Source organism: Paraburkholderia domus (genome assembly GCF_905220705.1).
In the GTDB taxonomy this organism is placed as follows: domain Bacteria; phylum Pseudomonadota; class Gammaproteobacteria; order Burkholderiales; family Burkholderiaceae; genus Paraburkholderia; species Paraburkholderia domus.
Window position 1 is genome coordinate 227963 of the sequence record NZ_CAJNAT010000004.1, and the last position, 57386, is coordinate 285348.

51 protein-coding genes and 1 riboswitch (2 of these 52 running past the window's edge) are annotated in these 57386 nt (G+C 61.9%); of the genes, 21 read left to right on the plus strand and 30 right to left on the minus strand.

Translation table 11 applies throughout. From position 1 onward, the window contains the following. From KHO31_RS11265 to KHO31_RS11300, 8 genes are all read left to right on the plus strand, one after another. On the plus strand, window positions 1–464 hold the 3' end of the coding sequence (locus KHO31_RS11265; RefSeq protein WP_201074611.1) for a transketolase family protein. It extends 535 nt beyond the left edge of the window; 464 of the gene's 999 nt are visible here — the last part of the coding sequence; its start codon lies beyond the left edge, outside the window; the stop codon is at window positions 462–464. Between the two features lie 76 nt (window positions 465–540). Then, a complete protein-coding gene (locus KHO31_RS11270) occupies window positions 541–1305 on the plus strand; it encodes an SDR family NAD(P)-dependent oxidoreductase (protein ID WP_201074612.1) in 765 nt (254 codons plus the stop codon). A gap of 157 nt (window positions 1306–1462) precedes the next feature. Beyond that, the gene (locus KHO31_RS11275) at window positions 1463–2506 is read left to right on the plus strand and encodes a TRAP transporter substrate-binding protein (protein WP_201074613.1); all 1044 of its coding nucleotides are present in this window, start codon (window positions 1463–1465) and stop codon (window positions 2504–2506) included. Window positions 2507–2510: 4 nt separating this feature from the next. Then, the gene (locus KHO31_RS11280) at window positions 2511–4370 is read left to right on the plus strand and encodes a TRAP transporter large permease (RefSeq protein WP_211623333.1); all 1860 of its coding nucleotides are present in this window, start codon (window positions 2511–2513) and stop codon (window positions 4368–4370) included. A 120-nt stretch (window positions 4371–4490) separates the two neighbouring features. Further along, complete coding sequence (tkt, locus tag KHO31_RS11285; RefSeq protein WP_211623334.1) at window positions 4491–6560, plus strand: transketolase; 2070 nt, start codon at window positions 4491–4493, stop codon at window positions 6558–6560. An 18-nt stretch (window positions 6561–6578) separates the two neighbouring features. Further along, window positions 6579–7544 carry a D-2-hydroxyacid dehydrogenase gene (locus tag KHO31_RS11290; protein ID WP_201140736.1) on the plus strand — a complete coding sequence of 322 codons (966 nt, stop codon included), beginning with the start codon at window positions 6579–6581 and terminating at the stop codon, window positions 7542–7544. 263 nt (window positions 7545–7807) lie between these two features. Then, a complete protein-coding gene (locus KHO31_RS11295; protein ID WP_201140734.1) occupies window positions 7808–8005 on the plus strand; it encodes a hypothetical protein in 198 nt (65 codons plus the stop codon). Between the two features lie 364 nt (window positions 8006–8369). Further along, window positions 8370–8651, plus strand: a complete 282-nt coding sequence (locus tag KHO31_RS11300; RefSeq protein ID WP_211623336.1) for a hypothetical protein — start codon at window positions 8370–8372, stop codon at window positions 8649–8651. Window positions 8652–8675: 24 nt separating this feature from the next. Here KHO31_RS11300 and KHO31_RS11305 read toward each other — a convergent pair whose 3' ends face one another. From KHO31_RS11305 to KHO31_RS11320, 4 genes are all read right to left on the minus strand, one after another. Next, window positions 8676–9188 carry a DUF3455 domain-containing protein gene (locus tag KHO31_RS11305; RefSeq protein WP_201074620.1) on the minus strand — a complete coding sequence of 171 codons (513 nt, stop codon included), beginning with the start codon at window positions 9186–9188 and terminating at the stop codon, window positions 8676–8678. 53 nt (window positions 9189–9241) lie between these two features. Then, complete coding sequence (locus KHO31_RS11310) at window positions 9242–10534, minus strand: TAXI family TRAP transporter solute-binding subunit (protein WP_201140728.1); 1293 nt, start codon at window positions 10532–10534, stop codon at window positions 9242–9244. A gap of 283 nt (window positions 10535–10817) precedes the next feature. Further along, on the minus strand, window positions 10818–11540 hold the full coding sequence (locus tag KHO31_RS11315; protein WP_211623389.1) for a response regulator: 723 nt from the start codon (window positions 11538–11540) through the stop codon (window positions 10818–10820). 386 nt (window positions 11541–11926) lie between these two features. Next, window positions 11927–13288 carry a DUF1254 domain-containing protein gene (locus KHO31_RS11320; RefSeq protein ID WP_201123106.1) on the minus strand — a complete coding sequence of 454 codons (1362 nt, stop codon included), beginning with the start codon at window positions 13286–13288 and terminating at the stop codon, window positions 11927–11929. Window positions 13289–13493: 205 nt separating this feature from the next. Between KHO31_RS11320 and KHO31_RS11325 the strand changes: the two genes are divergently transcribed. Next, window positions 13494–14795, plus strand: a complete 1302-nt coding sequence (locus tag KHO31_RS11325; RefSeq protein ID WP_211623338.1) for a DUF1254 domain-containing protein — start codon at window positions 13494–13496, stop codon at window positions 14793–14795. A 59-nt stretch (window positions 14796–14854) separates the two neighbouring features. On the opposite strand, the gene KHO31_RS11330 is transcribed toward KHO31_RS11325, so the two are convergent. From KHO31_RS11330 to KHO31_RS11340, 3 genes are all read right to left on the minus strand, one after another. Then, window positions 14855–16189, minus strand: coding sequence for an MFS transporter (locus KHO31_RS11330; protein WP_211623339.1), 1335 nt, complete (start codon window positions 16187–16189; stop codon window positions 14855–14857). A gap of 103 nt (window positions 16190–16292) precedes the next feature. Beyond that, a complete protein-coding gene (locus tag KHO31_RS11335) occupies window positions 16293–17516 on the minus strand; it encodes a porin (RefSeq protein ID WP_201074631.1) in 1224 nt (407 codons plus the stop codon). 116 nt (window positions 17517–17632) lie between these two features. Further along, on the minus strand, window positions 17633–19762 hold the full coding sequence (locus KHO31_RS11340; RefSeq protein WP_201085600.1) for an acetate--CoA ligase family protein: 2130 nt from the start codon (window positions 19760–19762) through the stop codon (window positions 17633–17635). Window positions 19763–19922: 160 nt separating this feature from the next. Here KHO31_RS11340 and KHO31_RS39830 point away from each other — a divergent pair, with 160 nt between their 5' ends. Beyond that, a complete protein-coding gene (locus KHO31_RS39830; protein ID WP_211623340.1) occupies window positions 19923–21554 on the plus strand; it encodes an IclR family transcriptional regulator in 1632 nt (543 codons plus the stop codon). 88 nt (window positions 21555–21642) lie between these two features. Here KHO31_RS39830 and KHO31_RS11350 read toward each other — a convergent pair whose 3' ends face one another. From KHO31_RS11350 to metE (KHO31_RS11370), 5 genes are all read right to left on the minus strand, one after another. Further along, window positions 21643–23115 carry a trypsin-like peptidase domain-containing protein gene (locus KHO31_RS11350; RefSeq protein WP_211623341.1) on the minus strand — a complete coding sequence of 491 codons (1473 nt, stop codon included), beginning with the start codon at window positions 23113–23115 and terminating at the stop codon, window positions 21643–21645. Between the two features lie 221 nt (window positions 23116–23336). Next, window positions 23337–24017 carry a PH domain-containing protein gene (locus KHO31_RS11355; protein WP_236071187.1) on the minus strand — a complete coding sequence of 227 codons (681 nt, stop codon included), beginning with the start codon at window positions 24015–24017 and terminating at the stop codon, window positions 23337–23339. Window positions 24018–24104: 87 nt separating this feature from the next. Then, window positions 24105–26036: a TonB-dependent receptor domain-containing protein gene (locus KHO31_RS11360; protein ID WP_211623343.1), complete on the minus strand. Its 1932-nt coding sequence runs from the start codon at window positions 26034–26036 to the stop codon at window positions 24105–24107. A gap of 97 nt (window positions 26037–26133) precedes the next feature. Beyond that, window positions 26134–26330: riboswitch (cobalamin riboswitch) on the minus strand. 102 nt (window positions 26331–26432) lie between these two features. Then, complete coding sequence (gene metE, locus KHO31_RS11365; protein WP_201108046.1) at window positions 26433–28712, minus strand: 5-methyltetrahydropteroyltriglutamate--homocysteine S-methyltransferase; 2280 nt, start codon at window positions 28710–28712, stop codon at window positions 26433–26435. Between the two features lie 5 nt (window positions 28713–28717). Beyond that, window positions 28718–31009 (minus strand): 5-methyltetrahydropteroyltriglutamate--homocysteine S-methyltransferase, encoded by a 2292-nt coding sequence (gene metE / locus KHO31_RS11370; protein WP_211623344.1) that lies wholly within the window; start codon window positions 31007–31009, stop codon window positions 28718–28720. A 115-nt stretch (window positions 31010–31124) separates the two neighbouring features. Between metE (KHO31_RS11370) and KHO31_RS11375 the strand changes: the two genes are divergently transcribed. Continuing rightward, a complete protein-coding gene (locus KHO31_RS11375; RefSeq protein ID WP_201108048.1) occupies window positions 31125–32033 on the plus strand; it encodes a LysR family transcriptional regulator in 909 nt (302 codons plus the stop codon). Between the two features lie 70 nt (window positions 32034–32103). Here KHO31_RS11375 and KHO31_RS11380 read toward each other — a convergent pair whose 3' ends face one another. The 4 genes from KHO31_RS11380 to oxlT all read right to left on the minus strand — a co-directional run bounded on the left by KHO31_RS11380 (window position 32104) and on the right by oxlT (window position 37059). Continuing rightward, the gene (locus KHO31_RS11380) at window positions 32104–32535 is read right to left on the minus strand and encodes a PAS domain-containing protein (protein WP_201074656.1); all 432 of its coding nucleotides are present in this window, start codon (window positions 32533–32535) and stop codon (window positions 32104–32106) included. A 109-nt stretch (window positions 32536–32644) separates the two neighbouring features. Then, complete coding sequence (gene frc / locus KHO31_RS11385; protein WP_201074657.1) at window positions 32645–33895, minus strand: formyl-CoA transferase; 1251 nt, start codon at window positions 33893–33895, stop codon at window positions 32645–32647. A gap of 26 nt (window positions 33896–33921) precedes the next feature. After that, the gene (oxc, locus tag KHO31_RS11390) at window positions 33922–35664 is read right to left on the minus strand and encodes an oxalyl-CoA decarboxylase (protein WP_201074658.1); all 1743 of its coding nucleotides are present in this window, start codon (window positions 35662–35664) and stop codon (window positions 33922–33924) included. A 63-nt stretch (window positions 35665–35727) separates the two neighbouring features. Then, window positions 35728–37059, minus strand: a complete 1332-nt coding sequence (gene oxlT, locus KHO31_RS11395) for an oxalate/formate MFS antiporter (protein WP_201085595.1) — start codon at window positions 37057–37059, stop codon at window positions 35728–35730. Window positions 37060–37353: 294 nt separating this feature from the next. Between oxlT and KHO31_RS11400 the strand changes: the two genes are divergently transcribed. Together KHO31_RS11400 and KHO31_RS11405 are read left to right on the plus strand one after the other, a co-directional pair. Continuing rightward, on the plus strand, window positions 37354–37554 hold the full coding sequence (locus KHO31_RS11400) for a hypothetical protein (RefSeq protein WP_201074660.1): 201 nt from the start codon (window positions 37354–37356) through the stop codon (window positions 37552–37554). Between the two features lie 132 nt (window positions 37555–37686). Then, entirely contained in the window at window positions 37687–38076 is a 390-nt protein-coding gene (locus tag KHO31_RS11405) for a hypothetical protein (protein WP_201074661.1), read from the plus strand. A gap of 45 nt (window positions 38077–38121) precedes the next feature. Here the strand turns inward: KHO31_RS11405 and KHO31_RS11410 are convergent, their stop codons facing one another. From KHO31_RS11410 to KHO31_RS11420, 3 genes are read right to left on the minus strand one after another with little or no spacing between them, the layout of a single operon-like run. Further along, the gene (locus KHO31_RS11410; RefSeq protein ID WP_201085594.1) at window positions 38122–39105 is read right to left on the minus strand and encodes an aldo/keto reductase; all 984 of its coding nucleotides are present in this window, start codon (window positions 39103–39105) and stop codon (window positions 38122–38124) included. Between the two features lie 37 nt (window positions 39106–39142). After that, entirely contained in the window at window positions 39143–39811 is a 669-nt protein-coding gene (locus KHO31_RS11415) for a Vgb family protein (RefSeq protein ID WP_201139153.1), read from the minus strand. Between the two features lie 9 nt (window positions 39812–39820). Continuing rightward, window positions 39821–41041: a helix-turn-helix domain-containing protein gene (locus KHO31_RS11420; protein ID WP_201074665.1), complete on the minus strand. Its 1221-nt coding sequence runs from the start codon at window positions 41039–41041 to the stop codon at window positions 39821–39823. Window positions 41042–41171: 130 nt separating this feature from the next. On the opposite strand from KHO31_RS11420, the gene KHO31_RS11425 reads away from it, so the two are divergent. Both KHO31_RS11425 and KHO31_RS11430 read left to right on the plus strand, forming a co-directional pair. Further along, window positions 41172–41942, plus strand: coding sequence for a DUF899 domain-containing protein (locus KHO31_RS11425; protein WP_211623346.1), 771 nt, complete (start codon window positions 41172–41174; stop codon window positions 41940–41942). Window positions 41943–41983: 41 nt separating this feature from the next. Further along, the gene (locus tag KHO31_RS11430; RefSeq protein WP_236071190.1) at window positions 41984–42787 is read left to right on the plus strand and encodes a DUF2182 domain-containing protein; all 804 of its coding nucleotides are present in this window, start codon (window positions 41984–41986) and stop codon (window positions 42785–42787) included. 133 nt (window positions 42788–42920) lie between these two features. Here KHO31_RS11430 and KHO31_RS11435 read toward each other — a convergent pair whose 3' ends face one another. The 4 genes from KHO31_RS11435 to KHO31_RS11450 form a co-directional block, all read right to left on the minus strand. Continuing rightward, window positions 42921–43925 (minus strand): sterol desaturase family protein, encoded by a 1005-nt coding sequence (locus KHO31_RS11435; protein ID WP_211623349.1) that lies wholly within the window; start codon window positions 43923–43925, stop codon window positions 42921–42923. Window positions 43926–43973: 48 nt separating this feature from the next. Continuing rightward, window positions 43974–44984, minus strand: coding sequence for a YVTN family beta-propeller repeat protein (locus tag KHO31_RS11440; protein ID WP_201074672.1), 1011 nt, complete (start codon window positions 44982–44984; stop codon window positions 43974–43976). Between the two features lie 256 nt (window positions 44985–45240). After that, window positions 45241–45552, minus strand: a complete 312-nt coding sequence (locus KHO31_RS11445) for a TFIIB-type zinc ribbon-containing protein (RefSeq protein ID WP_201074674.1) — start codon at window positions 45550–45552, stop codon at window positions 45241–45243. 42 nt (window positions 45553–45594) lie between these two features. Further along, window positions 45595–46347, minus strand: a complete 753-nt coding sequence (locus KHO31_RS11450; RefSeq protein WP_201074676.1) for a TerC family protein — start codon at window positions 46345–46347, stop codon at window positions 45595–45597. A gap of 120 nt (window positions 46348–46467) precedes the next feature. Between KHO31_RS11450 and KHO31_RS11455 the strand changes: the two genes are divergently transcribed. Beyond that, complete coding sequence (locus KHO31_RS11455; RefSeq protein WP_201074678.1) at window positions 46468–47349, plus strand: LysR family transcriptional regulator; 882 nt, start codon at window positions 46468–46470, stop codon at window positions 47347–47349. Here KHO31_RS11455 and KHO31_RS11460 read toward each other — a convergent pair. Then, window positions 47322–47783: a TerB family tellurite resistance protein gene (locus KHO31_RS11460; RefSeq protein WP_201074680.1), complete on the minus strand. Its 462-nt coding sequence runs from the start codon at window positions 47781–47783 to the stop codon at window positions 47322–47324. The genes KHO31_RS11455 and KHO31_RS11460 overlap by 28 nt on opposite strands. Before the next feature lie 219 nt (window positions 47784–48002). Between KHO31_RS11460 and KHO31_RS11465 the strand changes: the two genes are divergently transcribed. Continuing rightward, complete coding sequence (locus tag KHO31_RS11465) at window positions 48003–48335, plus strand: DUF2322 family protein (RefSeq protein WP_201074682.1); 333 nt, start codon at window positions 48003–48005, stop codon at window positions 48333–48335. A 303-nt stretch (window positions 48336–48638) separates the two neighbouring features. Beyond that, window positions 48639–49661, plus strand: a complete 1023-nt coding sequence (locus tag KHO31_RS11470) for an aldo/keto reductase (RefSeq protein WP_211623351.1) — start codon at window positions 48639–48641, stop codon at window positions 49659–49661. A gap of 81 nt (window positions 49662–49742) precedes the next feature. Here the strand turns inward: KHO31_RS11470 and KHO31_RS11475 are convergent, their stop codons facing one another. Then, entirely contained in the window at window positions 49743–51431 is a 1689-nt protein-coding gene (locus tag KHO31_RS11475) for a hypothetical protein (protein WP_201074686.1), read from the minus strand. Between the two features lie 445 nt (window positions 51432–51876). On the opposite strand from KHO31_RS11475, the gene bfr reads away from it, so the two are divergent. Then, window positions 51877–52353: a bacterioferritin gene (gene bfr / locus KHO31_RS11480; protein ID WP_201074688.1), complete on the plus strand. Its 477-nt coding sequence runs from the start codon at window positions 51877–51879 to the stop codon at window positions 52351–52353. 62 nt (window positions 52354–52415) lie between these two features. Here the strand turns inward: bfr and KHO31_RS11485 are convergent, their stop codons facing one another. The 3 genes from KHO31_RS11485 to KHO31_RS11495 are packed head-to-tail and all read right to left on the minus strand — an operon-like array spanning window position 52416 to window position 53617. After that, window positions 52416–52718 carry a 4Fe-4S binding protein gene (locus KHO31_RS11485; protein ID WP_201074690.1) on the minus strand — a complete coding sequence of 101 codons (303 nt, stop codon included), beginning with the start codon at window positions 52716–52718 and terminating at the stop codon, window positions 52416–52418. Beyond that, window positions 52715–53029, minus strand: coding sequence for a hypothetical protein (locus KHO31_RS11490; protein ID WP_201074691.1), 315 nt, complete (start codon window positions 53027–53029; stop codon window positions 52715–52717). The genes KHO31_RS11485 and KHO31_RS11490 overlap by 4 nt, the downstream gene beginning before the upstream one ends. Before the next feature lie 12 nt (window positions 53030–53041). Beyond that, window positions 53042–53617 carry an RNA polymerase sigma factor gene (locus tag KHO31_RS11495; protein ID WP_201074693.1) on the minus strand — a complete coding sequence of 192 codons (576 nt, stop codon included), beginning with the start codon at window positions 53615–53617 and terminating at the stop codon, window positions 53042–53044. A gap of 349 nt (window positions 53618–53966) precedes the next feature. Here KHO31_RS11495 and speB point away from each other — a divergent pair, with 349 nt between their 5' ends. Beyond that, a complete protein-coding gene (speB, locus tag KHO31_RS11500; RefSeq protein ID WP_201074695.1) occupies window positions 53967–54944 on the plus strand; it encodes an agmatinase in 978 nt (325 codons plus the stop codon). Between the two features lie 78 nt (window positions 54945–55022). Here speB and KHO31_RS11505 read toward each other — a convergent pair whose 3' ends face one another. Next, the gene (locus KHO31_RS11505) at window positions 55023–55946 is read right to left on the minus strand and encodes a LysR family transcriptional regulator (protein ID WP_201108055.1); all 924 of its coding nucleotides are present in this window, start codon (window positions 55944–55946) and stop codon (window positions 55023–55025) included. 228 nt (window positions 55947–56174) lie between these two features. On the opposite strand from KHO31_RS11505, the gene KHO31_RS11510 reads away from it, so the two are divergent. Next, complete coding sequence (locus KHO31_RS11510) at window positions 56175–57317, plus strand: branched-chain amino acid ABC transporter substrate-binding protein (protein ID WP_201074699.1); 1143 nt, start codon at window positions 56175–56177, stop codon at window positions 57315–57317. A 54-nt stretch (window positions 57318–57371) separates the two neighbouring features. Here the strand turns inward: KHO31_RS11510 and KHO31_RS11515 are convergent, their stop codons facing one another. Next, a protein-coding gene (locus KHO31_RS11515) for a LysR family transcriptional regulator (protein ID WP_201085590.1) crosses the window boundary here: on the minus strand, window positions 57372–57386 show its end. Its footprint extends 912 nt past the window's final position; the window shows 15 of its 927 coding nt (coding positions 913–927); the start codon falls outside the window, past its right edge — the gene reads right to left on this strand; it ends in the stop codon at window positions 57372–57374.

Genomic DNA, 57386 nt, shown 5'->3' on the forward strand with positions numbered 1-57386 from the left:
ATGCGCGGCTGTTGCGCGGCAACGTGCCGGTCGTGCTCGACGAATACGACTATCAGTTCGAACTCGGCAAAGCCAAGCTGCTGCGCGACGGCGCCGAGGTGCTGATCATCTCGTCCGGGATCATGACGATGCGCGCGCTGGAAACAGCCAAGGCGCTGGCCGCCGATCGCGTCGACGTGGGCGTGCTGCACGTGCCGACCATCAAGCCGCTCGACACCGTCACGCTATTGCGCGAAGCGCGCCGTTCCGGCCGCCTCGTGGTGGTGGCGGAGAACCATACGGTGATCGGCGGGCTAGGCGAAGCGGTGGCCGCCGTGCTGTTGACCCATGGCGTCACGCCGCCGTTCCGTCAGATTGGCCTGCCCGATGCGTTTCTCGACGCCGGCGCGCTGCCGACCTTGCACGACCGCTACGGCATTTCCACCGAGGCGATGTGCGACACGATCAAAGGCTGGCTGCGATAAGCGATGCACGCAGGCGTAGTTACCGATAGCCAACAACGTAGCAATCCATAAGCTTCACATTCAGGAGATCCGCATCATGTCAGAGTCACGTCTACTCGACGGCAAGGTCGCCGTCATTTCCGGCGGCGCGTCGCCACGCGGCATCGGCATGGCGACCGCCCGCATGTTCGCCGCGCACGGCGCGCGCATCGCTATCTTCGATCTGGACGAAGCCGCCGCGGTCGAAGCCGCGGCGTCGATCGGGCCCGAGCATCGTGGCTACGCGTGCAATGTGACTGACCGTGGCGCCTGCCAGGCGGCTGTCGAACGCACGGTCGCCGATTTCGGATCGGTCGACATCCTGATCAACAACGCCGGCATTACTCAAGCTGCCAAACTACTCGAGATCGATCCGGAAGGCTGGGACCGTATCCTCGATGTCAACCTGCGCGGCGTGTTGTACCTGTCGCAAGCGGTCGTCCCGCAGATGAAGAAACAGAAGAGCGGCTCGATCGGCTGCATGTCGTCGGTGTCCGCGCAGCGCGGCGGCGGCATTCTCGGCGGCCCGCATTACTCGGCGGCAAAGGCCGGCGTGCTCGGTCTTGCGAAGGCGATGGCACGCGAGCTCGGCAACGACGGCATCCGCGTGAACTGCGTGACGCCGGGCCTGATCCAGACCGACATCAACGCGGGCAAGATCAGCGACGACAAGCGCGGCGAAATTCTTGCTGGCATTCCGCTCAACCGCCTGGGCGTACCCGACGATGTAGCCGGCGCGTTCCTGTTCCTTGCGTCGAACCTGTCGTCGTATATCACCGGTGCGGTGATCGATGTGAACGGTGGCATGCTGATTCACGGCTAACGCCGGTCTGACAGGACGGGCCGTCTGGCGGGAGGCCGGCGGCGATAGAGACGCTGTAGTAGAGAACAGACGACCGCGGCGAGTGACACGTGCAGCCGCCGCGGAACAGATTCGAAAAACCATAACGACGCGCGATCCAGGATTGGAGGAAGACACCATGACTACCCGTTCCAACGCCCCGCAGGGCATCAGCCGCCGCACCTTTCTGAAAGCCGGCGCGGCCATGTCCGCCGCCGCGCCGTTATGGAGCATCTCGCGCAGCGCGATGGCGGCCCCCGAGTTTTCGTACAAGCTCGCAACCGGCCAGGACCCGACGCATCCGGTCAACATCCGCGCTCAGGAGGCGATCAATCACATCCGCGAAGCGACCAAGGGCCGCCTCGACATCAAGCTCTTTCCGCAGAATCAGCTCGGCTCCGACACGGATTTGCTGTCGCAGGTGCGCAATGGCGGCGTCGAATTCTTCAACCAGGCCTCGTCGATTCTGGCGACACTGACGCCCGCCGCGGGCATCGTCAATACCGGCTTCGCCTTCAAGGACTACGACGCGGTCTGGAAGGCGATGGACGGCGATCTCGGCAACTACATTCGCGCGCAGATCGGCAAGTCGGGCCTCGTCTCGGTGAGCAAGGTGTGGGACAACGGCTTCCGCCAGATCAGTTCATCGACCCGGGCGTTGCGCGCGCCGGCTGACCTGAAAGGCTTCAAGATCCGCGTGCCGCAAGCGCCGATGCTGACCTCGCTTTTCAAAGCGCTCGACGCCGGCCCTTCGCCGATCAATTTCAACGAGTTGTATTCGGCGTTGCAAACCGGCGTGGTGGAAGGTCAGGAAAACCCGCTGCCGATCATCGCGACGGCCAAGCTCTATGAAGTGCAGAAGTACATCAGCCTCACGTCGCACGTGTGGGACGGTTACTGGATTCTCGGCAATCGCGCCGCATGGGAGCGCCTGCCTGCGGACATCCGCGCGATCGTCACGCGTGAATTCGAAAACGCCGCGATGCTGCAACGCGCGGATATCGCCAAGCTCAGCCTCTCGTTGCGCGACGACCTGAAGAAGAAAGGCATTACCTTTATCGACGTCGATCGCGATGCTTTCCGTGGCGCGCTGGCCAAGACAAGCTTCTATCACGACTGGAAAGCCAAATACGGCGACGAGGCGTGGGGGCTGCTGGAGAAGTCCGTCGGAAAACTGGGGTAATGCGATGATCTCGATCTCCTATTCGCACGAGCGGCAGCATCGGTTCGCCTGTGCGCTCGATTCCGCCCTCGGCCATCTGGTGGAGATTCCCGCCGCCCTGCTGGTGCTCGCGGAAATCGTCGTGCTGCTGGCGGGCGTGACGAGCCGCTATGTGCTGCATTCACCCCTCGTCTGGTCCGATGAGCTTGCGTCCATGCTGTTCCTGTGGCTCGCCATGCTCGGCGCCGTGATCGCCTTACGGCGCGGCGAGCACATGCGGATGACGGCGCTGGTCGGCATGGCGCCGCCGGGCGTGCGCACCTTTCTCGAGGTGGTCGCGATCGCGGCGCCGGTCGCGTTCCTCGCGATGGTGATCGGCCCGGCGATCAGCTTCGCACAGGACGAATCGTTCATCACCACGCCGGCGCTCGAATTGTCGAACTCGTGGCGCGCGGCGGCGTTGCCGATCGGTTCTGCGCTGATGCTGCTGGTCGCCGTGGTGCGGCTCGCCCGCATGAGCGACTGGCGCCTGACGCTCGCTGGGATTGCAACGGTCGGCGCGCTGGTCGGCATCTTCATTGCGCTGGGACCGTTGCTGCGCGATCTCGGCAATATCAACCTGTTGATCTTCTTTGTCGGCCTGGTGGCGCTCGGTGTGCTGAGCGGCGTGCCGATTGCTTTCTCATTCGGGCTCGCCACCTTCGGCTACCTGGCGCTGACCACGAATACGCCGATGCCGGTGGTGGTCGGCCGGATGGATGAGGGCATGTCGCATCTGATCCTGCTTTCGGTGCCGCTCTTCGTGTTCCTCGGTCAGTTGATCGAGATGACCGGCATGGCCGCCGCGATGATCGCGTTTCTCGCGAGCCTGCTGGGTCACGTGCGCGGTGGGCTGTCGTATGTGCTGGTCGGCGCGATGTATCTCGTGTCGGGCATCTCGGGTTCGAAGGCCGCGGACATGGCGGCGGTCGCACCCGTGTTGTTTCCCGAGATGAAGGCGCGCGGTGCGAAGCCGGGCGATCTGGTCGCGCTGCTGGCCGCGACCGGCGCGCAGACCGAGACAATTCCGCCGAGCCTCGTGCTGATTACGCTCGGCTCGGTGACCGGCGTGTCGATCTCGGCGCTCTTCACCGGCGGCATGCTGCCGGGCATCGTGCTCGCCATCACGCTGTGCGCGGTGGTGCAGTGGCGTTACCGGCGCGAAGACCTGTCAGGTGTCAAACGCGCGAGCCGTGGCGAGATTTTGCGCAAGCTGGTGATCGCGGTGCCGGCGCTCGCGTTGCCGTTCGTGATTCGCGCGGCGGTGGTCGAAGGTATTGCAACGGCGACTGAAGTTTCGACGATCGGGATTGCGTATGCCGTGCTGGCGGGCTTGCTGATCTATCGCCGGTTCGAGTGGAAGCGGCTCAAGCCGATGCTGATCGATACCGCGACTTTGTCGGGCGCGATTCTGCTCATCATCGGCGCGGCGACGAGCATGGCGTGGGCGCTGACTCAATCCGGCTTCTCAGGACAGCTTGCGCAGACGCTCGGCGGTTTGCCGGGCGGCGCGGCGATGTTCATGGCCGCATCCATCTGCGTGTTCGTGATTCTCGGCAGCGTGCTCGAAGGCATTCCGGCGATCGTGCTGTTCGGGCCGCTGATGTTTCCGATCGCGCGGCAGATGGGCATTCACGACGTGCACTACGCGATGGTGGTGATCCTGTCGATGGGCGTGGGTCTGTTCGCCCCGCCGTTTGGTGTGGGCTATTACTCGGCTTGCGCGGTGAGCCGCATTCATCCTGACGAAGGCATGAAGCCGATTCTGGGCTACATCGCCGCGTTGATGGTCGGTTTGATCATCGTCGCTGCAGTGCCGTGGATTTCAACCGGCTTCCTGCATTGATCCGCTGACGTACGAGGCGGCGCTGTGCAGCCTCGTACGAAGTTCTTTCGCCTGATCCGATCCGATTCGTTTGATTGCCGCCGCCCTGCATGCCGGGGCGGCGTAGAGGAGCCTTTTGTCATGTCCACCACTGAAGCTCAGCCAGTTGCACCGATTGCTTCGCTGACTGCATCGTCATCGCAGTCAGCCGCGGCGGTGCAAACGCAATTGCGCCAACAAGCGCCCCAGTTGCCGCTAGCCGACGCGATCCGCTTCCTGTCCATCGATTCAATTCTGCGTGCCGGTGAAGGTCATCAAGGTGTGCCGCTCGGTATGGCCGAAATCGCAACGGCGTTATTCACCCGGCATCTGAAATTCAATCCCGCCGATCCGACCTGGCCCGACCGCGACCGCTTCGTGCTGTCCAACGGCCACGGTTCTCTGCTGCTGTATTCGCTGTTGTATCTGACAGGCTATGCGGCGATCGGTCTGGATGAACTGAAGACCTTCCGCGAACTTGGCTCGCATTGCGCTGGCCACCCCGAGTACGACCCGGCGCATGGCATCGAGGCGACCACAGGTCCGCTCGGGCAGGGCATCGCCAACGCGTTCGGGATGGCCATCGCCGAAGCGTATCTCGCGGCGAAATTCGGCAGCGAGCTCGTCGATCACTACACGTACGCGTTCGTCGGCGACGGCTGTCTGCAGGAGGGCATCGGACAGGAGATGATTTCGCTGGCGGGGCACCTCCGGCTGGGCAAACTGATTCTCTGCTGGGACGACAACCAGATCACCGACGACGGCAGCACCTCACTCTCGATCAGCGAAGACGTTTGCGCGCGATTTCGTGTGGGCGGCTGGCATGTGATCGAAGTCGACGGTCACGATCTCGAGGCTGTATCCGCGGCGTTGACGATTGCGCGCGCCGATCCGCGGCCATCGATGATTGCGTGCAAGACGGTTATCGGCCGTGGCATTGCGCGCTTGCAAGGGCAGCGCGGCGGCCACAGCGGCAAGCTGTTTCAGTCGGATGCCGATGCAGCGCGCGAGCAGCTCGATTGGCCCCATGCGCCGTTCGACGTGCCCACGGAAATTCTGAGCGCATGGCGCGAAGCGGGCCGACGCAGTAGCGACGAATACAACGCATGGCACGCGCGTCTCGCCGCTTTGCCGGACGCGCAGTGCGCCGAGTTCGAGCGGGTCCAGGCGGGCGGCTTGCCGGAGGGATGGCGCGAGGTGCTCGACGCGTACCGCAAGCGCGCCGTGGAACGCGGCGAGCCGCAGCCGGGCATCACTGTGTCGGGCGAGATCAGCGATCTGTTCGCGATGCTGCTGCCCGAGCGCATGATCGGTTGCGCCGATCTCGAAGCACCCACGGGCCACAAGCGCCAGTTGCACGCCTTCACCGCCGACGACCCCAGCGGCGCCTACGTCCACTGCGGCGTGCGGGAACATCTGATGGGCGCGATGGCCAACGGCATGGCTGCGCACGGCGGCGTCATCGCGACCAGCGTCACCTATCTGGCGTTCTCCGATTACCAGCGTCCGGCGATGCGTATGGCCGCGCTGATGGGCCTGCCGGTGCACTTCGTGTTCAGCCACGACTCGATCGGCGTCGGCAAGAATGGGCCGACTCATCAACCTGTCGAGATACTCGCTTCATTGCGCGCCATGCCGAACATGCGCGTGCTGCGTCCCGCCGATGCAGTAGAAGCCGCCGAGTGCTGGGCGCTCGCGCTGGAGCACCGCAGCGGCCCGAGCACGTTGGTATTTGCACGCCAGGCGTTGCCGCTGGTGCGTCGCGAGCATAGCGCCGAGCCATTGTCGCAGCGCGGCGCTTACGTTTTGGCCGAGGCAGAGGGCGGGCCGCGCGCCGTGACCTTGCTCGCCACCGGCTCCGAAGTCGTGCTGGCATTGCAGGCACGCAGCGAGCTGCAGGATGAAGGCATCGCGACTGCGGTGGTGTCGATGCCGTGCTGGGAAATCTTCGACGAACAGGACGCCGACTATCGCGCCGCTGTGTTGGGTTTAAACACAGTGCGCGTGGGTGTCGAGGCGGCGTTGCGTTTCGGCTGGGACCGATATCTGGGCGAGCGGGGCGGTTTTGTCGGGATGACAGGCTTCGGTGCTTCCGCTTCTGCGGAGACGTTATACGAACACTTCGGCATCACGGCGCAGCATATCGTCGCCGAAGCGAAGCGGCATTTATAAATCATCGAGGAGATGAGCATGCAACGAATCGTTTTTCTCGACCGCGCCACGCTTGCGCCACAGATAGCGTTGCGCGAGCCGCGCTTCGATCATCAACTGATCGAGCACGATCGAACGGCGCCGGATCAACTGCTGAAGCGGCTGGCCGGCGCATCGATCGCCATCACCAACAAGGTGCCGTTGACGAAAGAAATATTGGCGCAACTACCGGATCTGAAACTCATCGCGGTCGCCGCCACCGGCACCGATTGCGTCGACAAAGCGGCCTGCCAGCAGCTCGGCATTTCGGTGTGCAATATTCGCGGCTATGCGATCAACACCGTGCCCGAGCACACCTTTGCACTGATCCTCGCGCTGCGGCGCAATCTCGTCGCGTACCGGAACGACGTGCTCGCCGGCGAGTGGCAGAAGTCCGGGCAATTCTGCTTCTTCACGCATGCAATTCACGATCTGGCCGGCGCACGGCTTGGCATCATCGGCGAAGGGGTGCTTGGGCAGCGTGTCGCGGAAATCGGCAAAGCTTTTGGCATGCTGCCGATGTTCGCCGCTCACAAGGGGAGGGAAGGTCTCGGCCCGCTCTATACACCGTGGGACGATGTGCTCGCGACCAGCGACATCATCACTGTGCATAGTCCGCTCACACCGCAAACGCGCAACATGCTTGCCATGCCCGAGTTCCGCGCAATGAAGCGCAAGCCGCTGATTATCAACACGGCGCGCGGCGGCCTGGTCGACGAGGACGCACTGGTGCAGGCGCTCGACGAAGGTTTGATTAGCGGTGCGGGTTTCGATGTGACCGCAAGCGAACCACCCACAGAGGATAATCCGCTGATGCGCGCGGCCGGCCGCCCAAATGTCGTTCTGACGCCGCATGTCGCGTGGGCGTCGGACGAGGCACAGCAGTGTCTCGCGGATCAATTAATGGACAACATTGAGAATTTCGTCAGCGGTGCGCCCACCCATCTGGTGCACGGGGCGTATTGATTGACAGGGACCGCTGCGTCGCGCCGCGCGGATCGTCGGAGGAATCGCGTCCGCCTCGACCGCGAAGGGCACTAGCTCGTTGCCGACAAAAATCTGATTACTCCGGACGAGTAAATTGAGTCTCCCAAGCCGCATGCCCCGTTGCATCGAGCTGTAATTCCCCGTGGCCGCGGGCGCAGAGAATGCCCGCGGCGTTTGCACTATCCCGCTCGTGCCTCGCGACCCTTCAGCACAGACCTTTTTTTCGCATTAGCATGGCGAGGATGTCCCGTGCCGTTCGGTGGAGCGAATCACCGGACCATTGCCGCTGGACCATCAACGTGTTCAACGTGTGGGATCGCGCCAATCATCCCCACATCAACGCATCGCAGGCCCACGCCGCGAACCTGCCGTTCCACGTAGGCTTCGAGCGGACGGCCATCTTCAATCCAATCGCATCGATTGAACGAATTGTTGGTTAATATGAGGAATGTACGTACATCATTGATAGTCGGCGTGCTTCTTGTCGAGTTGGTGTTCGGCGTTTTTTTACTGTCACACAAAAGCCATCGCTCGACGGTCGACCCCGACGTCACGACAAGCAGCCAGACGGAATTGGCCGCGATTTCCCCCCAATTGGGTGACACCCATGTGGCCGCAGGAAGTGTAGTTGGCGCAGCGCCTCTCGCGAGTAACACAGCGACCAGTTCCGGGCAGTCCACAAGCGGCACAGTGGTGACGGCATCCGACTCGCCTGCTAAAGGCGGCGCGCCAGTAGTGCGACCGGACACGCGTACACGCGAACCGGTTGCCGTCCATAGTTACGTTGAGCCGAAGATCAACCCCGTGTGGCGAACCGAAAGCAGGCGCGACAGTTCGCATCGGCATGGCTCGAATCCGGTCGCGTCAGCGATGACGGATGAGCTGGTCAAAGAGTCCGCGAAACTCGATCCTGCACTGCCGCCGCCGACCCAACCAGCGTTGTCACCGACGGCCCAGCCCAGTCATAACGACCCGTACCGTCCCGGCTCGAACCCAATTGCGGCTGCAATGACCGATCAGCTTGTCAGAGAGTCCGCGAAACTCGATCCGGCCCTGCCGCCGCCGGACCAGGCCGGCATGAAGTAAGCGCGCGACGCGAAGCGTGGGTTGCTACCGGTAGAACACGTAGTCCGCGAGATAGGGCGAGCTTCCGGGTTCATGTTCCGTCGAACACGGTGCCGTCGGCGCCAAGCCGCCGACGGTATGCACGCGCTGCACATACCGCACGGTTGAAAGTGCGCCGCTACCGGACGTGCTATGCGCTTCGAGCAACAACTGCGGTATGCTCGCCGGCGTTTCGCTGGGCCGCTGTGCGATCACACGGCCTACGATCCGGCTGCCATCTTCCGCCTCCCAGGACGGCCCCGCGCCGTGCCGGACCGCAGCGTGGCCACTCGCGTCGTAGAGCGTTGCGAGTGGACTCTTGAACACCCATCCGAGACGATGCTGCGCATCGAATTCGCACGAATAATTCTGTACGCCGGACGCAGTGAGTGTCATCACGCGCTCGGCTTGGGGTGGGTCGATGGATGCCCCCTGGGGACTTGCGGGCGGCATGGCACACGCGGCCAGCATGGACACGGCGATGGCCGAGAAGCTTGCTTGCGAAATATTCCTGAGCATGGATACCACCTCGAGTGAAGCGCGGCGCATGACGCTGTACGCACGCCGCGCAGCTATTGCTCCGCTGCTACGCGGGAGATTCGCTCGCGGACGACGCCGATCGCCTGTTTGAGCGCGTATACGTCTTGGAAATAACGCTGCGGCATCCGGATCTGGTTGGCATGCGCATCGATGTGCTCGATCTCGTGCTGCCATTTCGCAATCTGGTCCGGGCTTGGATGGCTGTTTTTCCATATTTCATCTTCAAGCGCTTTGATCTCGCGATACCAGACGACCAGGCGTTTTTTTATCCGCGCCTCCGCCATGCGCGGTAACGCTTGCAGCAGGCCCAGCAGTAAAGCCATGAAGGGAAGCAGGATCAGCAGACGTCGTTCGATAAAGCTGGCCAGCCAGAACGGCAGGTAGCGCTGCAGAAAGGGGCGCCCCGTTTTGAAGTAACGCTCGCTCTCTGCGGAAACAGGAAATTCTTCGGTGTTCAGGTTGGGAAACACGCCAAGCGGCGTGAAGTAATCTTCGCCACCGTGGACAGTTTTGGCCGCGTCCAGCAACAGGTAGACCAGCGCGGGGTGCAGCGTGTCTTTGGAGACGAGCAGCGCGGTAGCGGCAAGCAGCGTGACGTCGGTTTGCGGCAGATCGTTGACGATGCTGGTCGCGGCGCGCGGAAAAATCACCTTGGATAGCGATGGGAATTTCTGCACCAGCGCATCGGCCTGCGCAAAACTCATCAGTTTGAGGTCGCTGTTCAGCAACGTTGTCTGCATGACCGCATCGGGCCTGCCGATAAAGAAAGCCGCATCCAGTTGACCGCTTTCGAGGCCCTGGTAAGCTTTGGTCGCGTCCATTTCGAGCAGCGTCGTATTGTCCCGTGTGATGCCGCTGTATCCGAGCAATACTTGGGAGACGTTCAGCAGGCCGCTGCCAGGAACACCGATTGAAATCCTTTTGCCGCGTAGTTGTGCGAGCCGGTTGACGGTGGACTCGCCACGATAGAACACCCAGATCGGTTCATAGGAGACGGCGGCGATCGTCTGCAGGTGATCGGTTTCTTGCGGACTGGTGGTGCCGGACTGGATGAAACCCACCTCGTAGTCGCTGTCCGGGTCTTTTAGCCGCTGGTAGTTTTCGCTCGACCCCGACGAACTGCGGATATCGAGCCTGATGCCATCGCGTTTCAGGATGGGTGCATAGCGATCCGCAAAGCCGCGATAGATCCCGTTGTCTGCTCCGGTTGTGATGACGATCGTGTGCCGGAAGGCGGGTTCGAGTATGACCCATAGCCCCCAACCTAGCGCAGCCATCAGCAGTATCACGCCGGCGATGAGAAACCGCCGCCGACCCGGCGTCATGGGGAGCTTTTCGTTGCGATGAAGCGCAGGGTTGTGCCTGGGCATTGTCCGCCTCTCTCGTTCGGCGCTACTCGCCAGGTCCTGGCCGCGCGAGGTCGGCGCGGAGAAAGCGTCGAGGCGGCAGCGTTGTCATAGTTGCAGACGGCGCCGCGAAGTTTGCCGCGTGAAGCATTGACCTTGCCGCGCCGTGATGGTGTCTAACAGCCAGCATGGATAATGCAGCGCCTTGGACGCCTTGTCCACATCCTCACTCAAGGTGGCGACCGTCCCGGCGAGTGAAAAATCAATGCTTCGGGGAATGTTGCGCACCATCCGGCACAAATACATAGCCATGGCTGCGAACGGTCTGGATGAACCTCGGCGTGGAGGGATTTGCCTCCAGGATTCTGCGCAACCGCCACACCTGAACATCGATCCCCCGGTCGGTATGACCGTCTTCAGGGCCGTGCAGCAACTCGAGCAGCCGCTCTCGGGTAAGCGTACGCATGGGGTTGTTGACGAAGACCTTAAGCAGCGCGAATTCTCCCGCCGATAGCGTGAGCCGTCTGTTTTCCATGTTGAGTGCGCGCAACTGAAGGTCAAGCGTGAATGGGCCGAATCCGACGACCTTGTGTTCTTTCTGCGCGGCGCCCGACCCAGTCAGGGTTTGTCGCCGCAATACGGCGCGCATGCGCGCAAGCAGTTCACGAGGATTGAATGGTTTGCAGATGCAGTCGTCAGCACCCGTTTCGAGTCCCACGATCCTGTCCGTGTCGTCGGGCCCCGAGGTCAGAATCACGGGGACATTGTTGCCTGCGGCACGGAGTATGCTCAGCGCCGCAAGGCCATTCAAGCCTTGCATGATCTGGTCGAGCACAATCAGATCGGGCGGGTCTCGTTTGATGTGTTCCCCGAGTGACTTGACCTCATGCAAAACGGATACGGCCATGCCCTCTCGTCCGAGGAAGTCGGCCAGCGACCCAAGTAGTTCGACATCGTCGTCAACGACCAGTATTTGAGTTGTCATAGCAGGGAAATCGAACGCTTCGGCTGGAAAGCGGGTTTGCGAACGTGGTGGCTGTGGCATTCGGTTTGCCGGCTTTGCCGTGCAAGCTTTCAGTGCCGTCAGGATGCGATTGACCCGCGAACGTTGTGCTTCAGCCTCTTTAACGGAGCAACCAGCAGGAATCCGTCGCCGAATTTTGATTTTTTATTTTGGCGCTTGCCCGTTGTCGCCGGCTTGAACGACACCGTGCGACTCTACTGCCCATGTGCCGACATTCTCGGTGCCGCCTGACGTTTCCCCACGCCTCAGCCCGTTAATTGACCTAACGACATGATGGCTGTTGCGGGTCTCGTCTTCATCAGGTCCGAGAACGCAGCAGCCATACTCGCGCTCGACTTGCGCCGGCCTCAACTCGCCATGCTGCTCTGGTCAGTGCGTACACCGTTTTCATGGGGCTGCACGCGGCGAATCGGCGGATAGTGAAAACGTTGCTCGAGATGGGCCGCGCTCGGTATGTAGATGCGAAGCATGATGTAAAACAGGCCATCCGGCGCAGGCAGCCAGTTGGATTGCGTCGAGGCATCGGCCGGTGGCGCTGCCGACAAGCGCAAGCTCAGGCCGTGCTCGTCGTAGCGCAGTTGCGGCGAGCGATCGCCGATCGAATATCGGTCGATCACGTTGTCCACCAGCATGCATGACGTTTTGTGGTACATCGTGATCGACCAGAATGCCTGCGCCTGCGGCAGACCATCGGGCGGGAACGAGAGCTCGTAGCTATAGCGCCCGTCGAGTGGACGTCCTTCGCTGTCGCAGTCGGCGGTGACATACATGGCCTCCTCGACGCCGAGCGCACCGATGTAGTTCCGGCTGACGTGCGCGCGGGCCAGGTAGTCGTCGCCGAACGAAGCGCGGACTTCCACCGGCAGGAACCATCCGCCACCGAGCGCCGACGGCTGGGGCACGCCCAGTTCGCCGATCACCTGGTCGAGCGCGCTGCCGAGGGCGGCGAGCGTGGGCGCCTCGAGCGTCGATGCGTCGATGTCCGCGCCGATGCCGACGGCAGCATACTGAGCGACGAGCGCCGATTCCGCGGCAGGCGGAGGATTGCGCAGGAGCGCCGCGTTGACCGCCGCCGCATAAAGGCGCGCGTCGCCGAGCGCCGCACGTCGTGTCACGCCGACGTCGACACGCCGCTGCGCGGGTTGACCGCCGAGCGTCTTCAACACGAAGCGATCCTGCAGGGCATGCACGGCAGCCAGATCGTCCATTCCGTCGACCAGGACGCGGCCGATCAGCCAGACGTCTCGCGTGGGGCAGGCGATCGGCGTGAGATCGTCATCGGCGGGCAGCGCAACCTCGCCGTGGTGCAAAAGGAAACGCCGCGCGCCATTGCCGGTCGTGCGTGTGCCAATCGATTCGAACGGGTTGGTGTAGAAGTCCAGCAGACCGAGCACGTAGTAGCGGCCGGCCGTGTCGGGAACCTCCAGCACGAGCGGTTCGTCGCCGAGGTCCAGCCATGTGCTGAGGTAAAGCGTGTCGTTATTGGGCGTCACGACTTCGCGGTTCCGCGGACCCAGCAACTGGCGTCCGCGTACCAGCTGATTGACCCAGCCGAGTGTCGAATTCGGACTGTCACCGGCAAATTGTCCGCTGTCGTCGCGGCGAGGACACATCGCTGCGCGCATTCGCGTCATTTCGAAGAGAGGCAGGGTATAGAGCACCGCATCGCGGGCGAGTGCGGTGATGTTTTCACTGGTAGAACAAGACATGGATGCCGCTCCGGCTGTGGACGGGAAGGAGTCGGGTCAAGCCTACCGGGACGGCCAGATAACGGCACTAGGGTTTCGCTATGTTAAACACTCCCGGCCCATGCGCTGCCTATACTTTGCGCTCCGCAGGCTTGCAAAGGGACGCCAACGTCCCGCCTTCCGCGCGCTCTCGCGCACGCAAGCAGATCCTCATGGAGTTTCTCGAATGACCATTGGCAATGCACAGCAGGAATGGGCTTACGTCGCAGGCGTTCAGGCATTCATATACGGCTATCCGCTCGTCGAGATGGTGCGCACGTGCGCGCTCATGACTGCGGTCGACGAGGCGCAGAACAATGGGCGCGCACCGATCAACCAGTTCTCGCATTGCCCACGGCCGTGGACACACGAGGACCGCGACGTCGTCACGCCGGCGAATGACCTGCTTTATTCCATGGCGTGGCTGAATCTTGCTGACGGCCCTGTCATGTTCGCGACGCCGGCGCCGACCGGGCGTTACTTCGTGATGGAATTCATCGACGCGTACAGCAATAATTTTCAGAACCTCGGTCCGCGCTTGGTGGGGCCTTCGGCGGGGACCTTCGCAATCGTTGGGCCCAACTGGTCTGGCTCGCTGCCGCCCGGTGCGGTCGAAATCCGCTGCCCGACCAATCTCGTGTGGGTGCTGGGCCGTGTGCTGATCGACGGCGTCGAAGACATGGAGGAAGCGCGTGCTTTCCAGGCAGGCTTCACCCTGCGCGCAACGGCGCCGGGCCGCTTGCCGCACGCGGTCGCGCGCTACCAGTCCTGGGCTGAGTCCGGCGAGGGGTTCTTCGCGAACCTGGCGCGAGCGATGGCCGACGATCCAGCGCCTGCGGCCGATGCAGGCCTTGTCGCGCAGTTCTCTCGCATCGGCATCACACCGCATGGGGCGTTCCACGCCGATGCGCTCGGCGACGCGCAGGTGGCGGCCTTGCGAAGCGCGGTTGCCGCAGGCGTCGAGATCGTCGAAGGTCATACTCGTAGCCGTCGCGCGCGCTCATGGTCGATCAACTATGCGGGTGGCCGATTGGGCACCGACTATCTGGCGCGAGCCTGTACCGCGATGAAAGGCCTCGGCGCGCTCGCGAGCGAGGAGGCGCTCTATGCGCTGTGCGACTTCGACAGGAACGGCGAGCAACTCAACGGCGAGCATGGCTACGTCTTGCGCTTTCCTGCTGGAGGACTGCCCCCAGTGGATGCCTTCTGGTCAGTATCCCTTTACGGCAGCGATTTCTATTTCGCGGACAACCCGATCCGGCGCTATGCGATCGGCGACCGCACGCGTGGTCTTCGCTATGGCCCGGACGGATCGCTCGAAATCCTGATCCAGCACGCAGCGCCGCGTGAGGGCATCTCGAACTGGTTGCCTGCACCCACGGGCCGGTTCTATCTCATCCTGCGCATGTACCATCCGCGCGAGGCGATCCTGTCGAAGGACTATACGATTCCGCCGGTCGAGCGGGTTAGCGAAACTGTGCGGCAGTGAGCTGACATGCAGCCTGTCCGTTGGCGGGCAGGCTGCGTTGTCGAGATGCCTTGGCACTGTCAAACCACTTCTTCGCGTCCTGATGACGTCGTAGCACGATCATCGCGAACGCTATCGGCGCGTGCGTGGAAGTACTGCAAACGACGCACCGAGCGTTCGGGATTCAGCAGCCAGATGCCGAGTAAGCCGCATGGAACCAGAATGGAACCCATTACGGAGAAACCATGCCTGAAGCCTTCGGCGACACCCTGCGTATCGCCCACGAAGTGACCCATCAGCGCCGGCGCAATGAGACCCGCCAGCGTACCGAGCGAAGCATTGATGCCGAGCCAGGCGGCGCGCTGTCCGGTGGGCGTGACTTCACCGATGATCAACGGGGCGAAGAAGAAAATCAGCTGGCTCAGCACGCTCGTCGCGCTCAGACACAGCACCTTGATGCCCGCACCGATCGGAAGCGTGGTACCGAAGAGGGCGAGACCTGCCAGCGCGACCGGCACGCTCGTCATGACGCCGCGCGATAGGCGCGAACTCACGCCCTTGCCGGCAAGCCACTGGGACAAGAACGATATGGCGAGCGTGACGGGAATGCCCGCGCCAACGATCAGCGAGAACAACCACCCTGCGTCGGCTGCAGGATAGCCGAGCGCGAGCCGCAGGTAGGCTGGAAACCAGGTGAATCCCACCGACAGCACCGAATAGCCGACGAAGGTCAGCAGGATGCAGCCCGCCAACGTCGGATCGACGAAGAGCCGCCGGTAGGGGACGTGTCGAGACGCGTGCTGAGCCGTATCGGAGACCGCCGGACCGGCCGTCTCGTCGACCGTGCCTTCGGCACCTAGCAATAGCCACAGCACCGTCCACAGACAGCCGGCGATGCCGAGCACGAGGAATGCCCGATGCCAGTCGTAGTGAATGATCAGAAAGGTCAGGCACGGGCCGGACAGCAGCATCCCGGTGTTGGCGCCTTGCAGCACGATCGCGCTGGGTACGCTGCGCTTGCTGTTATCGAACCATTTATAGGTCGCGTGAACGGCGAGCGGGTAGGCCGGGCCCTCGCCCGCGCCGAGCAGAATCCGGCAGAGGATCAGCAAGGGAAACGAAACCGTGCCGACGAGCGGAAATTGCACCAGCGCCCACGTGAGCGCAAGCACCGCCAGCAGCCATTTCGTCTTGATGCGGTTGGCGGCAAAGCCAAACAGCACACCGGCCGTCGAAAACAGCAGAAAAAAGCTGCTGCCGACGAGGCCCAGTTGCTGCGGCGTCAGTCCGAGATCATGCATCATCGGCACCGCCGCGAGACCGATGACGGCCTTGTCGGCGAAATTGATCAACATGAACAGGAACATCATGGCGACGACGATCCATGCGCGCCATCGAGTGCTTATGTGGAACATGTCTTCTCCGTGGATCTGATTGTTGTGAACGCGCGGTGCAAGAACCGCGGGCTCGGACGGCGCCCTGTGATTGGCGCTCTGATTGAGGCCTAACCAGCCGGACTCAGAATCGTTCTTGTAACGCGAGGCGAACACCGACTTGATGGTTCGTGGCGGACGGACTGAAACCGCTGATCGATGCGACCGCGGGTTGTCCGAGCGAGTCGCGGCCGCTGGCCCGCTGCAGCACGGTCAGCAGATAGACGCTGGTTCGTTTCGACAGGTTATAGACCGTGCCGAGGTCCAGTTGCAGGTACTTGGCGCCGCCGTCGCCGTTCACCGAGTTGCGGTCGGTGTAATGGATTGCGCTCGCGAGCAGAAGCGCTGGCGTGACCTGCGATCGCACGCTGAATTCCAGACTTGTGAATACCGCTGTACCCGTATATTTCAACGGATCGGGACCGGCAGCGGAGCCGAGGTCTTCGAAGCGTGTATTCGTGATCACGAAGCCAAGCGTGACGGGGTCGAACGCATACTGTATGGCCGCGCCGGCGAGCTGGGTCGTTTTCGCTGATGCATAACCGGCATCGACCGGATAGGACTCGGGCGCAGTGGGCGAACCGAATGAACCGATATTGTTCGACGTGGCAGGGCCTTTGTTGGGCGTCGTGCCGTACAAGGACAAATTCGGATCGCGTGCGTTGAGATAGCCGGCCGCCAGCGACATGGAGCCGACGCTGTAGCTTGCACCGAGCGACCACAACTGATTCTGCGTGACGCTTCCCGCAACGCCGCCGAGGCTGTACAGACCGGCTGCCGCGAAACCGCGATAGTCCGGAGTCCGGAATTTAATGGCGTTGTTGATCCGGCTGGTATTCGACAGACTATCGACATCGTCAGGCTGCGCGCCCATGTAGCCGGCCCATTGGCCTGTCGCTGTCAATGGCTGCACGAAATCGGTGTACGTATCGTATTGCCGGCCCAGCGTCAGTTTGCCGAAGCCGCCAGAGACGCCCACGTAAGCCTGCCGTCCGAACTCCGCGCCCCCTTGGGCGAGTGCCCCGTTGTTCAACGTGAAGCCGTTTTCGAGCACGAAGAGTGCTTGAAGACCACCGCCAAGGTCCTCGACACCACGCATTCCCCAGCGGCTTCCAGCCATGCCGGTTGCGCTGCCGTCGGTCAGGGCGAACTGAGATGCGCCGTGCGGGCCCGTCGCGGTTCGCGCGGTTTGCGCGTTGTTCACGTAGGTGAGTCCGAAGTCGATCACGCCATATAGCGTGACGCTGCTTTGTGCATGCGCGCTGAAGGCGAGAGTGCCGAGCACCCAGGCGAGATGACGAGTTTTCATTGACGAGTCTCCATGGTTCGATTTTGTGGTTATGTGAGTGAAACGAAGACGAACTGGACGTCGCCGCGCGTCCCACGCGTGCCGTTGCGGGGAGTCGGACGCACGGTTTTCCCGCTCTAATCCTCGTCGGTGAGTGCGCGAGAGGTTCGGCTGACGACCAGCGCATCGACGGCGCACGAAGCCTGGCCTTTGGGCCGCGCGATGAACGGATTGATATCGATCGACTCGATGCTGCCGGCGTTGGCCGCGGCGAAACGGGACAGCGTGGCCAGGGTTTCGGCGAGTGTGTCGACGTCGACGGGAGCTTGGCCGCGCACGCCACCCAGCACCGGCCATGCGCGAATTTCGCGAATCATCCGGTGCGCTTCCGCGACGTCGAAGGGGGCCTGCCTGAACGTCACGTCCTTGAGTACTTCGACGAGAATGCCACCCAGTCCGAACATGACGACCGGACCGAACACCGGATCGCGTGTCACGCCGAGAATGCATTCGACGCCGTCCTGGATCATCGGCGCGACGAGCACGCCTTCGATGTGCGCGTTAGGCACGGCGCGCGCAGCGCTCTCCGTGATACGCACGAAGGCCGCCCGTACCGCTTGCGAATCGGCAAGCCGCAGCGCAACGCCGCCCACATCCGATTTGTGCGCGATGTCGGCGGACAGCACCTTCAGCACTACCGGGAATCCGAGCGCAGCGGCCTCGCCGGCTGCCTCGTCAGCGCTTCTCGCCACACGGCTCGAGACGACCGGGATGCCTGCGTCGGCCAGCAGCCGGAGTGCGTCGGCTTCGTCGAAACGCGCACGGTCGATGGCGACAGGTTCAGGCAGTGCAACCGGCACCGGCTGCCGCGCGAAATGCCGGCTAAACGCGTGCAGCGCGGCGATCGCCCGCACGGCGGCAGCGGGTTCCTCGAAGGTCAGACAGCGGTGTTGCTCGAGAAATTTGCGGTTCTGCTCGTCGAAGAGGGATACGACGGCAATGGTCAGTGGCGGATGGGCGGCGCGCACACGCGCCCACAACTCGGTGACGAGCGGTCTGTGTTGCGGTGAAATGCCGGTGACGGCCTGGAACGACACCATCGCGCCGTATTGGCCATGCTCCAGCATCGTGTCGACGGCGTCGGCGAGCAGCGCGGGCTCGTTGAGTATCTGGCCGGTGATATCGACTGGATTGACCGCGGACGCGAACGGCACGCGCTTGAGAATCGCCTGTTGTCCGGCTTCTGCCAAAAGCGGCACCGAGAGCCCGACCCGCTCGGCTTCATCGACCATCAAGACACCGGCGCCGCCGGAAATCGACACGATGCCGAGCGCGTCGGACACCGGTAACGGTGCGACTGAACACGCATAGCCGATGTCGAATAGCTCGTGAATGTCCTGCGCACGATAGACGCCGTATTGGCGCAGCACGGCGTCGTAGATTTTGTCGCAACCGGCCAGCGACGCGGTGTGCGATGCCGCGGCTGCGGCGCCCTGCGCGGTGCGGCCGACCTTGCACATCACGACGGGTTTGCGCTGGGCGCGAGCCAGTTCGAGCGCGGCGCACAGTTTTTCGCCGTCGCGCGCGCCTTCGAGGTAGCACAGGATCACGGACGTCGCGGGGTCGAGCGCTTGCCACGCGAGCGCGTCGGCGAGTTCGATGTCCGCTTCATTGCCCGTCGAGACGAAATGGCTGATGCCGAGGCCGCGCCGCTGCGCAAGCATCAACGCGAAGATCCCGAACGCGCCGCTTTGACTAATCAGCCCGATGTTGCCGCGCAACGGCGCGGCGATTTTCAGCGCCGGGGTGAACGTCGCGTACACGCCTTGATGATTGTTGACGAAGCCGAGGCAGTTCGGTCCAAGTAAGCGGATCGCGCTTTCCTTAACGAACGCGCGTAGATCGTTCTGCGCGCGTACACCGTCTGCGCCAGTTTCCGCAAAGCCGGACGAAAACATCACGATCGAACGGACACCGGCGGCCGCAGCGTCTTCGACAGCGGACATGACGCCCGATGCGGGTACCGCGCAGATGGCCATATCGATCGGCGCACCAATGTCGCGAAGGGTCGGGTATGCCTGCAGACCCTGGATGCGCTCCTGCTTCGGGTTGACCGGGTAAATCGCGCCGGGGTACCGCTGGTTCAGCAGATATTCGACTGGCAGGCCACCTATCTTCGCCGGATTCGACGAAGCGCCGACCACGGCAATCGATTGGGGATTGAACAGCGGGCCGAGCGCCGCCTGCTGGGAAGGAGACAAAGACATCGATACCACTCCGCGTAGAACTGTAGGGGTGGGTCGAGCCTAACAATCTGACAGGATGCCGATACTAGGGTTTCGCTATGTTAAACACGTATGGAAGCGGGACAATCGACGTGCTTCAATTGGCACAAGCGCGCGTCGAGCGCTTTTTCCGTACAGAACGATGGCTCCGAACCCACTCCGTAATCCCCAGTTCGCCACGACGCTCGCTCATGGCCTCGAGTTGTTGAATTGCTTCAAGGTGGGCGATGCGATTCTCAGCAACAAAGACTTCGCTGAGCGCACTGGCCTGTCGAAGGCGACGGTGTCGCGGCTGACGTATACGCTCGCCATGCTCGGCTTTCTGCGCTATGACAACAACGTACGCAAATATCGGCTGGGCTCGGCAGTCGTGTCGGTCGGTTACCCTTTTCTCCAAGGCCTGCGTATCCGCGAACTGGCGCGACCGTTGATGAGGGAGCTTGCCGATGTGGCGCGCGGTTCGGTGTCGCTCGGTATTCGTGACCGCTCGCACATGGTGTATGTCGAGACTGCACGCGGTCACGAATCGCCGGCGTTTCGTCCGGAAACCGGTGCTTCGCTGCCCATTCTCGCTTCCGCGATGGGGCGGGCCTGGCTGGGCCGCGCCGAACCCGCGCAACGCGCTGCCGTGCTCGAGCAGATTCGCACCCAGGATCCCGCGCAGTGGGACGCCTATCACGCCGGTCTGGCGGGCGCTCTGCGCACGTTTGATGAGTGTGGCCTCGCCCTTAGCGAAGGCGATATCGAGCGTGAAATCCATGCGGTTGCCGTGCCGATGCGCGAACCGATCAATTCTGAAACCTTCGTTTTCAATTGCGGCGTGCCGCGATTGCAACTGAGCGACAGGACACTCGTCGACGTGATCGCTCCGCGCCTCGTGGCGATGGTCGATACACTCGAACGGCAGCTTGGGTCGCAGCATGCCACGCAGCATGTGGCCGGCGACGAAGCACGAACTTCGCCCAGTCCGCCGCTTGTTGAGCGGGCATCCGTGGACTCATTTCCCGACGACGACGATCGACAGTTCGCCTTCACGCTCGCGCGCGGTCTGGAAATTCTGCGCTGTTTCCAGCCCGGCGAAGCAGCGCTTGGCAATAAGGACTTTGTGGCGCGTACGGGTTTGTCGAAGGCCACGGTCTCCCGGCTTGCCTACACGTTGACCGAGCTCGGCTACCTGCGCCATGACGACATGGCGCGCAACTATCGGCTCGGCGGCGGCGTGTTGTCGATGGGCTATCCGCTGCTGGCCGGCATGCGCATTCGACAGATCGCGCGGCCGTTCATGCGCGAGCTTGCGCTTCAGGTGCGCGGGTCTGTTTCGCTTGGCATGCGGGACCAGTCGAATATGGTCTACATCGAAAGTTGTCCGCGCGATAAGCGAATTCACGCGCGGCCCGACGTCGGCGCGGTGCGTCCGATTCTGCGTATGGCGATGGGACGGGCGTGGCTCGCGGCGGTGACCCCGCAGGAGCGTGAAGTGGCGCTGAACCGGCTGCGCGTCGCCGTGCCCGACCAGTGGCAACAGTACGGCGCGCAGGTGCAGCAGGCGCTTCACGATTATCATGAAACGGGCGTTTGCTTCTCGTATGGTGATATGCAGAAGAACGCCTACGGCGTCGCTGCGCCGTTGTGCGCGCAGGTCGACGCGGAGACGCTGGTGTTCAATTGCGCGGTGCCGGCACAATCGTCACAGGGACGCCGGTTGATCGACGATATCGCACCGCGACTCGTGACGATGGTCTCGAACGTCGAGATTGCGGCTGGCTTGCGTTAGCCGCTCAGGCGGTTGGTCAACGGTTTTGCCGAGTCGTTTTTTGGTGATCACCCGCTTTGTGTATTGGAGCAGGCAACACCCTCACGCTTCATTTAACCGCGACCGAAACAAAACTGCGCGCGTGATTGCGCTGGATCAGCACGGCGACCTGTTTCCCTGCCTTTGCTTCCAGCGCGGTCACGTCCGCCGACGTTTCGACCAGTGTGTCATTGAGCGACAGGACGATATCGCCGGGCTGGATGCCAGCGCTTGCCGCCGGCCCATCGACGCCGTCCACCATCAGACCGACGGCCAGGTCGCTCGCGCGCCGCTCTTCCTCATTCAGCGGATGCATGCGCAAGCCCAGACGATCGCCTGCGCTGCCTCCTGCGCTGCCTTCGGCTGGACGAGCTTTGGGGCTTTCAGCGGACGTGCCGACCATGGCCGTGATGGTCATCGGCCTGCGATTGCGGATCAGCTTGAGTGTGGTTTTCGTCCCAGGCGGCAGAGCAGCGGCATCTTCGGCGAGTTCGGCCGAGCGATCAATCGGCTTGTCGCCGATCCGAATGATCACGTCGCCTGGCTTGAGGCCGCTCGCGGCAGCCGATGTGCCGGGCGCGACGGAATTGACCAGCGCACCTGCCGGTCGTGGCAGACCAAAGGCCACAGCCAGGCCAGGGCCGACGTCCTGCACCTCCACGCCAAGGCCGCCAGGGGATGTCGCTTGCGCGTCTTGCACCTGCGATCGTACCTTGGCCGCCAGGTTGATCGGGATGGCAAAGGCCAGACTGGGGGACCTGTCTGAGTCCGCGTAAATCTGCACGTCGATGCCGACCACCTCGCCGGCACGGTTGAACAGGGGGCCGCCCGAATTGTTCGGGTTGGCGGCGAGATCGGTTTGAAAAAAGGGAAAACTGCTCCCGTCGAGGAGCGTGCGGGACGTGGCACTGACAATGCCGGCGGTGACGGTATTCTCGAAGCTGTCGGGCGAGCCGATCGCGAGGACCGGTTCACCGACGCGCACCCGCGACGAATCACCGAGTTTGACCGTCGGGAGCTTCGTGGCCTCGACCTGAATGAGCGCGATGTCGCTCGGGATGTCGACCGTAAGAACCTTTGCCTTGAACTCGCGTCGATCGGTTAGCCTGACCGTCACTTCGTCGGCTTGATCCACCACGTGAGCGGTGGTCAGAATGAGGCCGTCGGGGCTAACGATAAAACCGGAGCCCATCCCTGTAATGGCGCGTGCCGAACCGCCTTGAGACGTCGGTGATGGCGGCACCACATGCTTGACGAAGGCAAGAAGGGGGTCGTCAGCATCGATTGCAGCGGGGGCGGGCAGCGACGATTGCTGCTCAGGGGCCGTCGCGCTGATATTCACGACAGCGGGCCCGTATCGCTCCACGATGGTAGGAAAGTCGATCGACGCTGCAGCGTTGGCCGGTGAAACCCGCTTCTCCTTTGCAGGTGGCGCAGCCACGGCCGCGGCGTTCGCCGTCGGCTGAAGGCACGAGTAGCCAGAGAGAAATGCCGCTATCAGGGCGGCGTGGAGCAAGGTGCGTGCAAGGGTCGGGTGAAACACAGTGCACCTCCATGGCGGTCGAATTGCCAGGGCTAGGCGCGTGATCAGTGGGCCGATCGATACATGAACGCATCGATAGCACCGGTACGACAATGCACGGTCCTCCCCCTACAATGATTTATAGAAGAGCGGTGGGAAAACTGCACCGAGTGCTAATCCTGGGGTGCGGCTGCGAATGGCGCAGCGCGACCAACGATCGTCGCCGAACCGATGGCGACCGTTCAGATACTGTGTGCCTCAGTGTAATCAGGGGCGTTCGGATCGAACGTGTTGGCAGGAACAGGCCGTTCGCGATGCATCGCTACCGCCTCGTCAAGCCGCTTGCAGATCTGGTCCGCGTTCCGGATGCCGGGCAGACGCCTCACGGGATGAGCGACATCGTTGGTCGTCAGGATGATCGTGGCGGTGCCGAATAGGCGGAGCCACCAAGGGTGGATCGATGTGATGCGCTGAACCCGGGAAAGCTCGAGACTCGATACACGGCGATGCAGAATACCTTGCGTCCAGGTAATTCGCGTGGTGTCGATGACGATCCGGGTGAACGCGGTCTTGACGAACGGAAAACTGACGCCGATCAGGACCGCGCCGGCTTGTGCAAGCAGCACATGCCACTGAAGCGGGAAAGCGCTCAACGCGCAGACATGGATGCAGCCAATGATTGCCATGACAGCGCTCCCTTTCAGGAGCGCTGGAAGGTTGCAGGCCTGCGACGGCGCACCGCTGAAAATCACCTGATTGGCCATCGCAAATACTCCTCTTTCTGATCCACGGCCCTCTTCGCCCATCGAAAAGGCAGCGCTGCTTAATCCGGTTGCGCGTCGGCGAACCGACCGCTGGCCGGCGATGGTGCCGGTGGTTCGCCCAGTATAGCCTTCACGGGGAAGATCGTCCGCAACGCGCACGCACGGGGCGGTGAGCGCGGCGGACAGGGCGGGGCGCCGTATGCGCACATCCGGAGCGCGCCCCGGACGTTCATGCTGCCGGGAAGGCTAGAACGTATAAGCCAGCTTGCCGAACGCCGTACGGCCTAGCGTGTTGTAACCGTACGCGGTGGAGTACTGCCGGTTGAAGAGGTTCGACAGATTGGCAGACACGGTGAGGTGCGAATTGACCTTGTAGGCGGCACGCAGCGCGACCGTTGTGTACGACGGCAGATAGGTCGTGTTGAACTGGTCGTCGAAAGTCGATCCCCCGTAGAGCAGCGAGACCCCGGTACTGAGGGCATGAAGGTGGAACTCGTCCCACATGTGATCGACGCTCAGACTGACCGTCTGGCGCGGGCGGCGGGGCAGCCACGTCTGGTCGGTGACGTCCTGCGGATTCAGCAGGCCGATCGCCAGACTCACAGGTGTCGATTGGCCGACTGTGCCCTTGTACGACAGGTCGATACCCTGGATGTGGGCCCGCCCGATGTTCACGGGCATAGAGGTCACGGCGTCGAAAGAAATGAGGTCGTGGACCCGGGTGTCATAAACGGCGGCCGTGAAGGTGCCGAAAGACGTTGAGGCGTCCAGCGCCGCCTCGATCGTGTCGCTGCGCTCGGGAGTCAGGTTCGGGTTCGCGTAGCCCGGATAGTACAGATCGTTGAAGGTCGGCAGGCGGAATGCATTGCCGTACGAAAGTCGCGCCGTATAAACCGGCGTGATCGCGTAGGCCACGGCGACATTGCCGGTATTGACCGACTGGCCCTGAATAATCTCGTGACGGCCCGCAAGAAACACCGTCAGTGCACCGAGCGTAGCTGACTGATGGAGCGAGACAGACGAATCGTTGCGCGCGGGCAAGCCTTGAGGGACATCTACCGGCAGGAAAGCCAGCTCGCGGCTGAAGTCGTAGGCGAGCTTCGTCTCTCCGGAAAGCGGCAGACCGAACAGTGTCAGCCCGCGTTCCTGATGCGTCAGCGAGGTCGACGTGCTGAAGCGCGTCGAGTCGAACTCATCGGTTGGGATGGTCGGATCGTTCGCATAGAGGAACTGGCGGTCTGTGGCGTAGCCCACCGACTGGTCAAACTGAGTGGACGGCGTAATGTCCAGGTGAAACGCGAGGCCCGTCGTCAACTGGTTATCGCGCTGCCGGTCGGCGCCGCCTGCGTTGTCGTAAGACAGGTCGGACTTGTGGTAAAGGGCGAACGTGGAGAGCGACCAGTTGTCATGCGCATAGCCTAGGCGCGCATCGACGTCCTGGGCATGGTACGGGTTCCGGCCGTCCTCATGGCCATAGGCATACGGCTGGGTCGCATCGATCCCCGCGGTGTTGTAGTCGTGCAGACCGAGCGAGTAGGTCAGCCCGGACAGCGCCGAGAGCGGACCGGTGGACGGGATACTGCCCGACGTGCGGATCTGCGTATCGAAAGTCTTGTTCGAGCCGCCGCCTACGGAAACCGTGGTCTTGTTCGGCTGATTGGACGCATGGTTGGTGAACAACTGCACGACGCCGCCCATCGCATCCGCGCCGAACGACGCGGCCGCCGGCCCTGATATGACTTCGACGCGGTCAAACGCGGAGGTCGGCAGATCCGCCCACTCGGCCACCCCGGTGGTCACGGAGCCGACCCGGATACCGTCGATAAACACGGCGACCTGATTGCCCGACGAGCCCCGGATGCTGACCGAGGCGGTGGAGCCAGGGCCGCCGCTTTGCGAAACGGTGACGCCGGGTAGCGTGGCGAGGGCTTGCGTGATACTCGGGTCGGCGGGTGACAGACGTTCGAGGTCGGTGCGCGTCAGGACCTGAGTCGTGGCGAAGCGTTGGTCGAACGATTGCGGCAGGTGCTGCGTGTCGCCGGTAACGAGAATATTCGGCAGCGTGGTTTCGGCCGGCGCCTGCTCCGGCGGCGGCAACGACGCGTCGTCCGCGGCCTGTGCAACCTGCCATGCCGAGACGGTCAGGGCAGAGGTGATGATGAATTGATGGAACTTCATGATTGAACGGCAGATCCTGAGGGTCGGGCTGTCGTTGCAACGGGCGACCGCATAAGCGGTGCTTGCACATCGGGACACCCCGCCCCGGCGCGGCTGCGCAGACCTCGGTTTGATGGCAGGTCTCCTGGCTCGCGGGTCAACGTCACGTGCCGACCTTCCCGGGGATCCAGTGGTCATGAGTGGCACAGACTCGCCGCTTACAGTTGCGGGGGCAGCCGCAGACTCGGAGCATTGCTGCTCGTACTGCGTTCCCTTTTGATCCCGGTGACGGGAACCATCAGCGCGAAGCGTACCGATGCGTAGTGGTTGCCGTCAACCACTACGGCGCTTATGGTGTGCCGTCCATGGGCGTTATGACGGTTTCCTGATCATCGTCGCGAAATGCATTGATTTAAATCACCGAATACTTTCAGCGAGCTTCTGACGCAACGTCTTCGCGGCCTGAACCATATTGCTCAACGCGGCTTCCGTCTCGGGCCAGCCGCGTGTTTTCAGGCCGCAGTCGGGGTTGACCCAAAGCCGTTCGGCCGGCACCACGTCGCATGCCCGTTCGAGCAATTGCTGCATCGCATCGGCACTCGGCACGCGCGGCGAATGGGTGTCGTACACGCCCGGTCCAATGCCATTCGGATAGGCGAACTCGACAAAGCCATCGAGCAGTTCCATCGAGGAGCGAGAGGTCTCGATCGTGATGACGTCCGCATCCAGATCGGCGATCGCAGGGAGAATGTCGTTGAACTCGGAATAGCACATGTGTGTATGAATCTGCGTGGCGTCGGACACACCGCCCGCGGCAATCCTGAACGCGCGCGTCGCCCATTCCAGATACGCTGGCCAGTCTTCCTGGCGTAATGGCAAGCCTTCTCGGAAGGCGGGTTCGTCGATCTGGATGATCCGGATGCCGGCTTTTTCAAGGTCGATCACCTCATCGCGAATCACGAGCGCCAACTGCAGCGCAGTGGTCGAGCGCGGCTGGTCGTCGCGAACGAATGACCACTCGAGCATCGTCACCGGTCCGGTCAACACCCCTTTCACGAGGCGTTCCGTCAGAGACTGCGCGTGGCAGGCGGCGTCTACCATCATGGGTTCAGGCCGATAGACGTCACCGTAAATGATCGGCGGTTTGACGCACTGCGAGCCGTAGTTCTGGACCCAGCCGTTTTCCGTGAACGCGAAGCCCCAGAGCTTATCGGCAAAGAATTCGACCATGTCGTTGCGCTCCACTTCGCCATGAACGAGCACATCGAGTCCGAGTTCTTCCTGCTTGCGAATCACGCTTGCTGTTTCGGCGCGCATCCGTTCGAGGTAATCGAGTGCTCGCATCTTGCCCCGCTTGTACGCTGCGCGAGCTTGCCGGATTGCCGGTGTTTGCGGAAACGAGCCGATCGTCGTGGTCGGTAACAGCGGGAGCTTCAGTGAGTGCCGCTGCACGCTGCTGCGGGCCGTGAATGGGCTCTTGCGGCTAGCCATTGCATCGGTGATGCTCGCCACCCTTCTTTGAACGAGGACGTTCATGACGGCGCCCGAGGCACGTCGTGCATCGAGCGCGGCATCCGCTGCCGCGAGCGCTGGCTCAGCGGCAACCGGGTCGCGGAGCGCGAGCGCAATCGTGCTCACCTCATCGAGTTTCTCGGTCGCAAAGGCAAGCCATGATTTAAGCTCGGCGCCGAGTTTCGTTTCGCAGGCTAGCGTGACCGGCACGTGAATGAGCGAGCATGACGGTGCTATCCAGAGGTGCTCACCGCGTTCCGCGTGCAGGGCATCGAGCGAGCCGGCGATTTCGCCCAGATCTGCGCGCCAGATGTTCCGGCCGTCGATCACACCCGCCGAGAGCACTTTGTCGGCCGGCAGCGCGGTGCGCCATACCTGGAGTTGTTGCGGTGCCCGGATCAGATCGATGTGGACGCCGTGAACGGGAAGTTGCGAAACCATCGGCGCATGATCGGCCGCCGTGTCGAAATAGGTCCCGAGCAAAACCTTGCGGCCCGAGACCCCCAACACGTCGTACGCTGCCTTGAATGCCTCGAGCCATTCCTCGTTGAGGTCGAGGCACAAAGCCGGCTCGTCGAGCTGAAGCCATTCGATACCGCGTTGTTTGAGCTGGTCGAGAATACGCATGTAGCGGATCACCAGCTTTGGCAAAAGCGACAGACGGTCGAAGCCAGGAACGGGACTCTTGGACAGCCACAAATACGTGATTGGCCCGATCAGCACCGGCTTGACCGGAAGATGCAACGCGAGCGCTTCGTCGATTTCGTCAAAGAACCAGTCGACTCCGCCATTGAAGGTCGTATCGGGTCCCAGTTCCGGCACCAGGTAGTGGTAGTTGGTGTCGAACCACTTGGTCATTTCCATGGCCGGCTGCGCTTTGTTGCCCCGCGCGAGCTCGTAGTACTGCGTCAGCGAAAGCTTCGCCGGGTCGAATCCGAAGCGCTCCGGCAGCGAGCCGAGCAGCGCGCTCAGGTTCAGCATCTGATCGTAGTAAGCGAAGTCGCCGACAGCGACGAAATCCAGCTTCGCCGCCCGTTGCAATTCCCAGTGCCGGATGCGCAGTTCTTTCGCGATGCCCTTGAGATAGGCATCGTCGGATTCTCCGCGCCAGAACGATTCCTGTGCGAACTTCAGTTCGCGCTGCGCGCCGATGCGCGGAAAACCAGAGATGTGGGTGCGGGCCATGGACGTTACGCCGTTTCGCGCAGGGTCTGAGCCGCCGCGACCATATTCTTCAATGCCGGAATGACTTCTTCCCACTGGCGCGTCTTCAGGCCGCAATCCGGATTCACCCACAGGCGTTGCGCCGGAATGCGTTCAGCCGCCTTCTTCATCAGTTGAACGATGTGCGCTTCGGTCGGGATGTTCGGCGAGTGAATGTCGTACACGCCCGGTCCGATTTCGTTCGGGTAGTTGAAGTTGTCGAACGCGTCCAGCAACTCCATATCCGAGCGCGACGTCTCGATGGTGATCACGTCGGCGTCCATATCGGCGATCGACGCGATGATGTCGTTGAACTCCGAATAGCACATATGCGTGTGGATCTGCGTTTCGTCATCCACGCCATTGGCGGTGATGCGGAACGACGTCACTGCCCAGTCCAGGTATTCCTGCCATTGCGATTTGCGCAGCGGCAGGCCTTCGCGCAAGGCCGCTTCGTCGATCTGGATCACGCGCACGCCGGCCTTTTCGAGGTCCAGGACTTCTTCGCGGATCGCCAGAGCGAGCTGGTAGCACGACACCGAACGCGGCTGGTCGTCGCGTACGAACGACCAGTTTAGAATCGTGACCGGGCCGGTCAACATGCCCTTCATCGGCTTGCTGGTGAGCGACTGCGCGTACTTGATCCATTCGACCGTCATCGCCTTCGGGCGGCTGATGTCGCCGAACAGGATAGGCGGTTTGACGCAACGCGAGCCATACGACTGCACCCAGCCGAACTGGCTGAAGGCGTAACCATCGAGCTGCTCGCCGAAGTATTCGACCATGTCGTTACGCTCTGCTTCACCATGCACCAGCACGTCGAGGCCTAGGGCTTCCTGCTCACGGACGCTGCGCTCGATCTCGGCCTGCATCGCGGTCTTGTAGCCGGCTGCATCCAACGCGCCGCTCTTGAACTGGCTGCGCGCATGGCGGATTTCACCGGTCTGCGGGAACGAGCCGATGGTCGTGGTCGGGTAAGCCGGCAGCTTCAACAATGCAGCCTGCTTGTCGGCGCGCGCCGGATAGGCGCTCTTGCGTTGACCCAGGGCCGGGCTGATCTTCGCGAGCGCAGCCTTGACCGCCGGGTTGTTCACACGCGGCGACGCGCGGCGTGCGGCAATGGCGGCACCGTTAGCAGCGAGTTCCGCCTTGACGGCGTCGCGGCCCTGGTTCAGCGCGGTGGCCAGCACCTTCAGTTCGCCCAGCTTTTGCAGTGCGAAGGCGAGCCACGAGCGGACTTCCGCATCCAGCTTCTGTTCGCTGTCCAGATCCACCGGCACATGCAGCAGCGAGCACGACGATGCAATCCAGAGGCGCTCGCCCAGTTGCTTCGCGACCGGCTCGAGCCAGTCCAGCACGCTGTTGAGGTCCGTCTTCCAGATGTTGCGGCCGTTGATCACGCCGAGCGACAGCACGCGGTCCTGAGGCAATTGTGCAATCACCGTAGCGACTTCAGCACGCGCATTGATCGCATCCAGATGCAGGCCCTGTACCGGCAGCTTGCAAGCCAGCGACAGGTTATCGAGCAACTGGCCGAAGTACGTAGCCAGCAACAGCTTCACCTTGCTGCTCGCCAGCGCGTCGTACGCGGTGACGTAGGCTTGTTGCCATTCAGCGGACAGTTCGGTGACGAGAATCGGCTCGTCGATCTGGACCCATTCAACGCCTTGCGCCGCCAGCGTGGCCAGCAGTTCCGCGTAGACCGGCAACAGGCGCGGCAGCAGGGACAGCTTGTCGGAGTCGTCCTTGGCCTTGCCGAGCGCCAGATAGGTGACGGGCCCGACGATCACCGGTTTGGCCTTGACGCCTTGTGCCTTGGCCTCAGCCAGTTGTTCCAGCAGGCGCGACGGGTCGAGTTTGAATTCGGTGCCAGCGCTGAATTCGGGGACGATGTAGTGATAATTGGTGTCGAACCACTTCGTCATCTCGCCGGCAGCGACACCGCCGCAGCACGCGCCATGGTCTTCGGCACTCTTGGCCGTTCGGCCGCGGGCGACGCGGAAGTAGTTGTCGAGGGTGTCGCCGTGAAAGCCGCGAACACGTTCAGGGATGTTGCCGAGCGTGAAGCTCATGTCCAGGACCTGATCGTAGAACGAGAAGTCGCCAACCGGCACCTGATCGAGTCCTGTCTGGTTTTCCCAGTGACGCTGACGCAGTTGCGCGCCCAGCGCCGTCAGTTCGTCGCGTGACGATTGGCCCTTCCAGTAGCCTTCCTGGCCAAATTTGAGTTCGCGCTTGGCGCCAATACGGGGGAAACCCAGGTTATGCGTTGTAGCCATGATGATGAACCGCTCCTGATCCTGATTGGATGAACGGGTCGATCATAGGGGGAACGGTCCATGAAATATAATGGCATTATTTCATTGATCGATTAACTTTCCTCATGGGTTCGCGATGCTCGAACGAGTACATCTGACGATTATTCGGGAGGTGGACCGTCAAGGCTCCCTGACGGCCGCCGCCAATGTGCTGTGCCTGACGCAGTCGGCGCTGAGCCATACCGTCAAGAAAATGGAACAGCAACTCGGAACCGCGGTATGGGATCGCGAGGGCCGCAACCTGCGGCTGACTCAGGCCGGTCAGTACCTGCTCGGCCTCGCGAATCGTGTGCTGCCGCAGATGGAGCACGCGGAAGACCGGATGAAGCAGTACGCGCAGGGCCAGCGCGGTACGTTGCGTATCGGCATGGAATGCCATCCGTGCTATCAGTGGCTGCTCAAAGTCGTGTCACCTTACTTGAAGCGCTGGCCCGACGTGGATGTCGACGTCAAACAGAGATTTCAGTTCGGTGGAATCGGCGCGCTGTTCGGATACGACATTGACGTGCTCGTCACCCCGGATCCACTGAAGCGGCCGGGACTGCGCTTTGAGCCGGTGTTCGACTATGAGCAGGTCCTTGTCGTGAGCGAAGACCATCCGCTGGCGAATGAGGCGTACGTCACGCCCGAGCAGTTGGCAACCGAGGTGCTGATCACCTATCCCGTCGAAACCGATCGGCTGGATATCTATAACCAGTTCCTGACACCGGCTAACGTCGTGCCGAAGCGGCACAAGGTGATTGAAACGACTGACATCATGCTGCAGATGGTCGCGAGTGGGCGCGGTGTCGCCGCTTTACCACGATGGCTGGCAGAGGAGTATGCAGACTCGATGCCGCTCATGCCGCTCAAACTTGGAAAGAAGGGTATCTCCAAGCAGATCTTTCTCGGCACCCGCGAAGCGGACGACGCAATCGACTATCTGGCGGCGTTCGTCGCTCTCGCCCGCGAGTCGGACTGGAGTGCCGCCAGACTTCGTGTTTAGCGGCCACTAGCTTGGCGCTGCAAACGTCGAGTCGGACGCGGCGGCGCCGGTTCCTGCATCGTCGCTACGCTCACGCGCCTGCCGACGCTTCCAGTTCCGCGAGACGTTTGCGCAGCAAGCGATCCTCCTGGAAGCGGCTGGTTTCGTCGCGAATCACTGCGACGATGCCGCTGAGCTCGTTTTGCGGCGAATGCAGCAATGCAACCGTAAAGGCGATCGACAGTGACCGCCCGTCCTTACGTATGGCGGGAACACGCAGCACGTCGTTGCCATAACGGGTTTCGCCCGTTGCCATGGTCTTCTGATAGCCGTCCCAATGACGGCCGCGCAAGCGTTCTGGAATGATCAGGTCCAACGACTTTCCCAGTGCCTCGTTTTGCGTAAAGCCGAACATGCGTTCGGCCGCGGGGTTCCACAACGTAATGTTGCCGCTAGCATCGGAAATGATGATCGCGTCGCCGATTGCGTTGACGAGTTGCTCGAAGTCGATGGTTGTTTGCATGGTGCTCCTCCGAATGTGAAAACACAGATCCTTGAGTTGGATGTGGCGCCTGCAAAGAATGCCATATCCGCAGGCCCGAGCAACCCCACGGGCCCGCGGTGCGACACCGCTAAACGGCTTTGACTTCGCGCAGGTTGAAGATGTCCTGCTTGCTGTACCCAAGGCTCGCCAGTACTTCGTCTGTGTGTTCGCCGAGCAGCGGCGACGCGGTGACTTCCGGCTTCATATCGGAGAACTTGATCGGGCTGCCGACCGTCAGATATGAGCCGCGTTTCTTGTGCGGCACTTCGACGATCGTGCCGCTCGCGCGCAACGAAGGATCGTTGGCCAGTTCCTTCATCGTCAGCACCGGCGCGCAGGGAATGTCGAACTTGCGCAGGATGTCGACCGCCTCGAATTTGGTCTTGTCGGCAAGCCAGGCTTCGATGGTTCCGAAGATCTCGAAGATATGCGGTTGACGGGCTTCCGCAGTCTTGTAGGCCGGGTCGCTAATCCACTCGGGTTTGCCGAGCGCCTTGCAGATCGGCTCCCACGCATGGCCCTGGATCGTGAAATAGATGTACGCGTTCGGATCTGTTTCCCAGCCCTTGCACTTGAGTACCCAACCCGGCTGACCACCGCCGCCCGCATTGCCGCCGCGCGGCACCACGTCGCTGAATTCGCCGTGCGGATATTGCGGATATTCCTCGAGATAGCCCACGCGCTCCAGCCGTTGCTGATCCCGCAGCTTCACGCGGCACAGGTTCAGCACGCTGTCCTGCATCGACACCGCGACCTTCTGGCCTTTACCGGTTTTGTCGCGTCCAAGCAGGGCGGTGAGGATGCCGATCGCCAGATGCATGCCGGTATTGCTGTCGCCGAGCGCCGCGGCGCTAATGGTCGGCGGACCGTCCCAGAAGCCCGTGGTGGACGCCGCACCGCCCGCACATTGCGCGACGTTTTCGTAGACCTTCAGGTCGTCGTAGTGATGGCCGTCGCTGAAGCCCTTCACCGAAGCGACGATCATCTTCGGATTGAGTTCGTTCAGGCGTTCCCATGAAAAACCCATCCGGTCCAGCGCGCCTGGGCCAAAATTTTCGACCAGCACGTCGGATTCGCGAATCAGCTTTTCGAGCACTTCCTTACCTTCGGGCTTTTTCGTGTCCAACGTCAGCGACTTCTTGTTGCTGTTGAGCATGGTGAAGTACAGCGCGTCGGCGTCGGGAATGTCGCGCAACTGGTTGCGCGTCACGTCGCCTGAACCCGGTCGTTCAACCTTGATCACGTCGGCGCCGAACCAGGCGAGCAACTGGGTGCACGCGGGGCCGGCCTGAACGTGGGTGAAGTCGATGATCTTGATGCCTTCGAGAGGTTTGGTCACTTTGCTATCTCCGTGGTTACGCTGGATCACTTTTTCATCGCCGCGCTTTGCGGGTTCAGATTGGTCAGGCGGCCGCTTTCGGTACCGGCCGCTTCATCGATGACGGCATTGATCAAGGTCGGCTTACCCGATGCGATCGCTTCGAGCAGTGCCTTCGTCAGCTCTTCCGGTGTGGTCGCGTGGTGGCCGACACCGCCGAATGCCTCGATCATCCTGTCGTAGCGCGCACCCTTCACGAACACGGTCGGCGCGACGTCCTTGCCGCCGGTCGGGTTCACGTCGGTGCCGCGATACACGCCGTTGTTGTTGAAGACGATCGTGCAAACCGGCAAGTCGTAACGGCAGATGGTTTCGAGTTCCATGCCGCTGAAGCCGAACGCGCTGTCGCCTTCGATTGCGACAACCGGTTTGCCGCTCGTCACCGCCGCGCCGATCGCAAAGCCCATGCCGATGCCCATGATTCCCCACGTGCCGGAATCGAAGCGTTTGCGCGGCTCAACCATATCGATGATGCTGCGCGCGTAGTCGAGCGTGTTCGCGCCTTCGTTGACGACGTTGATGTCCGGGCGTGTCTTCAGCACATCGCGGATCGCGCGCAACGCGCTGTGAAAATTCATCGGCGACGGATTTTTGTCGAGCGTTGCGGCCATCTTTGCGAGGTTCTTGCTCTTGCGCTCGGCAATCGCGCCGGTCCACTCGGCGCTCGGCTTCGCAAATCCCGCATCGAGGCCTGCGCGCAACGCCGCCACGCACGAGCCGATATCACCGATCACCGGCGCGGCAATCGCGACGTTGCTATCGATTTCGGTCGGCGAAATATCGACCTGCACGAAACTCTTCGGCTCCGCGCCCCACGTTTTGCCTTTGCCATGCGAGAGCAGCCAGTTCAGGCGCGCGCCGATCAGCACGACAACGTCGGCTTCCTGCAGCACAAACGAGCGCGCCGCCGACGCCGATTGCTCGTGCGTATCGGGCAACAGGCCCTTGGCCATCGACATCGGCAGATACGGAATGCCGCTTTGCTCGACGAACGCGCGGATTTCCGCGTCGGCCTGCGCGTACGCCGCCCCCTTGCCGAGCAGGATCAGCGGACGCTTCGCGCTCTTCAGCACATCGATCGCACGCTTGACCGATTCCGGCGCCGGCAATTGACGCGGCGCGGCGTCGACCACTTTGACCAGCGACTGCTGCGCCTTCACGGCGTCCAGCGTTTGCGCGAGCAGCTTGGCCGGCAAATCCAGATACACGCCACCGGGGCGGCCCGATACCGCGGCACGGATTGCACGGGCCACGCCGATACCGATGTCTTCCGCATGCAGCACGCGATACGCAGCCTTCGCATACGGCTTGGCCGCATTCAACTGATCCATTTCTTCGTAATCGCCCTGCTGCAGATCGACGATCTCGCGCTCGCTCGAGCCGCTGATCAGGATCATCGGGAAGCAGTTGGTGGTCGCGTTGGCGAGCGCGGTCAGGCCATTGAGAAAGCCCGGCGCCGACACCGTCAGGCAGATGCCCGGCTTCTGCGTCATGAAGCCGGCAATGGCCGCTGCATTGCCCGCGTGCTGTTCATGACGAAAGCCGATGAAACGCATCCCCTCCGCTTGTGCAAGCCGCGCAAGGTCAGTGATCGGGATACCGACAAGACCAAAGATGGTGTTGATGTCGTTCAGTTTCAGCGCGTCGATGACGAGATGAAATCCGTCGGTCGTCTCGGCTGTTTGTTGTGTCGGGGTATCTTCTACTGTTTGCCGGTCGGCTTCTGCCATGATGTTGCTCCTTGGTCGCGGGACGTTATGGGTTCGTCGTGAGTGGCGGGCTCACGTTGTTGTTCATTCAGGCGAGCCGCCGGACGACGGCTGCAGGCGCACTTCGGCGATGACTGCGCCGGCCGGCGCGCCCGAGTTCTCGATCCAGCGCTTTCTCATAGGGGCGAGGATGAACTTGGCGGACACGGCCGCTGCGATCGAGATCACCGCCGCCGAGATGAACACGGTGCTCCATCCGCCGTTCGCCGACAGCACCGATGCGATCGGCACCAGCATCGACGCGGTGCCCTTCGCGGTATAGAGCGTTCCCGCATTGGCTGCGGCGTATTTGCTGCCGAACGTGTCCGCGCAGGTCGCCGGGAAGATCGAGAAGATCTCGCCCCAGCACAGGAACACAGCGGCCGCGAAGAACATGAATGCGTAGGGGTTGTGGCCGAACTGCATGAGTCCCAGCAGTGCGACGCCTTCGCCGAGAAAGATCATGAACATCGTGTTTTCGCGGCCAATACGGTCCGACAGAAAGCCGCACAACGGACGCGTGAAGCCGTTGCACAGGTTGTCGATCGATAGCGTCATGGTGAGCAGCGGCAGCGTGATGCCCATCAGATTCACGGGCAGCTTGGCAAAGCCGTATTCCTTCGCGATCGGCCCAAGCTGCGCGGTCGCGATGATGCCGCCGGCCGCGACGAACACGAACATCAGATACAGCACCCAGAAGAGCGGTGAACGGATCATCTCGCCGGGCGTGTAGTCGATCTTGCTTGCGACCACGCGTTTGGCGGCGACCGCGAATGCGGGCGGTTTCGGCCGTATCAGCAGGGTGGCGAGCAGCAGAATGCAGACGCCCTGGAAAATGCCGAAGAACATGAACGTATGCTCGTAACCCGAGCGCTGGATCATGTTGGCGATTGGAATCACGGTGACGGCCGCGCCGGCGCCGAAACCTGCGGCGGTCAACCCGGCTGCGAGCCCGCGCTTGTCCGGAAACCATTTGAGCGCCGTGCCGACGCAGGTGCCATACACGCAACCGGCGCCAATACCGGCGATCACGGCCGCGGCGTAGAGCTCGGCGAGACTGCTCGCATGCGCGTCGATGATCCAGCCGAGCGCCGCGCACACCGAACCGCCGATCACAACCGGGCGCGGCCCGAACTTGTCGACGAGCCAACCTTCGATAGGCACGAGCCAGGTTTCGGTGACGATGAAGACCGTGAATGCGGTCTGAATGGCTGCCTGGCCCCAGTGGTGGGCGTTATCCATCGGTACGACGAACAGCGTCCACGCATATTGCAGGTTCGCGACGAGCCCCATGCATACGATGCCGATCGCTAGCTGCACCCAGCGGTTGTGCCGGAACGGCGTACCGCCTGTCCCGGATGCGTTGGAATGTCCCATGTCCTTCGTCTCCTGTATATTCCGTCGCGCTCGAACGGCGCGTTGGACTTACGTGATCGAATCGCTTCATTGCCGGTCTGTCTGTGGGCAATCAAGCGCCAGTGGTCGGCCAGAGGAAATTGCACTGACGAAAACCGTTGCCCGTCGAACTCACAACAACTGGCTAAAGGCGTTTCGCGTGGAGCGCGTCTGAAGGATGCTGCGCGCGAACAGCGATAAGTAAAAGTTAAAACATTTTATGGTTTGCATTAGGCATACCTAATAGATAGGTGTGCCGGTTCTGACGATGGGGCCATGAGCAGCGCCATTCTGCGGCGATTGAACTGGTTCACGGTGCACCGCAAGAACAAGCGGCGGCCTCCCGTCGCACTTGCGTTCGTGGAATTTTTTGGTCTGGGAAGGCGTGGCGAGGATTGCCGGGGCGTCTATTTGGGCGCGAAGCTGCTGCGCAGCCGGCCGGAGGGCGTATCGAGGGCGACTGTCCAGGCATCCTGATTTCGTCGCTGTCGCATCTGGAGGAGTGAATATATAAACAAAAGACTATGGTTTTTCGAAAAAACTTTAACTGTTGTTTATCTATGCGCGCTCCTATTCTTGGTCGTGTCAACTTGCCTGAAGGAGACGACCATGAACCCATCCCAATTCGATGCTCACGACAACGCGCATGATGCGGAAATCGAGGCGCAACTGTGCGCCTATAACAGCGCTTTCGATGAACTCGGCCTGCGCTTCCGTTGGGATGTGCGCACGCTGGCGTCATTAGCCATGATCGACGATCAGGAGGCGCAGATTGTCGCGTACATTGAAGCGCACCACGCGCACTTGCTGAACGCTTATAGCGCGGGGTTTCTGAGCCGGGCCATTCTCGAGAGGAAAAACGCTCGCTATCCGGCGCGTCTTTCGATGCGCGTCGACAGCACGCCGCATCTGAGCCACGTGGTACACCAGCCACAGATGAGAAGCCCGCGCGAGCGCGTGTCGTACGAGGTCGAACTGCCGGCGCTGGCTGGTGTTTAGACGCGGCGCACGTCAGTCAGGCAGCGTTCAGGCGCGCGAGGCGCATTAGCGATCCACGCGCTGCTGCAGATGGGCCGGGTAGCGGTCGCCGACCACCTTGACCGCTCGCAGGGCTGCTTCGATGGCGGACAGATCGTCAGCCGACAGCTCGACGGCGGCCGCGCCGACGTTCTCTGTCAGGCGATGCAGCTTGGTGGTACCCGGAATCGGCACGATCCACGGCGTCTGCGCCAGCAACCAGGCAAGGGCGATCTGTGCGCGGGTAGCGCCTTTGCCGTCGGCGATCCGGCCCAGCACTTCGACGAGGCTCGCATTGGCCTTGCGGTTTTCTTCCGAGAAGCGCGGCACGATATTGCGGAAATCGGTTTTGTCGAACGCGGTGTTCGCGTCGATGGCGCCGGTGAGGAAACCCTTGCCGAGCGGGCTGAACGGCACGAAGCCGATACCCAGTTCCTCCAGGGTCGGGAGCACCGATTCTTCCGGCTCACGCCACCACATCGAATACTCGCTTTGCAGCGCCGCCACGGGCTGAACGGCGTGAGCACGCCGGATCGATTGCGCGCCCGCTTCGGAGAGGCCGAAGTGCTTGACCTTGCCCTGCTGGATCAGCTCCTTGACGGCGCCGGCGACGTCTTCGATCGGCACGTTCGGGTCGACGCGATGCTGGTAGAGCAGATCGATGCGATCGGTCTTCAGGCGCTTCAACGCGGCCTCGACGACGGCGCGAATGCGCTCGGGCCGGCTGTCCAGGCCCTGACTCACGTCGCCTTCCTTGAAACCGAACTTGGTGGCGATCACCACCTGATCGCGAAACGGCGCGAGCGCCTCGCCGACGAGTTCCTCGTTGAAGAACGGCCCATAGGCTTCGGCGGTATCGAAGAACGTCACGCCCTGTTCGAAAGCGGCACGGATCAGTTTGATACCTTCCGATTTTTCAGTAGCGGGGCCATAGCCATAACTCAAGCCCATGCAGCCGAGGCCGATCGCCGATACGTCGAGTCCGCTATTTCCAAGTTTGCGATGTTGCATGTTCGTGCTCCTTTCTCGCCATGACGGCCCGCTTCGCTTACTTGCTCGCAGACTCGACGGAGACTTCGGTGTCTCGCGAGGGTCGGCGAACGACTCTCACCTTCCCGCTGTTTCCTCCACCGCAGAAGAACTGATCGCCTCCATCGGATTCGAGCCCGGATACGGTCAGGCCGGGCGGCATCTCGAGGCTTTCCAGGACTTCTCCCGTACGCGGATCGATTCGCCTCAATTCGCTCGCATCATCTTCCCAGGTGGCGTGCCAGAGCTCTCCGTCGTTCCAGGTGACTCCGGTGACGAAGCGGTTGGACTCGATGGCGCGAATAATCGCCCCCGTTTGGGGATCGACCTGAAGAATCTTGCGGTCGCGATAGCGTCCCACCCAGAGCGATCCCTCGGCCCACGCGAGTCCCGAGTTACCGTCGCCGTCTGGCGCCGGGATCGTGGCGAGCACGCTGCCAGAATTCGGATCGATCTTCTGGATGCGATCGCCAGCGATCTGAAACAGATGCTGGCCGTCGAAGGCCGTTCCTGCTCGCGCGGCGACATCGATCGAGCGCAGCGTTTCTCCGCTCGCCGGATCGAAGGCGTTCAGCTTATCGCCGGCAGCAATCCAGACGCGCTGACCGTCGTACGTGACCCCACCCACACTCTCGACACCCGGAAAGGGCCCATATTCACGCACGATTTTGGCAGTTGATTTGTTCATGTTTGCATCCTAATCACTCGGTAGGGGAGCGGGGAGTAACAAAGTCGTCGTGAATCCGGGCATGGGCGGTGTCATCCAGCGTCGCGCCCGGCCGCGACCGAACGACTGCACCTTGCCGGCTGCCGCCAGCGAGTCGAGTGCCCGCTGCATGGTGCGCTGGCTGGCGTCCAGCGCAATCGCGAGCGCCGAGCTCGACCACGACTCACCGTCCGCGAGAAAGGCGAGCACCATGGCATGCGGCTCTTCAACCGGCCGCGCGAGCACGACAACCTCGCGCGCGCCGTGCGGGACCAGCGCAAAGCCTCGCTTCGTCGCGCTCACACCGGCCAGTGGCCCAAGCAACGCGCGAAGCCGCCCAACTTCGACGCGCAGCCGTGCGCGATGCGATTCATCGGCATGCTTCGTCCGGAATGCCCGCGCGATGAGTACGTCCCGCGATACGTCTTCGGGCCACGCTTCGGCCAGTGCGCGTGCGAGCGTGAACAGCACCGGACGCCTCGCGAGCGGGACCGCGATGTTGGCTTCACGCACGACATAACGGCACGCGTCCACCACGAGCGCCTTCGATGCCAGCAACGCCTCAACCTCTTCGAGCAGGAGGAACCGCTCCTCGCCATGCGCAAGCAGACGCGCCGCGGGTGTGTTCAGGAGCAGGAATGCGCTTTCGACCTCTGCCATCAGCGACGGGATGCCCGCATGGCGCGCGGCGCGCTCAGCCCTCACGAGGGCAGCGCGCGCTGTTTTCGTCTGGAGGCGGCGCATCGCGATCCCCGCGACGACCAGTTCGTGGGCGGTTCTCGGCGCAGGCGGGAAGGGCGTGGGGTCGAGTTTGGCGAGCAAGTGCTCGGCCTCGTCGAGCCGTCCGATCAGAAGAAGGCGCCGGACTTCGAGATATCGCGCATGCGCGGCGTTCAGCCGGTCGCCGTGGGCTTCGAGCGTTGCTCGCGCGGCGTCGAGCGCCTTCGCGGGCCAGCCCAGATCGCGCGAGGCGAGCGCAATTTCGGCCTCGGCGACCACGCACCTCGCGCGGGCCACGGGCTCTTTTGGGCCAAAGGCACGCGCCGCACTTCGCACAAGTGCTTTCGCTCGAACGAGATCGCCGAGCTGCGCCATCGCGATGCCTCGCAGCGCGAGCGAAGGTGCGTCGTCGCGCAAGGCAACCCGGTTCAGTGCGCCGAGCGGATCCCCCGCCGCGAGCGCCCGCGCCGCGGCCGTCACTAGCGAGTCCATGGTCTATTCGAATCCCGCCACACTTGTCACTCCCACTGTTCGGGTGCCCGTGACTAATCTAGCACGACCACCAACCCGTTCGTCGTATCGACACATGAGCGAACGACGAAGGACTCCCAAGGAGGGAAGCATGACCACGACACATACGACCGGGACACGTGAAGCGTGGCTGGCGGCACGGCTCGAATTGCTTAAGGCGGAGAAGGCATTCACGCGGCAGAGCGACGAGCTGGTCCGGCAGCGCCAGGCACTGCCCTGGGTGCGAATCGACAAGACGTACCGATTCGAAACCGAAGCGGGAAGCGCCTCGCTGGCAGATCTCTTCAGAGGACGCTCACAGCTCCTCGTGTACCACTTCATGTTCGGGCCCGACTACAAGGCAGGGTGCCCGTCGTGCTCGGCGATCGCGGATGGGTTTGACGGCTTCGTCGTTCATCTGGCGAATCACGACGTCACGCTGATGGCGGTGTCGCGGGCGCCGCTCGAGAAGCTGCAGACGTACCGGCGCCGGATGGGGTGGACGTTCCCTTGGGCGTCCTCGGGAGGAAGCGACTTTAACTTCGACTTCAACATCGCGTTTACCGAGGCGCAGCAGCGTGAAGGGAGCATCGAATACAACTACGAGCGCGGCGGCCACGCGATGGACGAGACGCAGGCCGTCCCGGAGCCCGTTGCCCAGTTCGCGGCCACCTGCGGAACTGACGCCGCGACGTACACGCGCGACAGGCCTGGTTTGAGCGCGTTCGTACTTGAGGACGGCGTCGTCTATCACACCTATTCCACCTATGCGCGCGGCGTGGATGGCATCTGGGGCATGTACCAGTGGCTGGACCGCGCTCCGAAGGGGCGCAACGAGACGGGCGTCTGGTGGAAGCGCCACGACGAGTACGAGAAGCGCTGAGATAGGTCATGGGTCACGTTTGCGCAACCGGGGGGCGGGAAATGTCAGGACGCTTGATCGACGAGCGAGATTCGCAGCGGGCGTTCTTCGGCGTTTCGGCACTGCTCTTCGCCGTCAGCGCGGCGGTGACGATTGTCGGCGCCGCGTCCATGTCGGCCATGGGCGAGATGCCGATGCCCGGCGGCTGGACGATGTCGATGGCGTGGATGCGGATGTGCGGACAGACGTGGCCTGGCGTCGCGGTGTCGTTTCTCGGCATGTGGGTGGTGATGATGGTCGCGATGATGCTGCCATCCCTTGTCCCCATGCTGTGGCGCTACCGCGCGGCCGTCGGCGGGACAGCCGCGACGGGTCTGGGTTGGCTGACGATGCGGGTGGGAGTGGGGTACTTCTTCGTGTGGGCCGCGTTGGGCATGGCCGCATTTCCGCTGGGCGCTGCGCTGGCGGCGCTCGAGATGGAATTGCCGGCGCTGGCGCGCGCCGCGCCGCTCGCGGTCGGTGTGATCGTGCTGATTGCCGGGGCGTCGCAGTTCACAGCGTGGAAGGCACGCCGCCTTGCCTGCTGCCGCCAGACGCCTGGGCGCTGCCGTATGCTGGACGCGGACGCTGCGACGGCATGGCGATACGGCCTGCGCCTCGGCCTCCACTGCAGCTACTGTTGTGCCCCTCTGACGCTCGTCCTTCTCGTTGCCGGGGCCATGGATTTGCGTGTGATGGCGGCAGTCACGGCGGCTATCACCGTTGAACGTCTTGCGCCTCGTGATGAGCGCGTGGCGCGTGTCATTGGGGGCGGTATCGTGGGCGCAGGGTTCGTGCTGATCGCACGAGCAGTGGGGCTTGGATGAGACACCCGTCTTCGCCAATCGCTCGTTTTCGCCGGATGGCTTTTGCGGTACCAGAGGGTGTTTTGCGGCCTCTATCTGCGATCTGATGAGCGGGCCGCGGTGAGCGCCGCGCCCGCTCCAGGGGCGATGACGATCAGTCCGTCACGCCGCCGTAGTTGCGTTGTCCCCGCAGACGCATGGCGATGCGGCCAAACGCGCGCCATTGCTGAGCGATCAGACCGTCGCCATAGGAACGCCCTGCGCCGTGCGGTGCAGGCAACTGGTCACGAATACCGGTCGGCTCGACGCTCGGGTTCCACGATGCGGTCCTGAACATCATGTCCCACCACGGAAACAGCACGCCGAAGTTACAGCCATAGCGCGTGCCTTCATGACCGTAGCCGACTGCGTGATGACGCCGATGAAAAATCGGGCTCACGATCACGCGTTCGAGCAACCATCCATACGGCAAGCGCGCGTTCACGTGCTGCACGCTTTGCATGAAATTGCCGACCGCTACCAGCACGACGAACTGCGTCGGCTGTACGCCAATGAACAGCGAAATCGCGGCGAAGAAAGCGGCCTGAATGATTTCGTCGAGAAAGTGATTGCGGTCGTCGGCCCACAAGGACATCTGCTGCTGACTGTGGTGCACCGCGTGCAATTCCCACCACACGCCGAAGCGGTGTTGCCAGCGGTGATACCAGTACCCGAAGAAATCGAGCACGATCAGATAGATGAGGAACGACACAACCGGCTGATCGGTGACCCCCGGCCACAGTCCGTCGATGTCGATGTTCGGCACGTCGTAGATCGCCATCAGGCTCTGCCAGTGATCGAACAGCGGCTGCAGCATGAAGAAGAACGCGATATTGATGATGCCGAGCTTGGCGATCCACGTGTAGATCACATCGGTTCGCAGCGCTTTTCGATCGGACCACGCCTCGATGGGACGCAGTGCTTCCAGCGGGCGCAGGGCGAGATACGTAATCACTATTTCCAGCACACCGACGATCACCCAATAGAGTGCGTCATAGGTGTCCTCGTCGTATCCCATCAGGCCGAAGCGATAGAAAAACGGCTGCACCACGTCGACGTACAGGAGTGTCTGCAACGTCGAGATGCCATTGTCGAGTTGCGCGACGATTTCGTGGATCATCGAAAACCTCTTGAAATTGCGGGTGCTGTCATTAAAACGAAAGCCTGTTCAGTCTGGATTGGGCGCATACACGGGTGCGCGGTTGGCAAAATACAAACCGTGCGGTGAGCGTCCGACCGCGATCGTGTCGACAAGTTTCTGTGTCGTCAGATCAATGATGCCGACGTGCCGCGAAAAGCGGAATGTGACCCACAGGTAGCGGCGATCGGCGGACAGTTCCATGTCGTCAGGACCGGGCATGAGTCCGGTAATGTCGGCGGTCTTCGTCAGCGTGTTGTAATCGAGAATGCTGATCGTACTTTCCACGCGGTTCGTGACAGCCACGTGCTGGCCGTCGTCGAGGTTGCGGAAGTTGTGCGCGCCGCGTCCCGTCTGGATTTTCTTCACGACTTGTTGTTTGTGCCAGTCGACCACGGCGACGTCGTTCTCGCCCGTCATGCCGATCAACAGATAGCGGTCGTTTGGCGTCATCCAGAGGCCGGCGGGCGTATTGCCGACGTGCAGTTTCCACAGCACCGCCTGTGTCGCCAGATCGATCGCGGCCACTTCGCCCGTGTCTTGCAGCGTGACGAACACAGTCTTGCTATCGGACGAGAATGTCATGTGACTTGGCGTCTTCGATAGCGGGACACGGTTGGCGAGCGTCATGTTCTGGCCGTCGTAGTGATACACGTCGACGCGATCCAGTCGCAGGCCTGCTGTCACGAACCATTTGTGATCGGGCGAGAAACCGAGCTGATAGGGGTCTTCAATATCTTCGACCTTGCGTTGCACGCGGCCGGTGTGCGGATCGAGAAACATCAGATCGTTCGAGATCGAATCGGCGACGATCAGCGAGTGACCGTCGGGCGTGATCATCAAATGATGCGGTTCCTTACCGGTCGGCTCCGTGCCGATGACCTTGTGCGTGGCGGGATCGATCAGTGTCAGTTGCGCTTCACCGGAGTCGAGCACGATCACGTTGTCGGCTGCCTGCGCCGGCATCGCCACGGTTAGCGTGCAGTAAGTTAGCGCGGCAAGTGCGCCGGCTTTTTTAATTGAAACGATCGAAATTGGCATCTGAACGATAGACGGGCGGGAAAACAAATTGGGGGAACATCACTACGGCGGGCGCAAAGGGATTCAGCGCGCGTAGAGGCTAACGCCTTAACGCGTCAGTTCGCTCTGTCGATGACACGCGAGCCTGTGTTATTTATATGAAGGGTTTGACGATGGCTGAGGCCACGTCAGATGGAAAAGCAAAAGGGCGCGGCTGATAACAGCACGCGCCCTTGATTTGATAAAAGCTGCTCGGGTCTTGTACTCGCGGACACGTTCAGTCGAAATCGAACATGTCGAAAAGCGAGCGCTTCTTCTTGTGTCCCCGATAATCCGTGCGGTGATTGTCATGCGTGCGATTGTTGTCGTACGCATGATCGCGATGCCGATCTCGATCCGGGTGGTCGTTCCGGCTCGTGCGCGCGATAGCATTAACCGACATGTCGTCGCTCCCGGCATCCTGTGCGATCAGCTTGTCGAGTTCGCCGCGATCGAGCCAGACGCCCCGGCAGACCGGGCAGTAGTCGATTTCGACCGAGCGTCGTTCGGTCATCAGCAAGTCAGTGGTCTTGCAAACAGGACATTTCATTTCGTTGCTCCTCTAGGGTAAAGAATCTATCGAGCGAGGCGCTTATTGCCCCGCCCCAACCGTCCGCTTCGAATTTGCCCGGCGCACGAGCATGTTCAATGCCTCGACAAACGCGGAGAACGCCATGGCCGCGTAGATGTAAGCCTTCGGCACGTGCGATCCAAAGCCTTCCGCAATCAGCGTCATACCGATGACGAGCAGGAACCCGAGCGCGAGCATGACGACGGTCGGATTGCGATCGATGAAGCGCGACAACGGGTTGGCGGCAAACAGCATCACCGTGACCGCTGCAATCACTGCAACGAACATGATCGGCATGTGCTCGGTCATCCCCACCGCGGTGATGATGCTGTCGACCGAAAACACGATATCGAGCACCAGGATTTGGCCAATCGCAGCCATGGCGGTCAACTGCACGGTAGTGCTCGCGTTGTCCCGTGCTTCTTCTGAATGGACGACGTGGTGGCGAATTTCACTCGTAGCCTTCCAGACGAGGAACAGACCACCGCCGAGCAGAATCAGGTCGCGCCACGAAAACGCGTGGCCGAAGAGCTCCACGGCGGGCGCGGTCAGTTGCGCAATCCACGCGACGGTGCCGAGCAGGGCGAGCCGCAACACGAGCGCGAGCATGATGCCCAGGCGCTGCGTGCGCGCGCGTTGGGCTTCCGGCAGCTTGTTGCTGAGGATCGAGATGAAGATCAGGTTGTCGATGCCGAGCACGATTTCCATCACGACCAGCGTAAGAAGCGCAGCCCATGCGGCGGGGTCGGCAGCGAGTACGAGTAGAGAGTCCATGGGGTCCGTAAGCGAATGAAAGCGGTAACGTCGGTATGCCGTCATCATCGCCGCCTTCATGGTTCGGATAAATCAGTGATAATCTGAACGACATATCGTTTTTTTCGAAGTGTCTCCAGCATGCTCAACTATCGCCATCTGTACTATTTCTGGATTGTCGTGAAGGAGGGCGGCTTCGCGCGCGCGGCCGAGCGCCTCGACATGGCAGTTCAGACAATCAGCGCGCAGGTGCGCGAACTGGAAAAATCGATCGGGCGTCAACTGCTGAAGCCGGCAGGGCGCGGCGTCACCATGACCGAAGCCGGCGAGACGGCATTCAATCGCGCGGAGCAGATTTTTCAGATCGGCGAGGCGCTGCTCGACGAGATGCGCGAGGCGGGCAGCGAACGCGTGGCGCGGCTCGCCGTGGGTCTTTCGGACGGCATCTCCAAGCTCGCCGCGCACGCGCTTCTGGCGCCGGTGCTCGATACGCCATCGCTCAGGCTCCTATGTCATGAGGGTGAGCATGCGCAGTTGTTGTCCGAACTCGCGCTCCATCGGCTCGATCTCGTGCTGGCGTGCCAACCCGCGCCGCACAACGCGGACCTGCGCGTCGTAAGCCAACGCCTCGTCGGTTCGCCCGTCGACTGGTATGGCCCCGCGGAGATCATCCGCAAGTCCGCCCGCGCCGGCTTTCCGCAGTGCCTGGCCGATCTGCCCGTGCTCCTGCCTACCGGGCACGGCGCGTTGCGCGCGCGGCTCGACCGGTGGTTCGAAGCCCAAGGTATCCGGCCGCGGATCGTCGGGGAATTCGAAGACAGTGCGCTGATGGCGGTGTTCGCTGCGCGCGGCCTCGGCGTGTTTCCGCTCGCGGAACTCGGCGCCGGGGACGTGGCGCTGCTGCGAGGACTGCGCTGGCTCGGTCGGGCGGAAGGCGTGATCGAAGAGATCCACGCGATCCGCTCGCGGCGCGGGCAACATCATGTGCTCGCCTCTCAGGTGGTCGCTGCCGGTCGTGCGTGACCGCGCGGTGCGTCCGGCAGCGTGATGTGTCGCTTTGTGGCCAGGCTTGGCTTAAGTGCCCACGCATTGAACACGGCAGCGAGCAAGGCGATTTCGCCGTCCGCCAGATAGTCGTCCGCGATCGCGACGGCGACGCATAGGCGAATCACCTTGCGGCGCAGCGCGGGGTCGTCGATCTCGTTGATTAGCGTGGTGAGCAGGGCCGTGTCGAGTTGGCCGACCGGCGGCGCGCACGGCGTCTGCGCGACCGACTGATCCTCGCACAGCGTCTGCACGATCTGGGCGAATTGCGCAGGCGCGAGACCGAGTTCTCCGGCAATGTCCAGACGTTCGAGTGCGCACTCTTCCGCGCTGCTGACGTGGCCGTCGGCAGTGAGGACCAGTGCCACGATACGTGCGGCGGCTTGAGGACTGTTGCGCGGATAGGTCCGCATGTTCGGGCTCCTTTCGCGGACACTGTCCGCAGTAGTGATGAGCCTCAGTCTGCGTCAGGTTGTGGAACGGATAAATCTGTTAATCCGAGATTGAAGGTTCGAAAAAACCGATCCTTCCGCGGCGGACATGAGCCATTCCCCAGCGCTCGGCGCGATGCCAACGCCCTATCGGATAAGATACGGATCGCCGTATTTTTCCGAATAGAAGGAGTGTTTTCAGTGATTCAACCGAGCAACGTGTTCAAGGACAACCTCGCCCAACTGCCCGCCATTGACGGTATCGAACGTATCGATCTGCTCGACGGCAAGGGCGCCGTGGTGGCAAGCATCGAGAACAAGCCGGGCAAGCAGGGCTCGCTGGCGGTGTACCACTATCTGCAGCAGGCCTTCGGCAGGCTGGACGCCAAGGCGGCCGAACACGGCCTCGCGGTGTTCGCCGAGCATACGGCGGACGCGCGCAACCGTCCGGGTGCCCACCCGAACGTCGATCATTTGCTCGCGATTGCGGCCGGTGGGGAAGCGTTGCGCATCGACGTTGTCGCAGCGGGCTGAGCGCGCTGTCTCGCACCTCTGTCAAACGACGCGTTGGTGGAGGCGTTGCCGGGGCTCATGACTTGAGCGGCTTCAGGTCATGAGGCTTTGAATCGTCAGCGGCAAGAATAAAGTCAACGAATGCCCGGAGCGGGGCCGGCCCGTGTGACAGCGACAAATGCTTTCAAATCGGAAAGGTCAGGTTCCTGCATTGTTCGGTTTTCCGCACAGGTCATCCAGATTGAGGTGGATTATCGCACGCTGGAAATCGGCCGATACTTCACGTCAAGCGCCTTTCTTGCGGCGCACCTACCGAGGAACAACATGAAGCAACTTCAACTGGGTAAGACGGGTCCGCAAAGCTCCGCCATCGGTCTCGGCTGCATGGGCATGTCAGGCATGTATGGCCCATCTGACCGCGCCGAAAGCATCGCAACGATCCACGCCGCGCTCGAAGCCGGCATTACGTTGCTCGATACGGGCGATTTCTACGGCTCTGGCCACAACGAAATTCTGATCGGCGAGGCTCTGAAAAGCGCGCCGCCGTCACGCCGTGACGCGGCGATCATCAGCGTGAAATTCGGGGCCATGCGCGACCCCGCAGGGGGCTGGTCGCTCTACGATGCACGGCCCGCGGCGGTCAAAAACTTTCTCGCCTATTCGCTGCAGCGGCTGGGCGTCGATCACATCGACATCTACCGCTCCGCGCGGCTCGATCCCAATGTGCCTGTTGAAGACACGGTCGGCGCGATTGCCGACATGATCAAAGCCGGCTATGTGCGGCATGTCGGTTTGTCTGAAGTGGGCGCCGCGACCATTCGCCGTGCGGCGGCGGTTCACCCGGTGAGCGATCTGCAGATCGAGTACTCGCTGATTTCACGGGGCATTGAAGACGAAATACTGCCGACGTGCCGCGAACTCGGGATTGGCGTGACAGCGTACGGCGTGTTATCCCGCGGCTTGATCAGCGGCCACTGGAGCAAGGATTCGGCGGGGAAGGGCGATTTCCGCGCCATGAGTCCGCGCTTTCAGGGCGACAATGTCGATCACAATCTCGCGCTCGTGGATGCGCTGCGCAAGGTGGCTGATGCAAAGGGTGTCTCGGTTGCGCAGATCGCGATTGCGTGGGTTGCAGCCCAAGGTAGCGATATCGTGCCGCTCGTTGGCGCGCGCCGGCGCGATCGCCTTGCGGAAGCGCTCGGTGCGGTCGACGTGATGCTCACCGCGGACAATCTGGCGGCGATCGCACAGGCAGTACCGAGCGGGGCAGCCGCAGGTGAACGTTACGCGGCGGCGCAGATGGCGCATCTCGACAGCGAACAGGGCAGTCACGGCCACACGGCCTGACGGGTAGCCGGGGGTTGTGCAAACCGGGTGAGCCACGCATTTTTTATGCTATGTGGCGTGGCTCCCCCCGGTGTCAATGCATCAGAAATGGTGGTCCTGTTCAGTACCCGGCGTGAACGAGACACCACGCAATACCTCACCAAATCCAGCGCTTCTCAACGTGACGAATTTCTCACGGGCGGCGCGCGGCGCACTCGTATTCGCGAGCAGGTCGCGAACGGCAACCAGTTGATTCGGATCCGCGCCAACATCACCGTTGCCGCTGACGGTCGACGTCACCGCCCAGAGCGTGACTGTGCCGTCATTTTCAACGCGGCCGGTCAGGTTGCGCAGCCCGTCCGTCGCCGGTGCCCATGGCAGTCCCGTTGCCGTATTAGAGCCGGTCGGGTATCCGGGCACCGTGTTCTGCTGACCCAGGTTCAGACCCGCCTGCAGCGTGTAGGCGAGCGTCCACTTCTTCGCACCGGCGTTGTACACCCACTTCTGCAGACCCGCGCCAGTCTGCGCGGCTGCGTGCGTGTAAAGGTCGGCGCCACCCGTGTAGCCATCGCCCTCGTCCGCCACATAGAGCGTCGTCGCGTTAGCGAACCAGACGCCAAACGGATAGGAGAGCGTGGTCGCGGTCTTGTTCGGTGTCGACGGGAAGCCCGCCAGTACGCACATATTGCTTGGCAGTCCGGTGGTTTGGACCGTGGCCGGGTCGTAAGAAAGCGGCGTGCTGGGCAACGCCGCATTGGCGGCCGGTACGCCTACGCCCGACGGGCAGGCCTTTCCAGTGGTATCCACGAAGTACACCGTGTTCACACCGTTGCTGCCACTGCCCTTCGTAAAGTAGAGGACGTTGTTGAATACTGTCATGCCGCGGAAGTTATCGTCCTTGCCGATCTTGTCCGCTGCCCCGCCCAGTTCAGTGACCGAAAAGCTGGCGACTGGCGTCGGCGTCCCCGGGTCCTGCTGCGCCTCATGGTGTTTCGTCGGATCGATGAGTTGTGCACCGGCGCCGAGGACCACGCCAGCCGGTTGGGGGTTGGCACCGTTACCCGCGTTGCCGGCCGTGTAGAAAATATCCTGGCCATTGCGGTTGTTCAGAATCGCCGAACGTCCGTTGTTGCCGCTATAGGCGTTCGTCTCGGTGACGCGGAGGTGTCCGTCGCGGTCGAGGCGAGCGACTGCCCGATAGAAGCTCTGCCCCACCGGATTAGTGGGATCGACTGCGCCAGGCGTGTTCGAATTGGAGACGTCCAACGCATTGACCGGCGCCACATAGCCCATAAAGGTCAGGTACTGGCCGTCGAGCGAAAGGTGCAGACCGAGTTCCGATTTGGAGCTGAAGCTGGTCACGAGCTGGTCGTGTCGCGACGTTTTCTGCAAACTGTTGGGGACTTCGAGCGAGCTTACCCACTCGCCTGACGGCGTAATCTGATCGAGAAAGATCCGCGACGTGATGCCGAAGCTGCCGTCATAACCGTCGTTGTTCCATACGTACGGATAGGTGCCGTCGTTCGGCGCGCCAGTGGCCGCTCCACACCCTCCCTTGGTGTTCCCGCAATTCGGCGGTAAGACCGTGCCAACCTGAACGTTGCTTGACTGGTTGTCGTACACGCTTCGACTTACAACCAGTAAGCCTGGCTCAAAGCGGTTGTCGCCGCGGAAATCGGACTGCTCGGCATGTGCGTTGAGGGCGGCGGCGCAGAGCACCAGTGCTACCGTGGAAGCCGGTCGGGGGAATGACGGGCGGCGTGTCGCTTGGCGAACGGGAGTCGTTTTCATCTTTCGTTTCCGGGCATAGAGTTGGAAGTTCTTTCGGACGGACGAGCACGTACAACCCGGCTACCGTAACAACGCTTGATGAAAGATTAGTGGCGGCGACTTTGGTGCAAACCCCCATTGCGAATCCGCGCATTCGCTTCGCTTTCCCGGGACCGGTTGAGAAGCGGAGACACGCAGTAAAAAACTGTAGACCCAGCGCACCGACAAAGACCCCTGTAGTCGGGGCGGCATTGAGCGGAACCTGCAAGCGGAATCCATAGCGGGATGCCGCAGTAACGATTCTGGTTCTCATTTTTAACGTGGCATGAGCCATACACTATGCTGGACTAGTGGTAGCAAACATGCATGCGTCGACGGTCGAGCGACGGGCCACATCAGACGGAACAGGTTGCTTGGGCAACGCCCCGCACCGTTATCGCGGGACGTAACCGGTCAAGGAGGCTATATGCAAGGAGACGCCAAGGTTCTCGAATATCTGAACGCGCAGTTGAAGAACGAACTGAGCGCGATCAATCAGTATTTTCTGCACGCGAGAATGTACGAGCACTGGGGGCTGAAAAGCCTTGGGAAGCACGAGTACGACGAATCGATCGGCGAGATGAAGCATGCAGATCTGTTGATCGAACGCATCTTCATGCTGGACGGCTTACCCAACCTGCAAGACCTGCATAAGTTGCTGATTGGCGAGGAAACGAAAGAAATTCTCGAGTGCGATCTTAAGCTCGAGCAGGTTTCGCAGGCAACTTGTAAGGAAGCGATTGCTTACTGCGAGACGGTTCGAGACTTTGTCTCACGCGACATCCTCACCCATATTCTCGACGATACGGAAGAGCATATCGACTGGCTCGAGACGAATCTGGCGTTGATCGATAAGGTTGGGATTCAGAATTATCAGCAATCGGGAATGGATTCGCCGAGCTGAGTCCATCTATATTGAGTCCCGCCTGCGCGTCGCACCTGATTGATGCGAAGCAGCACGCCACCTTACGGCATCCCGAACCTGGCTAATGTAATGGCATGTTCGGGGCATGCCGTCACGCACAAGCCGCATGCCCGGCACGCATCGGCGTTTGGCGTGTACGCGACTTTCATGCCGTGTACGCGCAGCTTGAATCGCTGCAGCGCTCCCAACTGCTGATAGTCAGCTGTGTCAATCCGACGGATTTCGAAAACGTCCTCGGGACAAACTACCGCGCAATCGCCTTTGCCTTCGCACCGTTTCAGATTCACCACGGGAGCAATCACGCCTGCGGGCTGCTTGCAAGCGGAGGTCGAAGCGTTGCTCATGCTTGATCCTCGCGGCGTTTGCCGTCAGCGGACGACAGGTTCTTCTGAAAGTTTTCGCGCTCCTCCGGCGTCATCCGCTCCCACCGACGCCAACGCCGGCGTCCGTGGCAGCCGCCATGCCCGCGAAATCCGCCAAAGAGAATCCGGCTCAGGATCAACAAGCCCATCGCGTGGAGATAATCGATTGAACGGCCACCAATGAATAGCGCCGGGACAACCCAATTCCAAAGCGTCATCACCATCCATCCCAGCACGGCGATGCCCACCAGAACCAACAGTACTTTGCCGAAGCATCTCAGTTTGAATCTCATCGACCTGCTCCTTTAGATATCCAGTTCGTCATACACGGCTTGCAAGCGAACGCGCAGATGCAGTACCGCGTAACGCTTGCGTGCCAACAGCGTGTTCACGCCAACACCGCTTTCGGATGCCAGTTCCTTGAAGCTGCGCCCTTCCAGCTCATGCGCGACGAAGACGTCGCGCTGATCGATGGGCAATTCGTCGAGCGCGTCTTGCAGCGCTTTCAGCAGCACCGACCTTGCGTAGACGGCCTCCGGGCCGGCATCCGTTGCCGGCAGGGCAAGATCCAGTCGATAGTCGGTGTCGTCGGTGTCGTCGACCCTGTCGGGCAGCGGTTGCTCGCGGCGCTTGCGAAAGCGGTCGATGATGCGGTTTCGCGCCACCCGAAACAGCCACGCGCTAACCTGTTCAATCGGCGCAGGGAGCCGGTAGGCTTGCACGAACTCGTGAAATACATCCTGCAAGATGTCTTCAGCTTCACTCTGATCGTGCACGCGACGCCGGATGAAATTCCCGAGCTTCGTACGCTCACGCAACACAGTTGCAGTGATGTCGTTGTCTCGTTCGATCATCGGGTTCGGGGTGCGCGGCGGTTCCATACGTCTGTAGACGATTCACGCCTGGAAATATTGTCGGTGCCGGGAAAAAATGGCGATGCGGCCCGGAGGCCGGCGCCCAAACGTTCAGCAACGGGATGCTTGGACGCACGCCGTCGCGGCGTTGGGGCGATGTGGAGGATTTCGTCGCGCGTGACGACGGCCTTTATACATCGCTTCGGAATCTCCCGAAGTGCATTTCTCATTTTCGGCATTTTTCCGTTGAATTTGTTTGCTTAGACTCCGTTCAGATAAACCGCTGGCCCGTCACGACGGGCGTTGCTTCGTCAGCGAAGACGGCGGCACCGCGTGCGCCGCACCTATCTGAACCCATAACAGGACGGAGACAAGCATGTCTGAAAACAGCTACGAAACAGGTCGGCTCAATTTGCCGTTTGTTGGCATCTGCACGTTCGCGAAGTCTCCGTTGTGTCTTGACTGGGACAAGATCGACGCGGACGTCGCGGTAATGGGTGCTCCCTTCGACTGCGGTACGCAATGGCGGGCGGGCGCCAGATTCGGCCCCCGTTCGATTCGCGATGCGTCGACCCTGTTTTCGTTCGGCCACGGCGGGGCATACGATTTCGAAGACGATGTCGTCTATCTGCCTAGCAACGAAGTTCGCATTGTCGATATCGGCGACGCGGACATGGTGCACACCAACACAGAGAAGAGTCACGCCAATATCGAATACGGCGTGCGCAAAATCCTGGCGGCGGGTGCCTTGCCGGTGGTGATGGGTGGCGATCACTCGATCAACATTCCCTGCATCAATGCGTTCGAAGGCCAGGAGCCGTTTCATATCGTCCATATCGACGCCCACCTCGATTTCGTCGATGAGCGTCACGGCGTACGTCATGGCCATGGCAATCCGTTGCGTCGTGCTGCGGAGAAGAGCGTGGTATCGGGCATGACGCAGGTCGGCATCCGCAACGTGTCGTCTACCGCACGTGAAGGATACGCGCAGGCGCGCGAGATGGGCTCGGACATCATCTCGGTGCGCGACCTGCGGCGCCTCGGCATTCAGGGCGTCCTCGACCGCATCCCGAAGGGCGTGCGTTATTACCTGACGATCGACATCGACGGTTTCGATCCGTCGATTGCGCCGGGTACGGGCACGCCGAGCCACGGCGGCCTGCTCTATTACGAGGGACTCGAATTGTTCGCCGGCCTCGCCGAGCAGGGTGACGTGATCGGTATCGATCTCGTGGAAGTCGCGCCGGACTACGACCATTCCGGTTCGACTTCGATTCTGGCAGCGCAATTGCTGCTGAACACAATCGGCCGCGTGATGCATCAACGCAAGGTCAAACGAAACCAATCCCGCTAAACGGGATTCTTGTGCGCCACGCGAGCGCGATTGCCGGTCAGACCTATCGTGGACCGCAATCGCGTCACGCGGCGGGCGCTATTTGCCTTTTCGTGTGGCGCCGCTCACTTGCTTGGCCGCAACCCGCAGCTGGTTGCAAAAGGCCAGCACCACCCGCGCCGATTCGCCTCCCTTGCGCGTGATGATCTGAAAGTCCAGATGTGTCACGTAGTGCTCGGGGTCGATGCGGGCCAACAGACCGCCGTCTACCCAAGGTTGCGCGTAGTGGGGCGGTAGAAATCCGATGTAGTTGCCCGACAGGATCAGCATGGCGCGGCCTTCGACGTTGTCGACCGAGGCCGCGGCCTGCGGCATGCGCAGCAGCTTGAGCTCGTGGTTGCCGAGATACGCGCGGGCAGCGAGCCGCTGCTTGCTGAGTACCGAAACGGGCACGCGTCCGCTTGCCCGCTCGTACAGCGGATGGGTCGACGCACAGTAGAGTCCCTGCTCCTCGCGATAGAGCGGCACGTAGTCGAGGCCAGGAATACGCGCGGGAAACGGTCCCACGGCGAGATGCAGGCGGCCGTCCAGAACGTGCTGTTCCATGCTGCCCGGTGTGTCGATCTGCACGTGCAGGCGGACTTCGGGTGCCATCTGGCCGAACTCGCGAATCGCAGCCGGCAGCGGCGAATATTTGTCGGTCAAGGTCGCTTCGATCATGCCGAAGCGCAGCACGCCGGAAAGCTGATTGCGCAACGCGCCGGCTTCCATATGAAACGTGTCGACCGCGCCGAGCAGGCGTTGCGCGGCAGCGTGCAACTCCGCACCTTCTTCTGTGAGTCGGAAACCTGCGCGTCCGCGTTCACACAAGCGCAGCCCGAGGCGCGTCTCCAGTTGCGACATGTATTCGCTAATGCTCGACGCACCAATGTTGAGAATCGGCTGCGCGGCGGCGAAACCGCCGCATCGCACGATGGTTTCGAAGATCCGCAACAGCTTAAGATCCGTGTCCTGAACTTGCATCGTCCCGCCTCTCGATTACTTCGGGAATTACCGAAATGTGTTTCATCAATGGTGCATTTTATTGAGGAATTTGGCTACACAGAATTGCTGTCAACCCCACTGCTCCAAATTAGGTGAAGGTATAAGGACAGTGCGGCCCCAAAGCGATGTTTTCTGTGCTGAAGCGTAACGCGTTCGCCACTTCCGGCGGCAGGACGATCTGGCACGTCACGATGTGAGGAGAGCACGATGAAAAAGACGTACGCAGGCGCAAGCTGGTTGATCGCAGTCGCTTTGAGCACGGTGTCGGTGGGCGCGACGGCGGCAGAACAGGTGGTCAAAATCGGCTTGACCGGACCTTTGACCGGCCCGCAGGCCGCCATCGGCAAGGACGACGAAAACGGCGTCAGGATGGCGATCGAGCGTCTGAATGCCCAGGGGCTCGTGATCGGCGGCCAGAAAACCCGTTTCGAGCTGGTTTCGCAGGATGACGCCGCCGATCCGCGAACCGGCATGACAGTCGCGCAAAGCCTGGTCGATGCCAACGTGAAGGTCATCTTCGGGCCGTTCAATTCCGGGGTCGCGATTCCGATCTCAAACCTGGTGAACGTGTCGGGAATCGTGATGGCGACCGTCGCGTCGAACCCATCGATCACGCAGCATGGCTATCCGTTCGTGTTTCGCATCTCCGCCAGCGACACGCAACTGGGCAGCCGCATGGGTGACTTTGCGGCCAAGGCGTTGAAGGTCAAGCGCATCGCGGTGATTGACGATCGCACGGCATATGGCCAGGGCGTCGCCGATGAATTCATCAGTGCCGCCAAAGCCAACGGCATCGAGATCGTCGATCGGGAATATACGACCGACAAGGCGACCGACTTCGTCTCGATCCTCACACACATCAAGGGCGCGAACGCGGAAGGGATTTTCTACGGCGGTTACTACGCGCAAGCCGGTGCGTTGCGCAAACAGATGAAGCGCCTCGCGATGAATGGCTACCTGCTCGGCGGCGACGCCATGTGCAACGCCGAACTGGCGAAACTCGGCGGCGATGCGGTCGATACGCGCGTGTATTGCCCGCAAGGCGGCCCCGTACTCGATCAGACACCTGAGGGCCGTCAGTTCAAGGCGGACTACAAGCAACGCTTTCATACCGACCCGTTGACCTACAGCGCGGCCTTATACGACGGTGTGAATATCGTGGCGCAGGCCATGCAGAAAGCCAATTCGATCGAACCCGCCCAGTATCGCGCCGCGCTCGCCGGCATCGATTCTCACGGTGTTTCAGGGCACTACCGGTTTGACAGCAACCGCGACCTGACGGACTCGCCAATCACGATTTATACCTATCGAAATGGCGAGCCCACGCCGCTGGCTTCCTCGCAGCCCTAGGCTCACGTCGCCCAACCCGGGCGAAGGGGTGCGGCGTATGACATCGCGGCACCCTTACGCCATGGGTGC

What these genes read in the sequence shown, in the direction of transcription:
- KHO31_RS11475 (WP_201074686.1), bottom strand. Translation starts at nt 51,431, where the DNA reads ATGAAAACGACTCCCGTTCGCCAAGCGACACGCCGCCCGTCATTCCCC.
- KHO31_RS11460 (WP_201074680.1), bottom strand. Translation starts at nt 47,783, where the DNA reads ATGCGGACCTATCCGCGCAACAGTCCTCAAGCCGCCGCACGTATCGTG.
- KHO31_RS11335 (WP_201074631.1), bottom strand. Translation starts at nt 17,516, where the DNA reads ATGAAAACTCGTCATCTCGCCTGGGTGCTCGGCACTCTCGCCTTCAGC.
- KHO31_RS11455 (WP_201074678.1), top strand. Translation starts at nt 46,468, where the DNA reads ATGCTCAACTATCGCCATCTGTACTATTTCTGGATTGTCGTGAAGGAG.
- bfr (WP_201074688.1), top strand. Translation starts at nt 51,877, where the DNA reads ATGCAAGGAGACGCCAAGGTTCTCGAATATCTGAACGCGCAGTTGAAG.
- KHO31_RS11360 (WP_211623343.1), bottom strand. Translation starts at nt 26,036, where the DNA reads ATGAAGTTCCATCAATTCATCATCACCTCTGCCCTGACCGTCTCGGCA.
- KHO31_RS11450 (WP_201074676.1), bottom strand. Translation starts at nt 46,347, where the DNA reads ATGGACTCTCTACTCGTACTCGCTGCCGACCCCGCCGCATGGGCTGCG.
- KHO31_RS11275 (WP_201074613.1), top strand. Translation starts at nt 1,463, where the DNA reads ATGACTACCCGTTCCAACGCCCCGCAGGGCATCAGCCGCCGCACCTTT.
- oxc (WP_201074658.1), bottom strand. Translation starts at nt 35,664, where the DNA reads ATGGCAGAAGCCGACCGGCAAACAGTAGAAGATACCCCGACACAACAA.
- KHO31_RS11270 (WP_201074612.1), top strand. Translation starts at nt 541, where the DNA reads ATGTCAGAGTCACGTCTACTCGACGGCAAGGTCGCCGTCATTTCCGGC.
- metE (WP_211623344.1), bottom strand. Translation starts at nt 31,009, where the DNA reads ATGGCTACAACGCATAACCTGGGTTTCCCCCGTATTGGCGCCAAGCGC.
- KHO31_RS11435 (WP_211623349.1), bottom strand. Translation starts at nt 43,925, where the DNA reads ATGATCCACGAAATCGTCGCGCAACTCGACAATGGCATCTCGACGTTG.
- KHO31_RS11415 (WP_201139153.1), bottom strand. Translation starts at nt 39,811, where the DNA reads ATGAACAAATCAACTGCCAAAATCGTGCGTGAATATGGGCCCTTTCCG.
- KHO31_RS11485 (WP_201074690.1), bottom strand. Translation starts at nt 52,718, where the DNA reads ATGAGCAACGCTTCGACCTCCGCTTGCAAGCAGCCCGCAGGCGTGATT.
- oxlT (WP_201085595.1), bottom strand. Translation starts at nt 37,059, where the DNA reads ATGGGACATTCCAACGCATCCGGGACAGGCGGTACGCCGTTCCGGCAC.
- KHO31_RS39830 (WP_211623340.1), top strand. Translation starts at nt 19,923, where the DNA reads ATGGCTCCGAACCCACTCCGTAATCCCCAGTTCGCCACGACGCTCGCT.
- KHO31_RS11440 (WP_201074672.1), bottom strand. Translation starts at nt 44,984, where the DNA reads ATGCCAATTTCGATCGTTTCAATTAAAAAAGCCGGCGCACTTGCCGCG.
- KHO31_RS11375 (WP_201108048.1), top strand. Translation starts at nt 31,125, where the DNA reads ATGCTCGAACGAGTACATCTGACGATTATTCGGGAGGTGGACCGTCAA.
- KHO31_RS11305 (WP_201074620.1), bottom strand. Translation starts at nt 9,188, where the DNA reads ATGCTCAGGAATATTTCGCAAGCAAGCTTCTCGGCCATCGCCGTGTCC.
- KHO31_RS11400 (WP_201074660.1), top strand. Translation starts at nt 37,354, where the DNA reads ATGAGCAGCGCCATTCTGCGGCGATTGAACTGGTTCACGGTGCACCGC.
- KHO31_RS11330 (WP_211623339.1), bottom strand. Translation starts at nt 16,189, where the DNA reads ATGTTCCACATAAGCACTCGATGGCGCGCATGGATCGTCGTCGCCATG.
- KHO31_RS11430 (WP_236071190.1), top strand. Translation starts at nt 41,984, where the DNA reads ATGTCAGGACGCTTGATCGACGAGCGAGATTCGCAGCGGGCGTTCTTC.
- KHO31_RS11490 (WP_201074691.1), bottom strand. Translation starts at nt 53,029, where the DNA reads ATGAGATTCAAACTGAGATGCTTCGGCAAAGTACTGTTGGTTCTGGTG.
- KHO31_RS11295 (WP_201140734.1), top strand. Translation starts at nt 7,808, where the DNA reads ATGTCCCGTGCCGTTCGGTGGAGCGAATCACCGGACCATTGCCGCTGG.
- KHO31_RS11290 (WP_201140736.1), top strand. Translation starts at nt 6,579, where the DNA reads ATGCAACGAATCGTTTTTCTCGACCGCGCCACGCTTGCGCCACAGATA.
- KHO31_RS11425 (WP_211623346.1), top strand. Translation starts at nt 41,172, where the DNA reads ATGACCACGACACATACGACCGGGACACGTGAAGCGTGGCTGGCGGCA.
- KHO31_RS11280 (WP_211623333.1), top strand. Translation starts at nt 2,511, where the DNA reads ATGATCTCGATCTCCTATTCGCACGAGCGGCAGCATCGGTTCGCCTGT.
- KHO31_RS11470 (WP_211623351.1), top strand. Translation starts at nt 48,639, where the DNA reads ATGAAGCAACTTCAACTGGGTAAGACGGGTCCGCAAAGCTCCGCCATC.
- KHO31_RS11315 (WP_211623389.1), bottom strand. Translation starts at nt 11,540, where the DNA reads ATGACAACTCAAATACTGGTCGTTGACGACGATGTCGAACTACTTGGG.
- KHO31_RS11495 (WP_201074693.1), bottom strand. Translation starts at nt 53,617, where the DNA reads ATGGAACCGCCGCGCACCCCGAACCCGATGATCGAACGAGACAACGAC.
- KHO31_RS11510 (WP_201074699.1), top strand. Translation starts at nt 56,175, where the DNA reads ATGAAAAAGACGTACGCAGGCGCAAGCTGGTTGATCGCAGTCGCTTTG.
- KHO31_RS11420 (WP_201074665.1), bottom strand. Translation starts at nt 41,041, where the DNA reads ATGGACTCGCTAGTGACGGCCGCGGCGCGGGCGCTCGCGGCGGGGGAT.
- KHO31_RS11505 (WP_201108055.1), bottom strand. Translation starts at nt 55,946, where the DNA reads ATGCAAGTTCAGGACACGGATCTTAAGCTGTTGCGGATCTTCGAAACC.
- KHO31_RS11310 (WP_201140728.1), bottom strand. Translation starts at nt 10,534, where the DNA reads ATGACGCCGGGTCGGCGGCGGTTTCTCATCGCCGGCGTGATACTGCTG.
- KHO31_RS11410 (WP_201085594.1), bottom strand. Translation starts at nt 39,105, where the DNA reads ATGCAACATCGCAAACTTGGAAATAGCGGACTCGACGTATCGGCGATC.
- KHO31_RS11445 (WP_201074674.1), bottom strand. Translation starts at nt 45,552, where the DNA reads ATGAAATGTCCTGTTTGCAAGACCACTGACTTGCTGATGACCGAACGA.
- KHO31_RS11340 (WP_201085600.1), bottom strand. Translation starts at nt 19,762, where the DNA reads ATGTCTTTGTCTCCTTCCCAGCAGGCGGCGCTCGGCCCGCTGTTCAAT.
- speB (WP_201074695.1), top strand. Translation starts at nt 53,967, where the DNA reads ATGTCTGAAAACAGCTACGAAACAGGTCGGCTCAATTTGCCGTTTGTT.
- KHO31_RS11320 (WP_201123106.1), bottom strand. Translation starts at nt 13,288, where the DNA reads ATGTCTTGTTCTACCAGTGAAAACATCACCGCACTCGCCCGCGATGCG.
- KHO31_RS11380 (WP_201074656.1), bottom strand. Translation starts at nt 32,535, where the DNA reads ATGCAAACAACCATCGACTTCGAGCAACTCGTCAACGCAATCGGCGAC.
- metE (WP_201108046.1), bottom strand. Translation starts at nt 28,712, where the DNA reads ATGGCCCGCACCCACATCTCTGGTTTTCCGCGCATCGGCGCGCAGCGC.
- KHO31_RS11325 (WP_211623338.1), top strand. Translation starts at nt 13,494, where the DNA reads ATGACCATTGGCAATGCACAGCAGGAATGGGCTTACGTCGCAGGCGTT.
- KHO31_RS11405 (WP_201074661.1), top strand. Translation starts at nt 37,687, where the DNA reads ATGAACCCATCCCAATTCGATGCTCACGACAACGCGCATGATGCGGAA.
- tkt (WP_211623334.1), top strand. Translation starts at nt 4,491, where the DNA reads ATGTCCACCACTGAAGCTCAGCCAGTTGCACCGATTGCTTCGCTGACT.